General features: G+C 27.9%; 45 protein-coding genes and 1 other RNA gene (1 of these 46 running past the window's edge). 25 read left to right on the top strand and 21 right to left on the bottom strand.

The genetic code is table 4. From position 1 onward, the window contains the following. Positions 1-319, top strand: the end of a protein-coding gene (locus tag FJO69_RS06655; protein WP_140781127.1) for an ABC-F family ATP-binding cassette domain-containing protein. The gene continues 1,295 nt to the left of window position 1, outside the view; 319 of the gene's 1,614 nt are visible here — the last part of the coding sequence; the start codon falls outside the window, past its left edge; the stop codon is at positions 317-319. Positions 320-357: 38 nt separating this feature from the next. On the opposite strand, the gene FJO69_RS06650 is transcribed toward FJO69_RS06655, so the two are convergent. The 8 genes from FJO69_RS06650 to rnpB all read right to left on the bottom strand — a co-directional run bounded on the left by FJO69_RS06650 (position 358) and on the right by rnpB (position 6,717). Further along, positions 358-1,062 carry a ribonuclease HIII gene (locus FJO69_RS06650; RefSeq protein WP_140781126.1) on the bottom strand — a complete coding sequence of 235 codons (705 nt, stop codon included), beginning with the start codon at positions 1,060-1,062 and terminating at the stop codon, positions 358-360. Position 1,063: 1 nt separating this feature from the next. Next, the gene (locus FJO69_RS06645; RefSeq protein WP_140781125.1) at positions 1,064-2,026 is read right to left on the bottom strand and encodes a Cof-type HAD-IIB family hydrolase; all 963 of its coding nucleotides are present in this window, start codon (positions 2,024-2,026) and stop codon (positions 1,064-1,066) included. 174 nt (positions 2,027-2,200) lie between these two features. Next, positions 2,201-2,830: a uracil phosphoribosyltransferase gene (upp, locus tag FJO69_RS00890; protein WP_140781124.1), complete on the bottom strand. Its 630-nt coding sequence runs from the start codon at positions 2,828-2,830 to the stop codon at positions 2,201-2,203. Between the two features lie 2 nt (positions 2,831-2,832). After that, complete coding sequence (gene deoC / locus FJO69_RS00885; RefSeq protein ID WP_140781123.1) at positions 2,833-3,495, bottom strand: deoxyribose-phosphate aldolase; 663 nt, start codon at positions 3,493-3,495, stop codon at positions 2,833-2,835. A gap of 10 nt (positions 3,496-3,505) precedes the next feature. Further along, complete coding sequence (locus FJO69_RS06640) at positions 3,506-4,801, bottom strand: thymidine phosphorylase (protein WP_140781122.1); 1,296 nt, start codon at positions 4,799-4,801, stop codon at positions 3,506-3,508. Next, positions 4,801-5,517 (bottom strand): purine-nucleoside phosphorylase, encoded by a 717-nt coding sequence (gene deoD, locus FJO69_RS00875; protein ID WP_140781121.1) that lies wholly within the window; start codon positions 5,515-5,517, stop codon positions 4,801-4,803. Before deoD ends, FJO69_RS06640 begins: the two co-directional genes overlap by 1 nt. Before the next feature lie 66 nt (positions 5,518-5,583). After that, positions 5,584-6,330, bottom strand: a complete 747-nt coding sequence (locus tag FJO69_RS06635; RefSeq protein ID WP_140781120.1) for a DNA-processing protein DprA — start codon at positions 6,328-6,330, stop codon at positions 5,584-5,586. A gap of 94 nt (positions 6,331-6,424) precedes the next feature. Next, positions 6,425-6,717, bottom strand: an RNA gene (rnpB, locus tag FJO69_RS00865) — RNase P RNA component class B. An 81-nt stretch (positions 6,718-6,798) separates the two neighbouring features. On the opposite strand from rnpB, the gene FJO69_RS00860 reads away from it, so the two are divergent. The 4 genes from FJO69_RS00860 (at position 6,799) to FJO69_RS06620 (ending at position 14,086) form a co-directional block, all read left to right on the top strand. Next, positions 6,799-7,317: an adenine phosphoribosyltransferase gene (locus FJO69_RS00860; protein WP_140781119.1), complete on the top strand. Its 519-nt coding sequence runs from the start codon at positions 6,799-6,801 to the stop codon at positions 7,315-7,317. Next, a complete protein-coding gene (pepF, locus tag FJO69_RS06630) occupies positions 7,317-9,146 on the top strand; it encodes an oligoendopeptidase F (protein ID WP_140781118.1) in 1,830 nt (609 codons plus the stop codon). Before FJO69_RS00860 ends, pepF begins: the two co-directional genes overlap by 1 nt. Positions 9,147-9,345: 199 nt before the next feature. Beyond that, positions 9,346-11,088, top strand: a complete 1,743-nt coding sequence (locus tag FJO69_RS06625) for an APC family permease (protein WP_140781117.1) — start codon at positions 9,346-9,348, stop codon at positions 11,086-11,088. A gap of 112 nt (positions 11,089-11,200) precedes the next feature. Next, a complete protein-coding gene (locus FJO69_RS06620) occupies positions 11,201-14,086 on the top strand; it encodes a cation-translocating P-type ATPase (protein ID WP_140781116.1) in 2,886 nt (961 codons plus the stop codon). Between the two features lie 37 nt (positions 14,087-14,123). On the opposite strand, the gene FJO69_RS06615 is transcribed toward FJO69_RS06620, so the two are convergent. Next, complete coding sequence (locus tag FJO69_RS06615; RefSeq protein ID WP_140781115.1) at positions 14,124-15,758, bottom strand: MATE family efflux transporter; 1,635 nt, start codon at positions 15,756-15,758, stop codon at positions 14,124-14,126. A gap of 71 nt (positions 15,759-15,829) precedes the next feature. On the opposite strand from FJO69_RS06615, the gene ftsY reads away from it, so the two are divergent. The 14 genes from ftsY (at position 15,830) to rnc (ending at position 35,451) form a co-directional block, all read left to right on the top strand. Next, a complete protein-coding gene (gene ftsY / locus FJO69_RS00835; RefSeq protein WP_140781114.1) occupies positions 15,830-16,885 on the top strand; it encodes a signal recognition particle-docking protein FtsY in 1,056 nt (351 codons plus the stop codon). Beyond that, positions 16,885-17,109 (top strand): sigma factor-like helix-turn-helix DNA-binding protein, encoded by a 225-nt coding sequence (locus FJO69_RS00830; RefSeq protein ID WP_140781113.1) that lies wholly within the window; start codon positions 16,885-16,887, stop codon positions 17,107-17,109. Before ftsY ends, FJO69_RS00830 begins: the two co-directional genes overlap by 1 nt. A gap of 80 nt (positions 17,110-17,189) precedes the next feature. After that, positions 17,190-17,915, top strand: a complete 726-nt coding sequence (gene pyrH, locus FJO69_RS00825) for a UMP kinase (protein WP_211333775.1) — start codon at positions 17,190-17,192, stop codon at positions 17,913-17,915. A 9-nt stretch (positions 17,916-17,924) separates the two neighbouring features. Beyond that, entirely contained in the window at positions 17,925-18,476 is a 552-nt protein-coding gene (locus FJO69_RS00820) for a ribosome-recycling factor (RefSeq protein WP_140781111.1), read from the top strand. 112 nt (positions 18,477-18,588) lie between these two features. Further along, positions 18,589-19,557, top strand: a complete 969-nt coding sequence (locus FJO69_RS06610) for a phosphatidate cytidylyltransferase (RefSeq protein ID WP_140781110.1) — start codon at positions 18,589-18,591, stop codon at positions 19,555-19,557. Positions 19,558-19,567: 10 nt separating this feature from the next. After that, complete coding sequence (locus FJO69_RS06605) at positions 19,568-23,881, top strand: PolC-type DNA polymerase III (protein WP_140781109.1); 4,314 nt, start codon at positions 19,568-19,570, stop codon at positions 23,879-23,881. A 233-nt stretch (positions 23,882-24,114) separates the two neighbouring features. Further along, positions 24,115-25,143 (top strand): hypothetical protein, encoded by a 1,029-nt coding sequence (locus FJO69_RS00805; RefSeq protein ID WP_140781108.1) that lies wholly within the window; start codon positions 24,115-24,117, stop codon positions 25,141-25,143. 57 nt (positions 25,144-25,200) lie between these two features. Beyond that, positions 25,201-29,832 carry a lipoprotein 17-related variable surface protein gene (locus FJO69_RS06600; RefSeq protein WP_140781107.1) on the top strand — a complete coding sequence of 1,544 codons (4,632 nt, stop codon included), beginning with the start codon at positions 25,201-25,203 and terminating at the stop codon, positions 29,830-29,832. A 174-nt stretch (positions 29,833-30,006) separates the two neighbouring features. Then, on the top strand, positions 30,007-30,531 hold the full coding sequence (locus tag FJO69_RS06595; protein WP_211333774.1) for a hypothetical protein: 525 nt from the start codon (positions 30,007-30,009) through the stop codon (positions 30,529-30,531). A gap of 9 nt (positions 30,532-30,540) precedes the next feature. After that, positions 30,541-31,797 carry a serine hydroxymethyltransferase gene (glyA, locus tag FJO69_RS00790; RefSeq protein ID WP_140781105.1) on the top strand — a complete coding sequence of 419 codons (1,257 nt, stop codon included), beginning with the start codon at positions 30,541-30,543 and terminating at the stop codon, positions 31,795-31,797. A gap of 14 nt (positions 31,798-31,811) precedes the next feature. Beyond that, a complete protein-coding gene (locus FJO69_RS06590; RefSeq protein WP_140781104.1) occupies positions 31,812-32,108 on the top strand; it encodes a hypothetical protein in 297 nt (98 codons plus the stop codon). Position 32,109: 1 nt separating this feature from the next. Beyond that, entirely contained in the window at positions 32,110-33,750 is a 1,641-nt protein-coding gene (locus FJO69_RS00780; protein WP_140781103.1) for a DAK2 domain-containing protein, read from the top strand. Positions 33,751-33,758: 8 nt separating this feature from the next. Next, the gene (gene plsX / locus FJO69_RS00775; protein WP_140781102.1) at positions 33,759-34,763 is read left to right on the top strand and encodes a phosphate acyltransferase PlsX; all 1,005 of its coding nucleotides are present in this window, start codon (positions 33,759-33,761) and stop codon (positions 34,761-34,763) included. Next, positions 34,756-35,451 (top strand): ribonuclease III, encoded by a 696-nt coding sequence (rnc, locus tag FJO69_RS00770; protein ID WP_140781101.1) that lies wholly within the window; start codon positions 34,756-34,758, stop codon positions 35,449-35,451. Before plsX ends, rnc begins: the two co-directional genes overlap by 8 nt. Positions 35,452-35,471: 20 nt before the next feature. Here the strand turns inward: rnc and FJO69_RS06585 are convergent, their stop codons facing one another. The 11 genes from FJO69_RS06585 to serS form a co-directional block, all read right to left on the bottom strand. Continuing rightward, entirely contained in the window at positions 35,472-35,786 is a 315-nt protein-coding gene (locus tag FJO69_RS06585; RefSeq protein WP_140781100.1) for a virulence protein, read from the bottom strand. A gap of 135 nt (positions 35,787-35,921) precedes the next feature. Then, entirely contained in the window at positions 35,922-37,433 is a 1,512-nt protein-coding gene (gene gpmI / locus FJO69_RS00760) for a 2,3-bisphosphoglycerate-independent phosphoglycerate mutase (protein ID WP_140781099.1), read from the bottom strand. Next, positions 37,420-38,304: a hypothetical protein gene (locus FJO69_RS06580; RefSeq protein ID WP_140781098.1), complete on the bottom strand. Its 885-nt coding sequence runs from the start codon at positions 38,302-38,304 to the stop codon at positions 37,420-37,422. Before FJO69_RS06580 ends, gpmI begins: the two co-directional genes overlap by 14 nt. Beyond that, positions 38,282-39,802: a hypothetical protein gene (locus FJO69_RS06575; protein ID WP_140781097.1), complete on the bottom strand. Its 1,521-nt coding sequence runs from the start codon at positions 39,800-39,802 to the stop codon at positions 38,282-38,284. The genes FJO69_RS06580 and FJO69_RS06575 overlap by 23 nt, the downstream gene beginning before the upstream one ends. Beyond that, a complete protein-coding gene (locus FJO69_RS06570) occupies positions 39,802-40,548 on the bottom strand; it encodes a phosphotransferase (RefSeq protein WP_140781096.1) in 747 nt (248 codons plus the stop codon). Before FJO69_RS06570 ends, FJO69_RS06575 begins: the two co-directional genes overlap by 1 nt. A 6-nt stretch (positions 40,549-40,554) precedes the next feature. Then, the gene (gyrB, locus tag FJO69_RS00740; RefSeq protein WP_140781095.1) at positions 40,555-42,498 is read right to left on the bottom strand and encodes a DNA topoisomerase (ATP-hydrolyzing) subunit B; all 1,944 of its coding nucleotides are present in this window, start codon (positions 42,496-42,498) and stop codon (positions 40,555-40,557) included. A gap of 113 nt (positions 42,499-42,611) precedes the next feature. Then, complete coding sequence (locus FJO69_RS06565; RefSeq protein ID WP_140781094.1) at positions 42,612-44,438, bottom strand: hypothetical protein; 1,827 nt, start codon at positions 44,436-44,438, stop codon at positions 42,612-42,614. A 77-nt stretch (positions 44,439-44,515) separates the two neighbouring features. Beyond that, on the bottom strand, positions 44,516-44,875 hold the full coding sequence (gene rplT / locus FJO69_RS00730) for a 50S ribosomal protein L20 (RefSeq protein WP_140781093.1): 360 nt from the start codon (positions 44,873-44,875) through the stop codon (positions 44,516-44,518). 24 nt (positions 44,876-44,899) lie between these two features. Further along, positions 44,900-45,088: a 50S ribosomal protein L35 gene (gene rpmI / locus FJO69_RS00725; protein WP_140781092.1), complete on the bottom strand. Its 189-nt coding sequence runs from the start codon at positions 45,086-45,088 to the stop codon at positions 44,900-44,902. Between the two features lies 1 nt (position 45,089). Continuing rightward, a complete protein-coding gene (gene infC, locus FJO69_RS00720) occupies positions 45,090-45,638 on the bottom strand; it encodes a translation initiation factor IF-3 (RefSeq protein WP_140781177.1) in 549 nt (182 codons plus the stop codon). Positions 45,639-45,941: 303 nt separating this feature from the next. Next, positions 45,942-47,204, bottom strand: a complete 1,263-nt coding sequence (serS, locus tag FJO69_RS06560; RefSeq protein WP_140781091.1) for a serine--tRNA ligase — start codon at positions 47,202-47,204, stop codon at positions 45,942-45,944. A 136-nt stretch (positions 47,205-47,340) separates the two neighbouring features. Here serS and FJO69_RS06555 point away from each other — a divergent pair, with 136 nt between their 5' ends. From FJO69_RS06555 to ftsH, 4 genes are read left to right on the top strand one after another with little or no spacing between them, the layout of a single operon-like run. Then, the gene (locus FJO69_RS06555) at positions 47,341-49,596 is read left to right on the top strand and encodes an ATP-dependent DNA helicase (RefSeq protein ID WP_140781090.1); all 2,256 of its coding nucleotides are present in this window, start codon (positions 47,341-47,343) and stop codon (positions 49,594-49,596) included. 1 nt (position 49,597) lies between these two features. Beyond that, the gene (gene pth / locus FJO69_RS00705; protein ID WP_140781089.1) at positions 49,598-50,149 is read left to right on the top strand and encodes an aminoacyl-tRNA hydrolase; all 552 of its coding nucleotides are present in this window, start codon (positions 49,598-49,600) and stop codon (positions 50,147-50,149) included. Next, the gene (gene tilS, locus FJO69_RS00700) at positions 50,142-51,068 is read left to right on the top strand and encodes a tRNA lysidine(34) synthetase TilS (protein ID WP_140781088.1); all 927 of its coding nucleotides are present in this window, start codon (positions 50,142-50,144) and stop codon (positions 51,066-51,068) included. Before pth ends, tilS begins: the two co-directional genes overlap by 8 nt. Before the next feature lie 50 nt (positions 51,069-51,118). Next, positions 51,119-53,293: an ATP-dependent zinc metalloprotease FtsH gene (gene ftsH, locus FJO69_RS00695; RefSeq protein WP_140781087.1), complete on the top strand. Its 2,175-nt coding sequence runs from the start codon at positions 51,119-51,121 to the stop codon at positions 53,291-53,293. 11 nt (positions 53,294-53,304) lie between these two features. Here ftsH and FJO69_RS00690 read toward each other — a convergent pair whose 3' ends face one another. Next, positions 53,305-53,919, bottom strand: coding sequence for a DUF402 domain-containing protein (locus tag FJO69_RS00690; RefSeq protein ID WP_140781086.1), 615 nt, complete (start codon positions 53,917-53,919; stop codon positions 53,305-53,307). Between the two features lie 127 nt (positions 53,920-54,046). Here FJO69_RS00690 and trmB point away from each other — a divergent pair, with 127 nt between their 5' ends. Both trmB and gyrA read left to right on the top strand, forming a co-directional pair. Continuing rightward, entirely contained in the window at positions 54,047-54,652 is a 606-nt protein-coding gene (gene trmB / locus FJO69_RS00685) for a tRNA (guanosine(46)-N7)-methyltransferase TrmB (RefSeq protein ID WP_140781085.1), read from the top strand. A 120-nt stretch (positions 54,653-54,772) separates the two neighbouring features. After that, positions 54,773-57,496: a DNA gyrase subunit A gene (gene gyrA, locus FJO69_RS06550; protein ID WP_140781084.1), complete on the top strand. Its 2,724-nt coding sequence runs from the start codon at positions 54,773-54,775 to the stop codon at positions 57,494-57,496. Positions 57,497-57,671: the final 175 nt, after the last annotated feature.

The following is a 57,671-nucleotide window of genomic DNA, read 5'->3' as shown; positions in this document are numbered from 1 at the left end:
AATGCTATTTTCAAATGATAGTGTATTTAAAAAAGTTGGCGTAACTAGTGGTGGAGAAAAAGTTAGATTAATGATGTCAAAATTAATGTTAGAAGAAAGTAACTTTTTAATTTTCGACCAGCCATTAGATCACTTAGACTCTGAATCAATCGATAGCTTAATTGAAGCAATTAAAAATTACAAAGGTTCTGCAATTTTTACAACTTACAACCGTGCAATGATAAAAGAATGTGCTTCTGTTATTTTAGAGATTAAACCAAAAGAAAGTTACTTATTTTACGGAAATCTTGACGAATACGAAGAAGCAATGGGATATTAAAATATACAAAAAGCTAGCGTTAATAATTTGCTAGCTTTTTAATTTTTCATTGATAATAATTTAGCTTTTTGAGTAGTTTTAAAACTTATTTTAGCTACATCCTTTAATTTTTCTAGACCGTATTTATTTATAAATTTTGCTGCTGCTTCGTCAACCTTAGTGCTTGCTCCTAATGGAAATTCAAAACTTCATTCATGGTTTTGTTTTCCTATTAAATCTAGTAATATTTTACGAGCAATAATCGACGCACAAGCAACTGCTATTGATTTATCTTCGGCTTTAGTTTCTAAATAAATATTAGATAAAGGTTTGGATCAGCCATGCTTTTCTGCAAATAGATTCGATAATTTAACAATATGTTTTTCTAATATACCTTCATTTTGAGTATATTGATCAATAATGATGTTTAAGCCTTTTAAGTTTTCTTTATCTTGTAAGCTATTAATTGTTTGAAAATGCAATAGGGTTTTTATTTCGTTATTGTTAATTTTAGATTCAATAAGTTTGTTGTAACCTTTTTGCGTTAATATAGATTTTTTATATTTAACTAAGTTTAATAATTCGGGGTATATTGCTTTTATTTTTATATCAGATAGTTTTTTACTATCTTTTACACCTAATTCTTTAACTTTTTCTATGTTTTCCTTAGGTACATAACAAGCAACAAATACTATTGGTGTAAAGTAATCACCTACACCAGTTTCGTCTGCCCCAATTAATAAATCATAGTCAATGTTTGTCATCTTATTTCTTTTCTTCTTTTTTATTATAAAAATTATCTGCTTTAACTGTTTTTAATTTTTTTGCTTCTTCTGCTTTTCTTTGACGTCCCATTTCGATATATTCTTCTGGATTATCTAAGAAAGCATTAATGAAATAACCAACAGCACCTTCTTTGTTTGTTTTATCCATAACAACGGTTGAAAGTTCTTTAATTAAAGGTTCTGCGTTAGCAGGAGCAACACCAACATTTCCTATTTTATACATACTTACGTCGTTATATGAATCTCCCATAACAACTGTGTCATCAATGTTGATGTTGTAATATCTCATCATTAATGAAATAACTTTTCCTTTGTCGACACCAATAGATGTAATGTCAAATACAGGGCTTAAACCTTCTCCTTTAGATCAAGAAGAAAACTCTCCTAGATCTCCGTATCTTCTTTTTAGATATGTTAAAAGTTCAACAACATTAGTGTCTTTTTTAGCATCAAAAACAATTCCAGTAGGTTTTAAAGGTAGTTTTTCTAAATTTATTTGTTCTCTAAATTTAGTTGCTTGGTTAAATCCAAAAACTTTTTCCAAGTTAGGATCTCGGTGCATTAATTGAACTCAGTCTGGTCCTTCGATTGCATAATTTGAAATTTCTTTTTTAACTTTTTCATCTCCTAAAATATATAAAACTTCATTTAAGTCTAAATATGAAATAGTTGGAATAAAGAAAGGATCTGCTGGGTTATGGATGTGCGCTCCGTTGTAATTTCCAACAATAGCGTTTAATCCTAATTTTTCATAAATTGGCATTGTAGATCTTCAAGGTCTACCAGTAATTATTGAAACGATGTGTCCTTCTTTGACAGCTCTTTTGATAGCTTTTTCAGTTTCTGGGTGAATTGTTCCAGCACCTGAGTCGGCTAATAAAGTACCGTCTAAGTCTAAAGCAAATAAAAATCTTCTTTGATTTGAATCTTTATTGTAAGCCATTTTCATTCCTTTCTAAAATGTTTACAAATTAATTTTACTTTATTTAATTTTATTTTTCTTTTTAAATTGTGTTGATTTTTAAGAAAAATAAGCGAATTTTATTGCTTTATTTTTTAAAAACTTTGCAAATAAAAACAGCAATAAAACATTTTTATCGCTGTTAAATTATTTTTATTATTTATCTTTTGTCCCAAAAATACGATCCCCAGCATCTCCTAAGCCAGGTAGAATATATTTTTGTTCGTTTAAGATTGCATCTTTAGCTGCTAAATATATATCAACATCTGGGTGTTCTTGTTGAATTTTATCAATCCCTTCTTGAACACCAACAAGACAAACTAATTTAATATTTGTAAATCCTAAATTTTCCATCTTAGTAATAGCATCTGAGGCGGAACGACCGGTTGCTAACATAGGATCAACAATAATTACATAACTATCCTTAGCTACGTCAGGTATTTTGAAAAAGTATTCTTCCACTTTACCTGTCTCTTCGTTCCTATACATACCTATATGTCCCACTCTAGCCTCTGGAACAAGGTTTAAAATACCGTTTACCATCCCTAAACCTGCTCTTAAGATAGGAATGATAACAATTTCTTTATTATAAGTTTGTCCAATATATTCCATCCCCATAGGAGTTGTAATACTTATAGGTTTGGTTTGATAGTCTCTAAGCATTTCGTAAACCATCAAAGACGAAATTTCTTCTAAGTTTCTTCTAAAATCTTGATGTTTAGTATTAACTGATCTCATTGCTGTTAGTTTAGAGTCAATTAATGGATGTTGATATATTTTAAGCATAACTAATAACCACCTTTAGCTTCTGTTCCTTCCATTATTGCAACAGATTTTGATGTACCAAGACGATCTGCTCCCAATTCAACCATTTTTAAAGCATCTTCTTGGTTTTTAATTCCACCCGAAGCTTTAATTAATAATTTCTCATTTCTTTTTTCGTTCATTATTTTAACATCATCAAATGATGCTCCACGATATGAAAAACCGGTTGAAGTTTTAATAAAGTCTGCTCCTGATTGGTTTACTATTTCTGTAATCTTAGCTATTTCGTCATTAGTTAGTAAAGCAGTTTCAACAATAACTTTTAAAATTTTGTTTCCGCAAGCTTCTTTAATTGCTTTAATTTCATTTAAAACGTATTCGTATTGTTTTTCTTTAAAACGTCCAACGTTAATAACCATATCAATTTCATCAGCACCGTGTTCGATAGCTATTTTGGTTTCGAATACTTTAACGCTGGTTGCATTATATCCTAGTGGAAAACCAATTACAGTGCAAACTAAAACGTCTGTGTTTTTTAGTTGTTCTTTTGCGTATTTCACATATGAAGGTGCAACACAAACAGATTTAAAATCATATTTTTTTGCCTCATCAATTAACTTGTTGATGTCTTTGTGAGTAGCTGATGGTGAAAGGTTTGTGTGATCAATATATTTATTTAAATTCATATCTTTCCTTTTAATAAAGTTTGGCAAAAACTTCTTTAATATCAAATTTATTTTCGCTAAATTCTATTGCATTAATTAATTCTTTTTCTAATTCTACATTTATAGGTTTTGAAGAATAAAGTGTAAATAATGTATCGCCTTTTTCAACATAATCATTTGAAGCTTTATTTAAATAAATTCCTGCTTCAAAATCAATGTTGTCTTCTTTTTTAGCTCTACCTGCTCCAAGTTTCATAGCTACTAAACCAAAATCAATTGCTGATTTTATTTTCAAATAGCCTTTTTCAGCAGCTTTAATTTCATGTTTATAAGCCGGATTAAATCATCCTTCTTTTTCTACAAGTTCTACTTTTCCGCCTTGGGCTTTAATTCATTCTTTAAATTTATTATAAGCTTCGCCAGAATCGATAACGTTTTTAATCATCATTCTAGCTTCTTCTTCGTTGTTTGCTTTATTAGCTAGCATCAATAAAGTGCTGCCTGATGAGTAAACTATTTCGGTAAAATCTTTTGGTCCATTACCTTTTAAAGTTTCTACTGCTTCTAAAACTTCTATTTTATTCCCAATAGTTCTTCCTAAAGGTTGTTCCATATTAGTTATTTCAACAGCAATTTTTCTACCTAAAGCTTTACCAATTTCAATCATTAATTTGCCTAATTGTTTGGCTTGATCAATGTCTTTCATAAAAGCGCCATTTCCGCATTTTACATCAAGTAAAATACAGTTTGAACCCGTAGCTAATTTTTTAGACATAATTGAAGAAGCAATTAAAGGTATTGATTGGACTGTTGCAGTAACATCTCTTAAAGCGTATATCTTTTTATCGGCTGGCACTAATTTTGTATTTTGGCCTACAATAGCAATGTTGTGTTTTTCAACAACATCTTTAAATTCTTGATCACTTAATAAAAAGTTATAGCCTTCGATAGATTCTAATTTATCTAAGGTTCCGCCGGTGTGTCCTAAACCTCTTCCCGACATTTTAGCTACCGTTAATCCTAACGCAGCTAAAATAGGGCATAAAGCAATACTTACCTTGTCTCCAACCCCTCCGGTTGAGTGTTTGTCAACAATAGTTTTGCCTAAAAAGCTTCAATCTAAAACTTCACCGGAATGCATCATACTATCAGTTAAATAAGCTGTTTCTTCATCACTTAATCCATTAAGTCTAATTGCCATTAACATAGCAGAAGCTTGATAATCAGGAATTTCATTATTTACATAACCGTTTATAAAAAAACTTATTTCTTCTTTTGATAACTTTTGGTTATCTACTTTTTTATTAATAATATCGATAATACGCATTATTGAAAATCTTTCGCTAATGATAAAGCTAATTTCATCATTTCTTTAAAAGCGGTTTGTCTTTGTTCACTGGTTGTAAATTCTTTTGTAACTAAGTTATCTGAAATGGTTAATAAAGTAGCGGCTTTTTTACCTAATTTTTCAGCTACGGTAAATAAAGCATAAGCTTCCATTTCAACACATACAGCACCACCTGACATTTTTACTCTTTCTTCCATTGGAATAGCTGAGTAAAAGGCGTCCTCGGTTAAAATTCTTTCTTCATGAACTTTCATATTAAGTTCTTTAGCGTTATTTTTAATTAATTCGTTTAAATTTTTATCTGGATGAGCAACTGGATTATTATCTCCTAAAATTAAGTTAGCTCTAAATGGAGTATTTTGTGAGTAAGCAGATTCTGCTAAAACCATTTCAAAGTTTTTAATATCTTCTCTAAATGATCCGGCTGTTCCAATTCTAACAATTGCTTCTACTCCATATTCTGAAAATAATTCATAAGAGTAAATTCCAATGGAAGGTACTCCCATTCCAGAAGCACATATTGATACTTTGTTTCCTTGGTAATATCCTGTATACATAAATACATTTCTTACATTAGAAACTAGTTCAACATTTTCTAAAAAATTATCAGCAATAAATTTTGCACGTAAAGGATCTCCGGGCATTAATACTAATTTAGCAAATGCCCCATCTTTTGCATTAATATGTGGTGTCATTAAATTCTCCTTTAATATTAAAATCTACATACAACTATAATTTTAATATAAAGAAAAATTTAGTTATTAATTAATAACTTCATTTAAATTAGTAATCATTGTAGCTCCATAATTTATTAAATCTTTGTTTGTATTATTAATTTCGTTTATCGACGGTTGAAAACAATAAATATCCTTGCCATAAGCTAAAAATTCGTCAACAATTCTAAATAAGGTTTTTTCTTTTGACGAAATAATAATCATTTTATTAGCCAAAGCAGTTAACAAACGATTACGAGCATAAAAAGCCAATTTAGTCGGATGATAATCGTCTCAATATTCACTTAATAATAAAACATTTTCATTAAAAATAAATTCAGGAAATAAATCTTTAGCAGCTTTAATACCACAAGGCAAAACTAAAATTAATTTACGATTATTTTTAATTAATTTTTCACATATTTCTAGTTCTTCTCCTTTTCAAGCAAAAGAAACGAAAACGCAATCATGTTTAACTTTTAAAATATCAATTTTTTCTAAAGTGTTTTTATAAATATCATTTTTAAAATTACTTGTTAAATAAATTTTATTTTTAGCATTTAAAAGTTCAATATTGCCTTTATAAAATAAAACAAAAGGTGGTTTATCTAGATTGCTAAAACAAATAGGATAATTATCATCAATAATTGAAATGTAGTTTTTGGTATGTTCAAATAGATTTATAGCTTCTTGGTATTCTTCCTCGTTTAATTTTTCCTTATTACTAATTGCCTTATAAATATCAACTCAATTACCTTTATATTTTTTAGTAAAAAATAATAACAGTTCTTTCATATTAACCTCAATTTAATTAAATTATTAAGCTTAAATAAAATTGCTAAATTACGAAAAAATAAGGAAAATAAAAAGGAGCAAAACAGCTCCTTAACACTATAAACCGCTTTCTGTACTGTTAAAAACAGCGCTAACTATTTATCTATGCCTTTTTAGACATCCCCAGCTTAGTTTGATTCCCTTACTGAGGTTCCCCTACCAAAATTTGGGTTTCTATCTCATAGAGTTTACATCGTTGCATCTTAACTTAATAAGCTCGTCTCTGTTGCACTAGTCGTCACCTTTTGGTGCCTAAACTTCTTAGGTTTAGTATGAACACTACTTGCATCGCAGCAAGTGATAGAGCGGATTTTCCTCTGCAATAAATTGCAGCAGTTAGCCGTGCTTAAAAGATTATACACGATTTTATTATTTTAAGATTAAGCTATATTTGCTTTTAAATATTTAAAGTAATATAAAATTTAAATTATGAATTTAAAACAATTAATACGTACAGTAGAAAACTTTCCTAAAGAAGGTATTAAATTTAAAGATATATCAATGTTGTTAGCTAATGGAGAAGCTTTACATTATACAATTGAAAAAATGGCAGAAATGGCAAAAGATGCTGATATTATTGTTGGACCAGATGCTAGAGGTTTCTTATTTGGAACCCCTGTAGCAGCTAAACTTTATAAGCCTTTCATCATGGTTAGAAAAGCGGGTAAATTACCTGGTGAAACTATTCAATGTGCTTATGGGTTAGAATATGGTAGAAATGTTTTAGAAATCCAAAAAAACATTGTTAAAAAAGGACAAAAAGCAGTTATTATCGATGACGTTTTAGCTACAGGAGGAACTCTTGAAGCGATTACTAAACTTTTAGAAGATCAAGGTGTAATTGTTGAAAAAATTATCGTTTTAATGGAGCTAGGAGGTTTTCCTGAAGCTAGAAAACGTTTACCTTATCAAATTGAAAATCTAATTTATGTAGAAGAAGGAGAATAATGGCTATTAAGAAATATAACTCTTATAAAGAAGTTGAATCTAAATACAAATGAGATTTAGAAGACATTTTAAAAGGTAAAACTTATGAAAAATTAGAGCAAGAGTATTTTGCTTTATTTGACAAGATTATTGCTGTCAAAGATTCTAAATATAATTCATTAAAAGATTATGCTGCGTCAATTAAGTTAGACGAAGAAATGTTAGTTTTAGGTAATCGAATTAGTAATTATTTAACTAATTGATTATGCATTAATGTTGTTGATGAAAAATATAATGTTTTATTAACTACTTTTGAAAATAAAAATGCTGAATATGCAAAACGTTTAGGTTCTGAAACTAATAGAATTGCTAAAAATAGAGAAAAAATTGAAAAATGATTAAATGAACCAGAACTTAAAGATGTTAAAAAAGATTTAGAAGCAATTTTAGATAATTTAAATCATAAATTATCAGACGATGTTGAAACTTATTTAAACGATACAGCAATTGGAAACCCTTCGCCAGAAGAGATTTTTGGTGTTATTACTGACAGTGAAATTGATTTTGGTTATGCAACTTCATCAAAAGGTATGAAATATAAAATTACTAACGGAACTCGTAGACAATTAGCTAAACATAAAGACGAAAAAGTTAGAAAAGAAACATATTTAAATTATTTTGGTGGATATTACAAACATCGTCAATCATTATCTAAAACTTTATATCAACATATTAAAGAATTATCAGTTAATGCTTTATATCGTAAATATCCTTCAACGCTAGATTCAATACTATCGGCAGATCATGTTGATAAAAAATTATTACAAGTTATTTATAGTTCAGTTCAAAAGAATATAAACATTTTTAGAAAATTCTATAAGGCTCATAAAGCATTTTTTGAAAAGAAATTTAACAAAAAAATGCAAAAATGAGATGCTGCTATGAATCTTGTAAACATTAAAGATCATTTTGAAGTTGAAGAAGGCCAAAAGATTTTAGAAGAAATAACTAAAATTATGTCTTACGATTATCACCAAGTAGTACAAAAAGCTATTAAAGAAAATTGAGTAGATTATCATAACGTACCAGGCAAAAGATCGGGAGCCTATTCAATCGGTGGAGCATATGGTTTAGATAAAATTTATATTTTAATGAATTGAGATTATACTTTAGAATCTGTTAATACTTTGTGCCATGAAATGGGTCATTCAATGCATAGTTATTATTCAAGCAAAAATCAAAACCCATTAAGAAGTCAATATCCAATTTTCTTGGCTGAAATAGCTTCTATTTTTAACGAACTTTTATTAAGCGATTATTTATTTAAAAATGCTAAAACAGATAAAGAAAAATTCTTTATTTTAGAAAAAAGTATTGATGATTTTATTGGAACAGTTTTAAGACAAACTCAATGATCTAATTACGAATATGAACTATATGAAGCTATTGATAAAAACGAACCATATAATAACTACGAAGCTCTTGAAAGATTGTATGTAGACGTAACTAAAAAATATGCTTTTGATCCAGCTAAGGTTAAAGTGGGAGATCTTTCAAACGTAGCAGCTATTTATGTACCTCATTATTATTATCATTTCTATGTTTACAAATACGCTTTAGGTTATATAGTAGCTAATGCATTTTTTCAAAAATATAAAGAACAAGGCGACCAAGCTTTAAAAGATTACGTTGATAAATTTTTAAGTGCTGGTGATATAGATTGACCTGCCAAGATATTATTAAACGCAGGGATTGATATTTATTCAGAGTCAATTTATGATCAAGCATTTAAACTTTTAGAAGAAAAAGTGAACAAATACACTGAATTAGGAAAGAAGATTTTTAAATAATATTTAAACAAAAATTAAGGGTTTATATCCTTGATTTTTTGTTATTTTGGCTTATTTTATATTGAATTCTCAGTAATTAATATTATTAAACAGCTTAAATTCTATATAATTAGCATGGATACATCTTTATGAGACAGTTTTTGTTGGTGTATCTATAAAATGTTCGAATTTATATTTTTTAGAAAGGAATCTATTAGAGATGGCAGATGAACAATTAGTTGTTACTTCAAGCCCTAAGAAAAAGATTGGTTTCTTTTCAGCTATTTTAATAGTTATGGGTTCTGCAATCGGTGTGGGTATCTTCTTAAGATCTAAACAAGTTCTTCAAGCATCAGCCTACAACGTTGTTTGAGCACTTATTGTTTGATTAATCGCTGGTTTTGCCGTTGTTACAATGGCACTAGCTCTTATCGAAGTTTCATCAGGACGTAATGATAACTTAGGTATGATCGGTTGAACCAAAGCATTTAATACCTTATACATCTACAAAGGTACTAAGTTCTTTATGACTTATCTATACCTACCATTTACTTACTTCTTTATGCCTTACTATGTAATCGTTCAATTCCAAGATGGTATTAACGGTTTCACAGGGGCAGACCCTAACTTCGGTGGCACAACAAGTGCACCATGAATTTACTTCGCTATCGGTTTAGCAATCACAGTTTGAATGGTTTTCTCAGCTGGATTAAGCTCACGTGCAGGTAACATTCAAAACTGAATTATTACTTCAGTAAAATTTGTTCCATTAGTAGCAGTTACAATCATTGGATTTGTATTCTTAGCATTCAAAGTTAATGGAACACACGGATTTAACGAAACAAATAACGTTATTTGACACTCAGTTCAAACATCAGATTTATTTAACGCTAAATCACAATCATTCTTAGGTTTAACACCATTCTTAACAGTGTTCTCAGCACTAGGTGGAATCTTCTTTGCATTTGATGGTTTCTACGTAACCGCTGGTATGCAATCAGAAATGAAAGATCCTAAGAAAACCCCAGCTGCACTAGTTATTGGTCTATTATCAATGACAGCTATTTACATTTTAATAGCAGCATCAATGACATTAGGTGGAGCTTCAAAAGAAGGATTACCACAAGGTGACTTCTATGGTTTTGGTGATTTACTAGCAGCAAATAAAGCTGGATGAGTATTTGGAATCATCAACATCATGATTTCAATCGGTATCTTAGGTATCGTTAACGGATTTACAATCTGAGCAACTCGTTGAGTTGAAGACTTAGTAAAAGAAGGAGAAATGTTCATTCCTGTAAGAGCTTACAGATACATGAAACATAGCCAAACTCCTATCGTTGGAGCAATCTTCGTATTAGCACTATCACTACCATTTATGTTAATCTTTACATTAATTGGATCATACGGCTACTTTGCTGGATGAGGTGTTGGAGACTACTACGGATACAAGATCGACAACCTATTAACATTCTCAGACTTGATGGCTAACTGAATGGCTGTTTTCGCATTCGCATTCATTTGTTGTGCTATTCTTGGAGCAATCAAGAATAGAAAACAACACTTTATCGCTGTTGTTGAAAACAAACACACAATCTGAGCTGGATACACATCAGTTATTATGATCTTAACTGTTGTTTCATTCATGGTTCTAGATCCATTTATTTCAATTGGAATTGTAGTTCCACAATACATTAATGGCGAAGAAGGAGCAAAAGATGCCCTAGTAGGTCACGTTGTTACTTCATTACTATTCGTTCTATACTTAATTATTATGTTTGCTGCAACCCCAATCGAAAGAATGATTGCAAAACATAACAAAGTTAAATATGACAGAATTCTAAACGGACAATACTGCCCATGTGAAGCACCAGAATGATGCCCATGCAGATTAGAATTAATTAGAGAAAAAGCAGAACTTAACGACTTAGTTCTAAAAGGTTACGCTGAAGCTCGTATATAATTAAAAACTGTTATAAATAAAGATGCAGGCACTCGCTAAGAGTGCTTGTTTTCTTATTAATTTAAAAACAGTGTAAAATTAAATATTGTAAATTTAGTAAGAGGTAACCTTAATGAAAAAAAAGATAAATAAAGAAGAAGAAAATATTGTTATAGATGAAAGTTTATTAAAAACTAATTTAAAATCAGGACTTTCTGATCAAGAAGTTGCTTTACGACAACAAAAATATGGAGTTAATGAAATAAGTCAAGCTAAAAAAGTTAACCCTTTTATAACCTATTTAAAACAATTTAAAGACCTGTTAGTAATTATTCTTTTAGCAGCTTCTTTAATTTCTTATGTTTTAGCTATTGTTAGTGGGGTTCAAAGTAATTGAGACTTTAAGAAAGATAATTATCGCTTATTAATTGAGTTTATTGAACCTTCAATTATTTTATTTGTAGTTTTAACTAACTCGGCAATTGGTGCTGTGCAAGAAATTAAAAGTGAAAAAGCTATTGATGCTCTTAAAAAATTACAACCGTTGCAATCCAAAGTTGTTCGTAATGGTAATTTAATAACTATTAACGCTAGTGATATAACAATTGGAGATATTGTAATGGTTGAAGCGGGAGATGTTATTCCTGCCGACGGTTACTTAAAATTTAGCTCTAATTTATCGGTTATTGAAAGTTCTTTAACTGGTGAATCAGAACCATCAGAAAAAGATTACAACGCCAAAGTAGATTTAAATTTACCTATGGCAGACCGTAAATTTATGGTTTATTCATCTTCTGTTGTAGCTAGTGGAACTGCTTATTTTGTAGTTTCAAATATTGGTTCTCAAACTGAATTAGGTAAAATTTCTAAACTGGTTAATAAGCAAGAAGAGGCAATGAGCCCTCTACAAATAAAAATAAATAAATTAGGCAAAATTTTCGGTTATGCTGGTCTTGCTTTATTTATTTTAAGTGTTTTAGTTCAAATAATTTTCCAAGCTGCATTTAGACAATCATTTACTAATTTAGCTTTTTGATCTTCAACATTAGTAAATGGTATTTCATTAGCAGTTGCTGCTATACCAGAAGGTTTAATAGCCTTTTCAACTATTATTCTTTCAATTGGTGTGCAAAGAATGGCTAAAAAACATGCCATTGTTAAAGATTTGATGGCTGTTGAAGCTTTAGGGAGTTGTGCTGTAATTTGTAGTGATAAAACCGGTACTTTAACACAAAATAAAATGACTATTGTCGATGCTTATGACGGGTTAACTACACAATCAAGTCATAGTTGAAATAATAATTTTGATAAATTAATCGAGTATGGATCTCTTTGTTCTGAAGCAAACCTAGTTAAAACAAATGATGAAATAAAAGTAACAGGTGACCCGACTGAAATCGCGTTTTTATACAAATTAGAAGAGCAAAATAAATATAAACAAGAACTAGAAAATACATATTCTCGTTTAAAAGTGATACCTTTTGATTCAAACCGTAAATTAATGACTTCTGTTAATAAAATTAATGGAAAAAATGTTGTTATCGTTAAAGGAGCACCAGAAGCTATATTAAGTAAAAGCATTAATTTAAATAACAATCAATTAAAAGATATTTATGAAGTAAATAATAATTGAGCTCAAAGTTGTTATAGAGTTATAGCTATAGCTTCAAAGACTTTAAACAATCAAGATTTACTAAAATTAGATAATTTAGATAATAAAGAAATAGAAAAATTGTTAGAAAGTAATTTAGAGTTTCAAGGTATGGTCGCAATGATCGACCCTCCTAGAGAAACTGCAAAAGAAGCTATCGAGATTTGTAAAGATGCTGGTATTAAACCTATTATGATAACTGGAGATAATATTAATACAGCAACCGCAATAGCTAAACAACTAGGTATTTATCGAGAAGGTGATTTAACTATTAATGGTGTTGAATTAGATCAAATATCTGATGAAAAATTAGCAAACAATATTGAAAAATATTCTGTTTACGCTAGGGTAAGACCAGAAGATAAATTAAGAATCATTAAAGCTTGACAAAGCAGAAAACAAGTAGTTGCTATGACTGGAGACGGTGTTAATGATGCTCCAGCTTTAAAAGCTAGTGATATTGGATGTGCGATGGGTATAACAGGAACCGAAGCTTCTAAACAAGCTTCTAACATGATTTTAGCTGATGATAATTTTGCTACAATTGTTTCAGCTGTTAAAAGCGGTCGTTCAATTTATCAAAAAATTAAAAATGTAATTCAAAGTTTATTAATTACTTCAGTGGCTGAAATTATTTTCGTTTTTATTGGTTTATTTATTTTCCAAGCTATTTTTTCAGGTGCTGGATGACAAGCTAAATTAAATGGAGAACAAATTTATATTCTTTCAGCGACTCAGCTTTTATGAATTAATTTATTTACTCATGGTTTTCCGGCTATTGCTCTTGGTTTACAAGAATCAAAAGAAAACTATATGAATAAAAGACCGATATCAAAATATGAATCAATATTTGCTAACGGTATGGGTTGAAATACTATTTGACAAGGTTTATTAGTAGGAATCTTATCAATTGTTGCTTATTATTTAGGAGCTTTATACGCTTTTAAAAATAATTTAGATATTTTAAAATCTGCTTCAACAATGGGATTTTTAGTATTAGGTATTACTGCAACTTTTAACTCAATTAATTTAATGTCTAAAAAACCTATTATTATGTCAAATCCGATATTTTATTGAAAAGTTTATTTATCAGTATTATTTTCTTTAAGCTTTTTATTATTAGTTGCTTTTGTTTCTAAAATTGCTTTAGTATTTAATTGCATCGAAAATTTGGCTCAACATCCACAACTCGTGGCTTATGGTTTAGGATTACCTTTTGTTTTAGTTCCATTTTTCTTTATTCATAAAATTATTTTATTAATTAAAAATAAAAACGAAGATCATGGACCTAAAGCTTTTAGATTGATACTTCCACCCAAGGAATATAAACAATTTAAAAAACAAAACAAACTAAATAAAAATATTTAATTAATATGTAAAAAAGTGAACCAATCAAGTTCACTTTTTATAATTTTTTAGCATACTTCATCCAAGCTCTATTTTTTCATCTTAAATTAAATAAAATGGTTCTAAATATAGGATCTAATAAAGTAACAGCAACAATTAAAATTAAATAACTTTCTTGAGCTAATTTTTCTGCCATTGGTTTTGTATGTTGAATCATTCCAATTAAATAAACAAAAGATAGTTGTACACCAATCATAGTAATTAAGGCAACTAAATTTGGCATTCAAACGTCGTTTACACCTCATAAGGCTCTTAAAGTAGTTAAATTGCCAATGTCGAATAAAGCCTTTAGCATCATTAAACCCATAATCGTATAACCGAGTTTATTAATGGTTTCGGTTTGAATTGAATAAATCCTTAAAGCTGGTCAAGTGCAAATAACTCCTAAAATAGAAAAAGCTAATTGCCCTCAAAAACCAATTTTTAAGGCGTCGACTCCTAAATCATGAGCTTTATCAAAATCCTGTTTACCAATTTCGGTTGCTACAACAACGCTAGTTACAAAACTTAAAGCCATTACAAAGGAATTGAAAATGTCATAAGTATTATTCACAGCTCTTCATAATCCAATATATTGATCTTCTCCGCCGCCAAAAGGTATAGCTGCTGCAATAAAATATTGTGCTATATATCAAATTCCGGTTTCTAAGGCAATAGGGAAACCTAATTTTAATGTTTCTCTAACATATTTATTATTCCAAGATTGCTTAAATTTAATACTGTGGTTTTTAAGAATAAATTTTCTAACAAAAATATAAGAGATAGCCGCTGTAGTGATTGAACCAATTATTGTTTCTAAACTAACCAAAATAACAAAAGAATTATTTTTCGGTGCAAACATAATTGTATAAGTTCAAGTAGTTCTAACAACAATACTTACAATAACACCAATAATGGCATATTTATTTTTTTCAATAGCTTGTAAAGAAGAAGTTAAAATTGTAGCTATTGAAAAAGTAAAAATATCAATTGAAGTAATTCTTAAAAATTGAATAGCAAATTTAGCTTCCGAATTTTCTATTACATAATAATTGTTTGCTTGATTAATACCAGAAAATAAATTAGTATCAAAAGAATTTAAATCCCTTAAATTAAATAAATAGCTATTTGCTTCTGTTTCTGAAATCCCTTTTGAAACCGCTAATCTAAAATTTTCAAGATAAAGTCGGTAATCATCTTTGTTTTTAAAACCAATAATAGGCTTATCTGCAACACCCGCAGCTTTTAAAGCAATAGGAGCAATGCCAAATAATATAAAGTAACAAATCGTATTAATAATTAAAGATATATAAAATGCAGACCAAAGAATTTTAGGTATATCATCTTTTTTATCTTGACCCCATACATTAGATACTAAAACCAAAACTCCTAGTTGATAAATTAAAGGAATAAAAGTAATTACTTTATATACTGAAATTATTTTAGAAAAAGTGTAAAAATAAGCACCGTTATATGATCCATCTAAATGATAAATTTTGTTATATATTGTTGAAGCTAAAGAACCAATTAAAGCAACACAAGCAAAGAAAAACGTTTGAATAAATAGTGGCAAAGTTAATTTAAAAATATATTTAAAATCATTAATTTTAAACAAATTTTTTATTCAATTTTGCTTATTTTTCGTTGTTTGCATAGTTTTTTAATTTTATATTAAAAATAATTTAAATTATAATTTAATAAATATTATTTAAGAAAGGTGGTCTTATGGGTTTTTGATCAAATCTTAAAGACAAATTATTTGGTACTAAAGAAGAAAGATTAGCTAAAAAACAAGCTAAATTGGATGCTAAGGAACAAAAGAAATTAGAAAAAGAATTAAAAAAGAAAAATAAACTTAACAACTACATTGCTGGTTTATCTAAATCTAATTCATCTTTTACCGAATCTATTAAACAATTGCAAAATAAACATAATAAGATTGATGAAGAATTTTTTGAAGATTTAGAAGAAATTCTGATTATGAGCGATATTTCAATTAAGTTAGTTCAAATCATTATTAATGAATGTAAAAAAGAAGTTAAAAATGAAAACATTGAAGACCCTAAATTAATTTCAGAAATTATTGCTGATAAACTATTTACTATTTATACTTCTAACTCAATCGTAGATACAACTTTAAACATTCAAAAAGATCGATTAAATGTTATGCTGGTTGTCGGCGTTAATGGTTCTGGTAAAACAACTTCAATTTCCAAAATAGCTAAAAAATTAATAGATGAAGGGCATAAAGTTTTAATTGTTGCAGGCGATACTTTTAGAGCTGCCGCAGTAGAACAATTAGAAATTTGAGCTAACAGAGTAGGTGCTGATATTGTTAAACCTAACGCTAACGAAACAGACCCTGCCGCTGTTGTATATAGAGGTATTGATAAAGCTCAAAACGAAAATTATGATGTTTTAATTATCGATACTGCCGGTAGATTACAAAATAAAGTTAACTTAATGAATGAATTAGCTAAAATCAATAAAGTTTTAGAAAGTAAAATACCTGGTGCGCCTCATGAAAGTCTTTTAGTTTTAGATGCAACAACAGGACAAAATGGTATTATGCAAGCCAAGGTTTTTGGTGAAGCTACACCACTTAGTGGAATTGTTTTAACTAAAATGGATGGTACTTCAAAAGGTGGTATTGTTCTTACTATCAAAGATGAAATCGGGCTTTCAGTTAAATATATCGGATTAGGTGAAAAAATAGAAGACTTAGCTGAATTTGATTTAGATTCTTATATTTATGGACTAATGAAAGGCTTAAACGAATAATGGAAACCCTAGAAGAAAGAAATGAAATAATTGCTTTATATGAAAAATATGGAGATCTATTAGCTCAATCTCAAAAACAAGCATTGCATCTTCATTTAATTGAAGATTTATCATATTCAGAAATTGGTGAAGAGCTTGCTATGACAAGATCAGGAGCTTATGACGCCGTTAAAAAAGCAAAGCTGAAATTAAAAGATATTAGTAAAAAAATTAATAATAATTAATTGACCTTTCTTATAAAATGCTGATGATTTTTAATCTTTAATATAAAATATATAGGACTAAAAAATAAAGAGGTAGTTTAATGTCGTACAAAAGAGTTTTAATAAAACTTTCTGGTGAAGGTTTAGCTAATAAAGAAAAACGTTTAGCTATTGACTATGAACTAGTTGAAAAATTTGCTATTCAATTAAAAGAAATAATTAGTAAAGGTACAGAGGTAGCAATCGTTGTTGGTGGTGGTAATTTCTGAAGAGGAACATCTGCTGCTAAAAATGGAATTCACAGAGTTAGAGCTGATTATATTGGAATGTTAGCAACAACAATGAATGCCCTAGCCTTACAATCTGGTTTTGAAAAAAATGGATTAAATTCTCGGGTATTATCTTCATTAACAATGGACCCAAAAGTTTGTGAAGTCTATATTAATGAAAAAGCCAAAAAATACTTAAAAGATGGCGAAGTTGTTATTTTTGCTGGCGGGACTGGAAGACCATTTTTTACCACTGATACAGCTTCAACTTTATTTGGATCAGAAATTAATGCGGAAGCTATTTTAATGGGTAAAAATAATGTAGATGGTGTATATGATAGTGATCCGAAAGTAAACCCAAATGCTAAAAAGTTTGAAACTATTACTTATGATGAACTTTTAGAAAAAGATTTAAAAGTAATGGATCAAACTGCTGCATCTATGGCCAAAGAAAATAATATTGATATTATTATTTTTGATATTAATGAAAAAGACGCCTTAATTAGAGCTATTGAAAACAAAATACCTAACACAACCATTTCAAGAAATAAAAAATAAGGAGATTATATGGAATTAAGTTATTATCAATTGGAATTAGAAGAAGAATTAAGTAAAGTTATTAACAACTTTGAAAACCAAATGACAAAATTAGCAGCCGGTAAAGCTAACCCCGCTCTAATTAATAAAATTAAAATTAATTATTACGATTCATTAATTAGTGTTGAAGAAATTGCTTCAATTAGTATTGCTAGTCCATTACAATTGATTGTTAAACCATATGACATGGCTGTGCTAAAAACTATTGAAAAAGCTATTATGGATAACAAATTAAACGTTAGTGTAGCAAACGAAGGTCATCAATTAAGATTAACTTACCCACAAATGACAACTGAAAAAAGGGTTGAAATGACTAAGTTATTAGGTCAAATTACCGAACAAGCTAGAGTAGGTGTAAGACAAGCTCGTCAAGACATTAATAAAAAAATTAAAGCAGACAGCGAACTATCAGAAGATTTACAAAAAAACTACTTAGATAATATTCAAAAAGAAATTGATAAAAGCATTGAAAAAATCAACGAAATGCAAAAAGAAAAAGAAAAAGATTTGATGACAATTTAATATTAATATGCGTAAAAACGCATATTTTTATTTTTTATTTTTTAAATAATTAAGTAAATAATAAACGCTTTGTTTTAAATATTTTATTATTAAATAATATAATAATAAAACTATGAAAAATGTTTCTCTTCGAGCCAAATCTGCTGCTATTTTATTTGCAATAATTATTCCGTTTTTCTTTTTAACCTACTTTGGCGGATTGACCGGAAAAGTTGTGGGTGTAGGCTTTTATTTATTATTTGGAGCATGGGCAACATACGAAGTTATTAAGTGAAATAAACTAAATAATTTTTGAAACATTTTAATTGTTATTATTGGGGCTTTGCTTTGGGTATTTCCGATGCAATGATATTCAATAGATAATTTAGCTTTAAATAATACGCCTTTTTGAATAACCGAAAATAGAGGGTTAAGTATTGAACAAACTATTGCAATTATTAAATTGATTTTAATTAAACCAGATTTTTATACTAATCAATTTGCTTTATCTTTATCAATAATTTTTATTTCAATAAGTTTAATTTTTTTAATTAATGCTAAAAAATTTGATAGAGACCCTGTTTTATTTTTAAAAAGTTATTTTATTACTATAACCTCAGTTTTATTAATTTATTTAATGAGTAAATTACTATTTATTTATAACGTAGCTAGTTTATATTACTTATTCTGTATTTTAATAATTCCAATTGTTTGTGATACTGCCGCTTATTTTGGTGGTAGATTATTAGGTCAAAAAATTATTAAAAGAAAATTTTCTCCTAGAATAAGTCCTAATAAGACCTGAGAAGGAGCTATAACTGGTTATCTAGCGGGAGCTTTGTTTGTTTTTATTGCTTTATATTTAGGGAAACTAACAGCCAACCCAACTTTTACTTTTTTAAATAATTGAAAACAATTTACAGTTGCTGTTATTTTATTACCAGCTATTTCAATAACTGGTGATTTATGATTTTCATTTATTAAGAGAATTATTCATATTAAAGATTTTTCAAAACTAATACCAGGACACGGTGGTTTAATGGACCGTTTTGATGCTGTTTGTTTTGTTTCAATCGCAACATCACTAATATTAATGATTTAAGGAGATTAAAATGAAAAGTATTCAACATTTTCAAAAACTTTGTAAGGAAATTAATTTTGAAATTACTGAAGAGCTAAAAAATGCTGGCTTAAGGGAAGTTGAATACGATGAGAAAACTTTAAAATTCGTTTTTAACATTTCACTAGAACAACATATTAAAATAGCAACTTATAAAAAGTTATATGATGCTATTCAAAAAAGATTTCCTCATGCCGAGGTTTATTTATACGTTGAAAATATTATTTTAAACAAAGACATAATTTGTGATTATGTCCGCTATTTTATTAAAACCAAGTATAAAAATTTACGTAATTTTGCAGTATTATGACAACCTACCAATATTAAAGAACAAGACGGTTTTTTACATATAACTTGCCCTGATTTAGATTTATTAAAAGACGCCGAAAAACATACTGAGGATTTTTTAGAAATCTTATCTAATTCCGGTTTTGCTTTTGAAAATATATTATTTTCAGTTAAAGAAATTCAAAAATCTAATTATAAAAGTGAAACTTTAAATAATCTAAGCAATAAGTTTGAAGAATTAAGAACTTTTGAAAAGAAGATGGCTAAAAATTCAGGTGATAAAAAGCAAGTATTTTTTGGTAAAAGCAGACAACCTAAAAAGTATGTAGAAATGAGTTTAGTAGATGCTAACCGCGTTTTTGAAGACATGGATATAACAACCAAAGGTGAAATTTTTGCCATCGATACAAGACCTTTATCCAATGACAAAGTTTTATATACAATTTCAATTTCAGATTATAAAGAAGCAATAAATGTTAAGAAATTTTACGCCAAAGATGATCCATTACCTGATTTAAAAATTGGTGATACAGTTATCGTTAATGGACTTTTAACTAATGATAGTTTTACTAAAGTAAGAGTTATTATGGGGGCAAGTAAAGGTTGATATACTGAAACTGATGGTTATCATAAACTTCCAGAAGACAACGACATTGAAAAAAGAGTCGAACTAGCAGTTAGATCTAATATGAGTACACAAGATGGTATCGGAAAACCAGAAGAATATATATCTGCAGCCGAACACTATGGTCATGAAGCTATTGCCTTAACAGATTTAGATAGTATTCAAAACTTCCCCGGTTTTGTTAAAGCTGCTAAAAAATCAAAAGTTAAACCGATATACGGAGCTACTTTTAGTGCTATTAATGCTAAAAATCAATATTTTTATGGCTTTAAATCATTTGATTTAGCTGACGCTGAATATGTTGTATTCGATATTGAAACAACAGGGTTAAGTCCTAGATTTGATGAGATTATTGAATTTGGAGCTACTGTTTACAAGAAAAATTCACCGGTCGAAAATATTCAATTTTTCTTAAAAGCTAGTCAACCTCTTTCTGCTTTTACAATTAATCTAACTAATATTACTGATAGCATGTTAGAACAAGGTTATGAACAAGAAGAAGGCATTAGAAAAATATATGAAATTTTAAAAGATAAAATAGCTGTTGCCCATAATGCTAATTTCGATATTAATTTCTGTAAAGAACAATTTGAAAAATTAGGTTTAGATAAATCTAGAATAGTTGGACTTGATACTTTGGCTGTTTCTCATTTTCTAAATCCTTATGAAAAGAAACATACTTTAGGGGCCGTTGCTAAAAGGTATGATGTTTCATATAATAGCGAAGTGGCTCACCGTGGGGATTACGATGCTGCGGTTTTAGGTAAAATTTGACAAGCCATGATTTTAAGATTGTCTAAAGAATTTAACATCAAAACTTCGGATGAATTAAATCAAGCTTTTAATCCTAAAATGTTAGGAAGACGTTTTAGTTACGAAATAAGAGTTTTAGCTAAAAATCCTAAGGGTATTAAAAAACTGTTTGAATTAATATCAATAGCAATGACTAAACAGTTTAATGAAGGACCAAAACTTTATTATGATTTATTAACAAAAGACCCTGACTACTTTATTGGTTCTGGTGCTCATCAATCTTATTTATGGGAACAAGTTTTTAACGGTACTAATGAAAATATTTTAAAAGCAATGCAACCTTATGATTATATAGAACTACCGCCAATTAGTTCTTTTGAATACATGATTAAAGAAGGTAGAATTACTTTAAATAATTTAAGATTTGCTTATAAAGATTTAATAGCTAAAGCCGATTCATTAGGAATACCTTGTGTAGCCGTTACAGATTGTCGTTATGTTTATGATTATCAAAAACTAATTCATGAAATTTATATTAATGCTCCAACATTAGGTGGTGGATTACACTGACTTAAAAGAAAAGCGGTTGTGCCTGATTTTAAATATCTAACAACAAGTGAAATGATCGCTGAATTTGCTTTCTTAGATGATATTAATTTAATTAAAAAAATTGTTGTAGAAAATACAAGAAAAATCGCAGCTCAGGTTGAAAACAATATTAATGTTTTTAGAGAAGATCTTTGTGTTCCGACTTACGATAATTCAGCTGAAAATTTAAGAAAAACAGTTTATGAAAGTATTAAAGAAAGATACGGTGATAATCCTGAACCTTCTATTTTAGAGAGAGTAGAACAAGAGCTAACTCCGATTATTAAATATGGTTATTCGGTTATTTATTGAATAGCTTATAAACTAGTTAAAAGAAGTAATAAAGACGGTTATATTGTTGGTAGTCGTGGTTCGGTAGGATCTTCTGTTGTTGCTAATTTAGTAGGTATATCTGAGGTTAATCCACTAGATCCTCACTATTTATGTCCTAATTGTAAATTCTTTGAATGAATAAAAGATCCTAATATTTATTCAAGTTGAGATTTACCGGATAGAGATTGTCCAAAATGTGGAACTCGCTTAATACAAGACGGACATTCAATACCATTTTCAACTTTTTTAGGTTTTAATGCCGATAAAGTTCCTGACATTGATCTTAACTTTGGAGGAGCTTATCAACCGACAATTCATAACTATGTTAAAGAATTGTTTGGTGAAAATCATACTTTTAGAGCGGGTACAGTTTCGACCGTTGCTTCAAAAACAGCTTACGGTTTTTGTAAAAAATACGAAGAAGAAAAGCGTAATAAAGAAGAACCCTGATCTAAAAACTTTTTGGAATTTTTGGCTTCAAAAACAGCCGGTGTTAAAAGAACTACATCTCAACACCCTGGTGGAATAATCGTTGTTCCAAGAGAAATGGATGCAGAAGATTTTTTCCCAGTTAATTTCCCTGCTAATGATGATACAAGTACATGGATGACAACTCACCTCGATTATCGTTCAATGCATGACAACGTTTTAAAATTAGATCTACTTGGTAAGGATGACCCTACTTTTATTAAAATGTTAGAAGATTTAACAGGCGTAAAAGTAGATCAAATTCCTAAGTTTGATCCCAATATTATTAAGTTGTTTTACACTACAGAATCATTGAAAATTAAACCAGAAGATATAGGTGGTGAAACAACCGGTGCTTATGCTTTACCAGAGTTTGGAACTACTTTTGTTAGAAAGATGTTAACAACGGCTAAACCACATTCATTTAATGATTTAATTTTAATTTCAGGATTAAGTCACGGTACAAACGTTTGAGCCGGTAATGCCGAAGAACTAGTTAAACAAGGTAAAAAATTAAACGACTGTGTTTGCTGTCGTGAAGACATCCTAAACGAACTTGTAAGACATAATGTAGACAAATTGGTAGCCTTTAAAATTATGGAAAAAGTTCGTAAAGGTAAAGGTATTACCGAAGACGAAGAAAAAATGCTATATGAAAAAGGTGTTCCGGAATACTATATTGAATCATTAAAAATAATCGAATATTTATTCCCTAGAGCTCACGCTACAGCTTACGTTATTATGGCTTATCGTTTTGGTTTCTATAAAGTTTATTATCCATTACCTTTTTACGCAACATTCTATACCATTAAACCAGATTCACTGGATATTCAAACAATGAGTAAAGGTTTAGATGCAGTTAAGCAAAAACTAACAAATTTAAGACATCGTTCTAATTCAAAAGTTGAAAAACTAACCACCAAAGAAGAAGCCTTAATTCCTATTTTAGAAATTACCCAAGAGTTATATGCTAGAGGTTTTAAAATTCGTAATGTTGATTTAAATAAATCAAAAGCAACTGAGTGAATAATTGACGAAGCAGATAAGGCTTTAATTCCACCTTTTAACGTTGTTGAAGGTTTGGGCGATGTCGTAGCCGAATCAATCGTTGAAGCAAGAGAACAAGGCGAATTTCTATCAATTGAAGACCTTGGAGATAGAACTAAATTAAATTCAAGAATAATAACTGAATTAACTAATTTAGGTGTTTTAGACGGTTTGGAAGAATCGAACCAAAGCACTTTATTTTAATTAAAATATTGCAACAAATCTAGTTCAGTTGCAATATTTTTTTTATTTAATAGCAACCTTTTAAATAGTTATATTTATCTATAAACTTTTGAATTTTTCAAACATAAAATAAAAAATGCAAAAAAAATTACAAAATTGGCTAATTTTAAGACATTTTTAGAAATAAGTATTTTTTTTTTTTTTTTTTGAAAGGACTATAATTTTAAGTAATCTAAATGATTAAGGAGAAAAAAATGTCAAAAATTAACAAAAAACCAGCAATTATTTTAGGTGGAATTGGGGCATTTGCCGGTGCAGTTGCTTTGGGTTTCGGAATTGGTTTTGGTTTACACACTACACCAGCTCAAAAACAAAAAGAAATTGTTAATAACACCAGTGAATTATTCCAAAATTTAAATTTATCAAATGTTTCAAGCGAAGAAAAGAAAACTCAATTTGCTAATGGTGTACAAGCTTGATTGAAGAAAACTGTTACAAAAACCGAAGAAGGTAAAGAACCCGTAGAAGAAGAAGTTGGAAAATTAAAAAATGTTGAAAACATTCTAAATTCTTTAAAAGAAACTTTTGAAAGCAAAATTACTAATAATGAATTAATGGAAGTTATGCAAGCTTATGAAGGTCTACAATCTCCATTAGACAACATTCAATTAGAAATTTTAAAAACAGTTTTAGAAAAGAATGACGTTAAATCAGGTAAAGGATTAGAAGAAGTTAAAGCTATTTTAACTCCTGCTTACATTACTAAATTTGTTAAAGGTGAAACATTACCTGCTTCTCAAGAAGGCCAAGAACCAGAAGTTGTTCTAGGTTTTGCTGACAAATTAAAAGATTTAAAAGATAACGAAGGTGTTAAAGCAGCTATTAATGCAGCTTTAGAAGATTTAGATACTAACGAAGCTACAAAAGGTATTGCTTCATTAGAAGTGGTTAAAAAAGCTATTAATGAATACATCTATGGAACAGAAGAAAAACCATCAGCATTTGATAAATTATCAGAATCATTAAAATCTCTAGATTTTGAAGAATTATTGAAAAAAGGATACCATTCAATTTATTCAGAAATTCAAAAACCATTTGGTGAATTAATTGATGGATTAAAAGCAGTTGTTTCTAAATCAAACGACATTATTGAAGAAGAAAAAGAAGCTATTAAAAATGTTGCGGGTAAATATTTAACAGCTCTACAAGATATGCTAATAAAATCATTCAGTAATTTTGAAAGTGAATTAGTTGATTTAGCAGCAGTATTAGACGTGTTGTAATATTACAATATAAATAAGACAGCACAATGTGCTGTTTTTGTTAATTTAAGGTTATATATGAAGAAAAATAAAGTTATTATTTCGATGGGTTCTTTATTAGGAATCGGATTAAGTGTTGGTGGAGTAGTTTCTTGTGAAAATAGTTATGAAAATAAAACTAAAATCGAATTAAATAATTATTTAAATCAAGCAAACATTTCTAACTTAAAAGATGCAAATTTTAAATCTAATAATTTAGCTAGTCAATTTACTATTAAAGATTTAGATATTCCTAAATTACCAAAAGGGAATATAAGAATTAAGAGTTATACTGCTAACGACATTAAAGGAGAAGTAGTTTTAGAAGTATTTGCTACTTATAAAGAAGCTAACAAGTCTTCTGTTAAAACTGAAATTAAAAGAATTATTATTGCTGGTTTTAAAACAATTAAAAATAAATTAGATGAAGAAGTTAATCAAATAAAAGTATCTTTATTAAGTGAAGAAAATAAAGATGAAATTTTACCTTCTGATTACACTAAAAAAATAGATAATATCAATTATCAAAATTTAAATAATAATTCAAATTTTGAGTTAATCAAAAATGTTAAAGCCGATGACATTAAAGGACAAATTAAAATTTATTATCATTTAAAAGATAAAATTAATAATCTGCAATCTGTTAACAAACAAATTGTTTTTGATGGATTTTTAACCAAAGAAAAACAAGAAAGACTAAAAGAACAAGACTTTATTAATGAAAAAATTGTTTTATTAGAACCTATTTTAAAAAATAATCTAAACTGAAATCATTTTTTACCTTCTGAAATCAATAATGATAAATTTGAAACAAATTTTGAAGATTTTAAATTAATAATTGAAAATATTAAAAATATAGATGATGAAAAAGGATCATTATCTATAATTTTTCATATTCAATCTTTAAAAATAAAAGACATTATTTCTGAAAATAAAACATTTAGTATTACAAATTTAAAGACAAAAGAACAATGAAGAAATGAACAAAAATCATTAATTGAAAATAAATTGAATAATAAATTAAAAAACAATTTTGAGGATTACTTTTCAATTAAATTTTTAGAAAATAAATCATCAGTTTTACCTTCCGAATTACAAAAAGAAATTAATTACAAAATAATAAATTTAAAGCCTTTATTAGAAAATTTAAATTCAAATTTACTAATCAATGAAACTTATGATAATGATGATGAATTAGGCGTTTCAAAAATAACTTTACACATTCAATATTATGATGAAAAAATTGATAGAAATATTGTTTTAAACCCTATTTCTTTTAATATAAATAATCTTCAAACAAAACAACAAAGAGAATATTTAAATGAAGAAAACTTTTTAAACAATGAACTAAATAATTTAAATATAACTTTAAAGCAAGGCAAATGATCTAATTATCTACCTTCACAAATAAATGTCGATAATATACAAAATTACTATTTAAATTATGATTTAGAAGTTATTAATATTTCTAACATAAACGATAGTGAAGGCAGTTTTACCTTAACGGTTCAATTGGCATCTAAAAAAATAAACGGGTTAAAATCTAAATCTAAAAACATTATTATTAATGATTTTAAAAGCACTAAAAAAGAATCACAAAAAATTTTAGAATTAAATAATTTAATTAATAAAAATAATTTCTATAACTTAACTTTTGATTCAACTAAATTAGACAAATTACCTTCTGAAATTAATAAAAATGAAGATTTAATAATTACTTTAACAGATAGCAAATATCGTATAACAGATTTACAAACAATTTCTAATGATCAAGAAGGTAAATTACTTGTTAAGTTTAAGGTATTTTATTTTGATGAAGAGTTTAATGAAAATATTACTTCAAATTTCGTCGAAAAAGAACTTACAGGATTTGAAAATCTAGAAAAAAGAAATCAAAAAATAACCAAAGCTTATTTAAATAACGAAATACAAAATTTTAATTTTGTTTTAAAAGATAATTTAAGGTCAAATGAATATTTACCTTCGGATATTAAAAACAATCAAATTAAGACTGATTATGACAAATATAACGTTGTTTTAATTAATGTAAATAATAATGATGTTTTAGGAAATAAGACTATTGAATTCAAATTACAATCTAAAGATTATTTAGATATTTTTAGTGAAACCAAAATAATTCAATTTTCAAATTTCAACACTAAATCTAATTATTTAGAAAGCCTTAAAACGATTTTAAATCAACAGATAATAAAATATAATTTTTATAACTATCAAATAGTTGATAAAAACGATACTTTGCCATCTAATTTAGAACTTAATAAAAACCTTTATATAGGAATAAGCAATTTAGATTATCAAGTTTTTGATGTTATTATCACACCTAACGATAATAGCGGTGAAGCTAACGTTAAATTTAAAATTAAATATACAGAACCTAAATTTAATGAAACAATCGTTTCTAACGGAATTTCTTTTATAGTAGATAATTTGCTTACTTCACAACAATTAAAAATTAGAGAAGATTTACAGCGGTTAACTTTAAACAACGATTTAATAATTTATAACGATACAAACGATACTTCTTCAATATATGCAGATGAAATTAGCAAAGAAGCCTTTAATTTAAATTATTCAAAATATAACAACGATTTAATTGACATTATTTTAGAAAGTAAATTAGTTGATATAAATGAAAATAGTGGCAAAGTTTTAGTTACTTATGTTTTATATAATAGTAATTATTCAAACTATAAAATTAGTAGAGTTGTTGAATTTCAATTTAAATCGATTGATTGAAAAGAAATTGAAAAATATAAACAATGATCAAACTTGTTTGAAGAAAATTTAGATAATATACCGTTTGATAAATATAACGAAAATTTAATTCAAACTTATATTCAAAATGATAAAAATCTATTTAATATATTTACTCAAAAAGTAAATTTAAAAAATACTGATATTGTTTTGTCAAATAAAATTGTTAAAAAAGAATTAGGTTTCTTTTCTAATGGTTATTACATAATTTTTGAATATCAATTAATTAATAAAAATAATAAAGAAATAAAAAGTTCGTTGATTCAGGTTAAATCAAAAGATATAAGCAAGATTATAAAAAGAAACGAATTTGTTTATGATGTAGAAAATTTATACTTATATCCGCAAACAAACGAAGATAAATTAAAAAAATATTTGCCTAGTCAAATAAATGATTCAAATATTAAAGAAATATTTTTATCAAAGATTCATACAAATATTTTTAATAGTCCTTATTCAGTTAAATATAAACCTTTAGAAATAATACCTAATGATGAAAAGGGTGAATTAACTGTTAAATTTAGTTTAAGTTATGATGGAACAAATAGAGAAATAACCAAAACTTATTCAAACTTTTTAACTCGTGAAGAATTTAATGATTTGGAAAATAAAAAAGATAAAGAACTAAAAAGATTAAACGAAACATTAAATAAAATAAATTATTTATTTTTAGATGAACCTAAAACAGTTTTTGAAGATTTTGAATTAAGAAAAGGTATATTTAATTCACCATTAGAAATTGGTGATTTTCAATTAAAAAATCATAATTTGGAAACAGAAAATATTGAAATAATTGCAATTGAAAAAGATATTGATTCTCATTTAGTAAATATTAAATTTAGATTGGTTTCTAAATGAAATAGTGATATTAAAAGCGAAGAAAGAATTATTACATTAAACAACTTTTTAAAAGAAAAAGACATTAATGAATACAAAGAAGAAATAAATAAAATTTATTTAGAGTTGCGACCTAAATTTAAAATAGAAATGCAAAAAATTAATCAGCAAATGCTTAATAAAATAAGACCAAATGATAAGTCTGATAAAGCTAATAAAATTAGAAATGAAACTCAAAAACAATTTTTAAAATTTGCAGATACATTTAACAAAGAATATAAAGATTTAATCGTTAAATATATGCTTGAAATTTATTTAAACGATGTTGAAGATAATAAAAAAATAAGTAAAGATATTTATACAACCATTCAATCTTCTTATGTTGATGTCATGGCTAAAATATCTGCTATGTTTATAACGACAGCCAATGATTCATCTACATATTACAGCATAACTTCTTGAGGAAAATTAGTATTAAATGCTAAACATTTACAACCATTTTCAGATGCTATTTATAAAAAGAATGCTTTAAGTAAAAAACAACAATTTACTAATTTAGCACTTTTATTATGAGAACAACAATTAAAAAATAATAAAGAATTAAATCAAATAGTAGTTAACAAAAACTTATCTGTTAAAGTTGAAAACATTATTAAAGATGTTGTTGATTATTATTTAAATTATTACGCTAATTTAAAATGAAGAAATATTGTTGATAGAACATTACCTGAAACAGACGTTAATTATCAACACGAGTATAGCTCAAAAAGAGGTCGAACCGGTTTATTATCAAGCGGATGAGAAGAATTATTTTCTTATAAAAATAGATTTATAAATAACAATTATTCAGACAGCCAACATCGCAATACAGTTTATCAAATAGAACAATTACAATTAAGTAATAATTTATCTAAAGAAGAAGCAGATTTGATTTTAGGGTATATAAATTATTCATTAAAACCAATGATGTCTACGATTGAAAATATTTCACTAAAAATTAAATTTAAATTAACTTCACTATTAGATTCTGCGAAAGCAATAGCTCAAGCTAAAAAATAATTTTATGATCAAAGAAAAACAAATTTCTTTGATTTTTTTATTGTATTTATTAGTAAAAATAAGATAAAAATCATTATTTGAAAATTCTGTTTAATATGTCTATTATTTAATTTATATTATAAATTAAGCTGTATTTGTTAAAATTTAATTATTTGAAAACAGATTGGAGTTTTTATGTCGAATAATGATAAGTGAAAAAATAAAAAAATAAATGTCAAAAATTACGAAGTACAAGCTAAAAAACCACGTAAAGAATTAAGCAAATCATGAAAAATTGCCTTAACTGCTTTATTTCTTTTTGCTATTCCTTCGTTTTTAATGATGTTATTTGTGGGTAAAGACGGGTGAGTATTTGCTGCTACTAAAGATTTCTCTCGTTGAGGTTTAGTTTTCCCAATTGCTTTAATAGTTTTAACAGTTCAATTAACTATTTTATTTTTACTAATTTTTAAATTTAAAAAATTACCAGTAGAAAGTTTAAACTTTTTATTCCCAATCGCTTTTGCGATGGCTTCATTTATTGTAAGTAGTGGGGTCGATTCAAAAGATTGATTTATTAGAGTTTTACCAGCTGTTGGTATGGCTTTATTAGCAGTTCCTGTAATTTTAATTAACAAAGCTGTAATTAAATCAAAAGAAAAAAAACAACGAGCACAAATTTTAGCTGAAGAAAGAAAAAACAAAACCTTACTTGATTAAGAGGTGAATATGTATAAAAAAATTAATTTGGAAGATAAAGAAATTGCCGAATACATTAACGGGGAATCTGAAAGACAAGATGACCACATTGAACTTATAGCTTCTGAAAATTATGTTTCAGAACAAGTTATGAAAGCCGCCGGTTCTTGTTTAACTAATAAATACGGTGAAGGCTATCCCGGTAAAAGATATTACGGTGGATGTGAATGAGTAGATAAAATTGAAATTTTAGCCCAAGAAAGAGCTAAAAAACTTTTTAATGTTAATTATGTAAACGTACAACCTTATTCAGGCTCAGTAGCTAATGCCGCTGTTTATATGTCTTTATTAAACCCCGGAGATAAAGTTTTAGGTTTATCTCTTGATTCGGGAGGACATTTAACTCACGGGTATCGTATTTCTTTTAGTGGTATTTTTTACGAAGCTCATTCATACACCGTTAATGATGAAGGTATTTTAGATTACGATAAAATTTTAGAAATAGCTAAACAAGTAAGACCTAAAATGATTATTTGTGGTTATTCGGCTTATTCTCAAATTGTTGAGTTTGATAAATTTAGAAAAATTTGTGATGAAGTAGGAGCTTACTTATTCGCCGATATTTCTCATATTTCAGGACCTATTATTGCCGGATTACATCCGTCTCCATCTAGTTATGCTGACGTTATTATGACAACCACTCATAAAACCTTAAGAGGTACTCGTGGGGCTATTATCATGACTAACGACGAAGAAATTTATAAAAAAATTAATCGTTCTGTTTTTCCTGGTTATCAAGGAGGACCTTTATTCCACCAAATCGCTGCTAAGGCTGTTTCATTTTGAGAAGCTTTACAGCCTGAATTTATTGAATACCAAAAACAATTGATTTTAAATTCAAAAGTATTTTGTGAAACTTTTATTAAAAAAGGGGCAAAAGTTATTTCAGGTTTAACTAAAAACCATTTATTCATGATTGATGTTAAATCAAGTTATGGTTTAACCGGAAAACAAGCAGTAGAAATTCTTGCAGAAATCAATGTAACTGTAAATAAAAATACTATTCCAAATGATACTGAATCTCCAATGGTTTCATCAGGTATTAGATTAGGTACCGCTGCTATGACTTCAAGAGGTTTTAAAGAAGACGAATTTATTATTATTGCTAATTTAATTGATAGAGTTTTAAGGGAACCGGAAAACGAATCATTAAAATTTGTTGTTAAAAAAGAAATTGCTAAATTAACTAGTTCATTCCTAATTAAAAAATCTTATATAACTAAATAATTAAAAGGAGGTATATGCATTTTGAAAATTTGAAAGAATGAATTTATTCTTCCTTAACATCTGTTGCAGGGATTAAAGGGTTCGCTCCCTTAACTCCTGAAAACGGTTATAACAAAGAAAATGATGGGTTTGTAGTTGAAGTAGATCAAGAAGATGAAAATAAAATAAATGTTTATTTAGGACTAATTTTAATTAAAAACATTAATGCTAAGAATATTGTTGAAGAAATATATGAAGTTGTTAAATACCAATTAAATAAAGAAGGGATGCACTTAAGTAAAATCTTAATTTACATTAAAGGAACTGAATAATATGAAAGAACTTACTGGAAAAATGTGATGCGAAGCACTCCTGTCTGCTTCAAATAATTTAACTAATAAGAAAAACATTATTAATGCTCTTAACGTGTTTCCTGTTCCTGATGGAGACACCGGAAGTAATATGGCTTCAACGATTGCTTCTGCGGTATCAGCTACTAAATATAACGATGAAATTACTCTTGAAGAAGCATCAAGAGCGATTGCTAAAAATATGTTATTATCAGCCAGAGGTAATTCAGGGGTTATTTTAAGTCAAATTTTTAAAGGTTTTGAAAACGCTTTTAAAGGCAAGAAAGTAGCCAGCCCATTTGATGTAGTACAAAGTTTTGAAGAAGCTTGTAAGTCGGCTTATAAATCAGTTTTAAAACCAATTGAAGGTACTATTTTAACTGTTATTCGTGAAACCAAAGAAGAACTAAAAGCCCAAGCCTTAATGGATTCTAGTTTAGAACAAATTTATGATATGGCTTATAGTGCTGCTAGAAAAAGTTGTGACAATACTCCTAAATTATTAAAAGTTTTAGCAGAGGTTGGTGTAACTGATTCTGGTGGTGAAGGTTTATACGTTATCTTAGAAGGAATAAGAGCATATTTTTTAGGGAAACCCGTTGAATTAAGTCAAGAAGAAAAAGAAATCACTAACATGATTTCTGACGGTGAAGTTTTTGAAGGTGAATTTGGTTACTGTACAGAGTTTATTTTGGACCTATATAGAAAAGATAAATTTAACAAAGATTACTTAGTTAAAAAACTTGAAAAAATCGGTAATTCAATGGTGGTTGTTAATGACGAAAACTTACTAAAAGTTCATATTCATACTGTTAAACCAGGTAATGTTTTAAATGCTGTAAATAGCTTAGGCCAATTTATTAAAGTTAAGATTGAAAATATGACCCTTCAAGCCAATGAAGGTAAAGAAAATTACAACAAAAAACACAACATTGAACAACAAAAAGAAATTACTAATGTTGAATTAAAAGAATGTGGCATCGTTTCATGTAATAGTGGACAAGGAATTATTTATACGGTTAAAGATTATGGTGTTGACTATGTTGTTGAAGGTGGTCAAACTAATAATCCTTCAATTCAAGATATTGTTAACGCAATTAAAGCAGTTCCTGCTAAAACTGTATTTATTTTACCTAACAACTCAAACATTATTTTATCCGCTCAACAAGCTTCAACTATAGCTACTGATAAAAATATTATTATTATTCCAACTAAGAGTCAAGCTCAAACAGTAGCTATTCTAACTAACTATAGTTCAGAAAATAGTGTTAAAGACAATCAAAAATTAATGAAGGAAGCATTAAAACACGTTTCTTATGGCGAAATAGCCCCTTCTGTTAAAACAACTAAACTAAATGGTGTAAGAGTTAAAGAAGGCGAATTTATGTCAATTAAACAAGGTAAATTAATTGACGTTGCTACAACCTATAATGAAGCAGCTATTAAATTAGTTGATAATTTAATTAATAAAGATACTCAACTTTTAACCATTTATTACGGACGTGATGTATCTGAAAGCGATGCTGACGAACTTAAAACTTATTTAGAAGTAAATTACGACGTTACTGTTGATATTATTCAAGGTGACCAATCTGTTTATCCTTACTTAATTTCAGCCGAATAAGAGGATGTATGAAAAAAAGAATTGTATTTGATGTTTTAAATAATGACAACGGACAAATAAAAGCTATTCAAGCTGCTAAAAAATTTATTAGTGAAAATCCGGATTATCAACTTATTTTAGTTGGTGATGCTAACGTAATAAACAAGGAATTAGGCGAATTTAAAAACAACATAGAAGTTGTTGATAATAACTTTATTGTAAGTATTAAAGAATCACCCAGAGATGTTTTAAGACAAAAAAGCTCAATGAGTGAAGCTTTTGAAATTTTAGCCGAAGATAAAGCTGATGCTATTTTAAGTTCAGGAGATAGTGGAGCGTATATTACTTTATCTTCTTTAAAAGTTAAACGTTTAAATGGTATTTCTAGACCGGCTTTTATGCCAATAGTACCATCTTTAAGTCTTAAAAACTTTTTACTTTTAGATTGTGGAGCAAACATTAATATTAAAGAAGAATTTTTCTTAGAATGAGCCAAGGTTGCTTCTGTCTATTACAAATTAATTAATAATAGTGATGAAACACCTAAAATTGGTCTATTAAATTTAGGAACAGAAGATTATAAAGGTGATGAGGTCCATAAAGCTGCTAATAATTTATTAAAAAATTACGAAACCGATCAATTTAATTATTATGGTTTTATCGAACCAGGTCAAGCTATAAGCGGAGATTTTCAAATTGTTTTAGCAGATGGGTATGGTGGCAATATTTTCCTTAAAACTATGGAAAACACTTTTTCTGGTTTTGGTAAATTATTAAAAAACATAATTTATAAAAATTTATTTACCAAAATTTCTGGGTTATGATTAAAGCCAGGATTAAGAAAAATGAAGAACCGTTATGATTATCGTAATACTGGCGGGGCTTACATTGTCGGCTTAAACAAGGTAGTTGTTAAAGCTCATGGTGGTTCTGACGAGATTGCTTTTTATAACGCTTTAAATCAGGTTAAAAAAGCTTTAGAAAATGATGTTATTAATAAATTGCAACAAAATTTAGGACAAGATAATGAATAATTGACAAGAAGATTTATTAATTTATCTTAAAGAAAATTTTGATATTAATAATTTAAACGAAGATCAAAAAGCAATCTTTTTTGAAGCCTTTACTCATAAGTCTTATACTAACGAACACCGTAGTCAAAAAAGTTATCAATACTTAGAATTTTTAGGCGATGCTGTTTTGCAATTTATGGTTGGGGAAGAAATTTATAAACAACAACAAGATTTTGACGAAGGTCAAGCAACTTTACTTAGATCTAAGATAGTTGATAGAGAAAATTTAGGAAGAGTGTCAAATGAACTTAATTTAGTTGATAAGATAAGATGTGGTAAAAATGCTTTTTTAAACGGTAGAAATATTAAAGCTCAATCAGATATTTTTGAGTCATTTATTGGAGCAGTATATATTTCTTTTGGACTATCCAGAGTAAGAGAAATCGTTGATAAATATTTAACTAATGATATGAAAGCGATTTTAAATGATTTTGTCAAAGATCCCAAATCTCGTTTTCAAGAATTAATCCAATCTACATCAGTTTCAAATATTGTATATAAAGATGAAGCAATAGCTAATGGAATGTTTGAAAGTGCTGTTTATGTTGATGATATGAAATTTGGTGAAGGGCAAGGTTTAACTAAAAAAGAAGCACAAAAAAATGCAGCTTTAGCCGCATTAGAAAAAATGAATCTAAAAGGTGAATAGAAATTTCACCTTTTTATTTTTTAATCTTCATCTTCACCTTTGAAGAAATCAGTTAGATCCGATTTATCTTCCATAACAAAGACGTTAAAACTTTCTACTGATTTTTGGAATCATTCAATCGCTTTTAAATCTTCAATAGCTCGATATAGTTTTTGAAACATATTAAAAGAGGTAGGTAATGAATAGTAAAAGCTGTTTGATAATCAGTGAAATCCTCTTAAACGTAAAATATCTCTTATATCTTCATAAGCTTGTTTATAGTTTTCAGGTTTAGGGTAACTTTTTTTAAGTTCCTCTTTGTTTAAATAAAAAACAATTCCGTAACTGTTACGCATATTAAACCCTCCTAAATTATTATTTTGTGAAATTAAAAATGAATATCTTTTTTATTATACCACAAAATATTGATTAAAAAGACGGGCGTAGGTTAAGAGGTTAAGGTAAAATAAAAACCAGATTAACTGGTTTAATTATTCTATTAATAGGGATTCTCCGGTCATTTCAACTGGCTTTTCAATGCCTAAATAATCTAAAATTGTAGGTGCAACGTCAGCTAATTTTCCGTCTTTTAATTGAATGGTTTTATCTGTTGTTATAAACATAACAGGACTTGTAGTGTGTTTTGTTGCTGGTTTATTGTTTTCGTCTTCGGTTATTTCGGCATTACCATGATCAGCTGTAATAAATCATGTAACTTCGTCTTTATTATCTGAAACGTATTTTAAAATTCTTTCAAATTGTTCATCTAGAAATTCTATAGCTTTAATAGTTGCTTGTAAATTGCCGGTATGACCCACCATGTCTGGGTTTGCAAAGTTCATGATAACAAAGTCAACACCTTTTATTTTTTCTAATAATTTATCAGTGATACCTTCGGCTGACATATGTGGATAATCGGCAAAAGATTCAGCTTTAATACTTTCTACTAAAACACGTTCTTCGTTTTGGTATAGAATATCAACTCCACCATCCATAAAAAAAGTTACGTGGGCGTATTTTTGAGTTTCTGCCAATCTTAGCTGAGTTAATCCGTTTTTAGCAAGTACTTCACCTAAAGGATTAATAACTTTCATTTCTTCAAAAGCGACCTCGCTATCAATCCCTTCATATTTCATTAAAGATACAAAATGATCAATATGTTTTCTTATGGTTGGTTGATATTCATATAAATTAGAACCATATAGCATATGGCTTAGTTGTCTTGCTCGATCAGGTCTAAAGTTAAAGAAAATAACTGAATCGTCGTCTTTTAAAAATAAACCATCTTTAGCTTGTGCTGGTATAAAAAATTCATCATAAATACCTTGATTATATTGATCGTCAATGTATTTTTCTATATCGTTTACAACATTTTTTGATGTACCTAAAATAGTTTCATAACTCTTTTCATTTCTTTCAAAAATAGAGTCACGGTCCATGCTATAAAATCTACCAGCTATGGTTGAAATTTTATAACCAAATTTATCAGTTAAAGTTTTTAAATTATTAAATGAACTTTTAATTGATTGAGGTTTTACATCCCGACCATCACCAAAAATATGAACCGAAACTTTTCTTAAACCTTTTTGATTTGCTAATTTTAAAATTTCAAATAAATGATTATCTAAAGCGTGAACCCCGCCTTCACTTAATAATCCCATTAAATGTAAAGTTGTATCTTTTTTTAAGACATCGTCCATTACTTTATTTAAAACTTCGTTTTTAGCAAAAGAACCATCTTTAATTGCCTTATTAATCAAAGAAAGTCCGGTATAAACAATTCTTCCTGCCCCAATATTTAAATGACCTACTTCGCTATTTCCAATTTGTCCGGCAGGTAAACCGACGTATTCTCCAGAAGCTTGTAAAACAGAGTTAGGACACATGACAAATAAATAATCAAAGATAGGGTGAAAACTTTGTTGATAAGCATTACCTTGTTTTTCTTCTCTTAACCCTAAGCCATCAATAACGGTTAAAATAATTTTTTTATTTCTCTTCATTATTAACCTCATTTAAAACATTAATTTTCATTTCACTAATAAAGTTCATATCTTTAATTGTTTTTATATCTTCATTTAAAGTTAAATTAGCTTTAATAATAACGTTATTTTTGGTAGATCTTGTATTCTCTGGTAGTTGTTTGTTTTTTGTTAAATCCTTAGTTGCATTTTGGAAAAAGTTAGTGATAGCAAAACCGATATATCGTGGTTTATTGTCGTAAAAATAATATTTATTTTTATTTTCTTCGTCTTGATAAAAATAAGTAGTAGAAATAACTATTTGGGTAATTGAATTAATAAACATCGAAGCTAAAATTTCTTTTTGATATTTTTCTTGATACTTCTTTAAAAGATCTTCAATGTTTAATTCTAAATATGTAATTTGTTGATCTGAGTTAATTTCGACTACTTTTTCACTTTCATTATTTAAAAAATTAGCTAATTCTTTTCAATCTACTTTGTCATTATTGCCTTGAAGTTTAAACTCATAACTATATAACAAACCACTTTTATAATTAGTCAATTTATCTGTTGATTTTAAATTAACAACAGTTTTATGCGGATTCATAACTTCTTCAACAACATTTTTAGTTGTTTGAGTAAATAAATAAGTTTTTTGATTGTCGTTTGTTTGTTCATCGATTGTGGAAGAAGCGATTAAATTTTTAGTATCACTAATTAATAAAGTTTTTTTGTAATTATAAGGGTTATTTAAAACGCTAGGAATAATAATTAAACCCAGTAATGGTACAGCAAGACCAGCTATCATGAAACCTGTTTTAATTCTTTTTTTCTTGATAGCTTTTTTATCTTGACTTGGTTTTATATTTTCTTCTTTTGGAAGATCACTATTTTGTTTTTCTTCTGTCATAATGTTCCTTATTTTTATTAGTGATAAATTTTCTTCATAACTCTTTTATGCGACTAACGTTAACTCCGGCTCCGCTGTAATCACCGTTTAAAACTCTATTATATAAATAACCTACAAAGTGAATAATAATTCGATATTTATAAAAATCTGCTGGTTGTTCATAACCGTATGATTTTCAAAATACTTTTTCCATTGCCTTAGTAAAACCTGAATTTTCAAACAATAAAGCAATATCAATAAAACGATTAGAACGATAAGCCGAAGCTCAATCGATAATATATAAATTCAAGTTTTCTGTAAAAAAGATATTGTCTAATGATAGGTGGTTATGATTATTGGCGTCTGGTTTAATGTTTTTAACTCAGTTTTGAATTTCTTTTAAAATTCGAACATCGCCAAAATCTTCTTCAATTTGTTTAGGCTGAATAAAATCTAAATAGTATTTTATTTTTTGATCCAAAATGTATTCTGGAAAATCGTAATCACTATCATGTAAAGTTCTTATTGCTTTAGCTAAAACACGTGTTTGTCTTAAATTTAAATCTATTGTTCTAGGACAGTTTAATCATCTTCAAATAATTCGATCTTCATCTTCGTAAACGCAAACGGGAACAAAATATAAATTTTCAATTGTTTCAATTTTTAAACGATCATTAAATTTATTATGTTGTTTTTGAACGATAAATCTATTTTGAATTAAAAAGTCGCGACTATTATATTCATTTAAGGATTCAGAAATAATTGAATTAGGAGCTTTTAAATTAGCATATACGTTTTTAAACATTGCTTCATTATAAGTTCTAATTAAATAACAATAATCATCAAACTTTTCACGTTTTAGATTAAAGAATTTAATAATTTTTTCTTTATCAATCCCTAAAAACAAATATAAACTAACGGGATCAAAATATCTTGAGTTATAACTTGAAAATTCGAAATCGATTAATTTAACAAAGTTATATTTATTAGCTAAAATGTTTTGGCTTTTTAGATTATTATGACTTAATACATATTCTTCATCTTTATATTTATTAACTAGTTCTAAATAACGTTTGTCATAAATTTTATATTTATATCAATCAAAACGTTCTAAGTCAATTTTTATATTTTGAAAGTTTTTAACACAGTTTAAAATTGCTAAGGCAACACTATCTTCTACTTTAATTTTAAAAAGATCAACGCCTGGAAATCATTTTTTAATAATGACACCGTCTTTAAAATATAAGTAATCTTTAAAGTGAGAAATGACTTTTTCTTCGTTTTTATGATTTACTTCAACAATATCTTTTGGTATTCTAATTTGAGCTCAAATATTATCAATTTTACAAATATAACTCTTATTGTGAAAATCTTCGTAGTAGAAACGAACGTTAGTTAATTTAGCTGCAACATCAGGTCCGATAGTGTCACTAATTTTTTCAATTACTCATCTTAAATCTTGTTCTTTTTTCTTATTTTTATGACTAACAGCAAAAGCTCTTTGGTTAGTTCTTGCCATTAGTTATATTCCTTTAAAAATTTTTGCATATGTTTTTCAACTCTTTCGCAATATAAACTATCATCAAAAGGTTTAACTTCATGCTTGTTAATTCATAAAACAACTAAAGCATTAACAATAATTTTGTGAACTTGTAAGTATTTGGGTTCAAAATCATCACCATAAGCGTCTAAAAAGATTTTTTCTTGTCTTTCATTTAAATTTGAAGATTCAATAAAGTAAGCTAAATCAAAATGGACATCTCCCATTGTAGCGTATTCTCAATCGGTGATATAAATACGATCAGAAGCATCGATAAAATTAAATAATCATAGATCGTTATGGACCGGAGCAGAATTATCGATATTTTTTAAAAATAAATTAATCTTCTTGTAATACTTATCTAACACAGGTATTTTTCTACCTAGTTTAGCTATCATTTCACGATAAACTTTAAATCTTCTAGCAATTTGATTTTCTTTATGAAAAGGTAATTTTGAATTATGTAATTCAATTAAATTTCGCCCTATTTCTTGTAGTTGTTTATCAGTAACTGTTTGTCAATTTAAAATGGGTCCATCAATTCATTCGGTTACTAATTCTTTTTCATTATCTTTAATTACGGTTGGAGAAAAAGGTAATTCATTAATAATAAAATTATCGGTTTTGTGATTAAAACCGTCATAATTTTTTATTTTTATAAAAGTGTTATTATGTTCGTCTTGATATGTTTTATTAGTAAAACCTTGATTTTTTATTAACTTCATATTGACCTAAAAATCGATGTTGTTAGCAAATTTAGCGTTTTCTTGAATAAAGTCATGACGAGGTTCAATTTCTTCTCCCATTAAGGTTGAAAAAATAGTGTCGCAAACGGCAATGTCATCAATTTGAACTTGTAACATTTTTCTTTTAGCTGGATCCATAGTTGTTTCTCAAAGTTGTTCTGGGTCCATTTCTCCAAGTCCTTTATAACGCTGAATATTAATGTTTTTCTTATCTTCAAGTGTGCTTAAAATTTCTTCTTTTTGAGCATCATTATAAGCGTAAGCTACAGTTTTACCTGATGAAATTTTATATAAAGGAGGTTGAGCAATGTATACAAAACCATATTCAATTAAAGGTCTCATATGACGATAGAAAAATGTTAGTAATAAAGTTGTAATGTGGGCTCCGTCGACGTCGGCATCAGTCATAATAACAATTTTGTGATATTTAAGTTTATTAATATTAAATTCTTGATTTATGCCTGTTCCTAAGGCGTGAACCATAGTAGCAATTTCTTTATTGCTTATAACTGTTTGGAAAGAATTTTTTTCAGCGTTAATAACTTTACCACGTAGCGGTAAAATAGCTTGAATAGAACGATCACGTCCCATTTTAGCTGAACCACCAGCTGAGTTACCTTCGACAATAAATAGTTCTCTAACTTCAGCATTTTTAGATGAACAATCAGCTAGTTTACCTGGTAAATTTCCAATATCGTTTCCATCTTTTTTTCTAGTTAAATCTCTAGCAGCATTTGCAGCTAATCTTGATCTTTGTGATAATAAACATTTTTCAACAATTAATTTAGCAATGTTAGGATTTTCTAACATGTATTTTTCTAGAGTTTCAGAAATAACTTTATTAGATGCCATTCTAGCATCTCTGTTTTCTAGTTTACCTTTGGTTTGACCTTCAAAAATAGGATCAGTATGTTTAATAGAAATAATAGCTGTTAAACCATCTTTAACATCTTCACGAGAAATTTTTTCATTTCCATTTTTATATAATTTGTTTTCTTCTGCGTAGTGGTTAAAAATTCTTACTAAGGCATCATAAAAACCTTGTTCGTGAGTACCACCATCAACAGTTTGGATATTGTTAGCATATGAAACTACATTGGTTGTATAAGCTTCGTTATATTGCATAGCAATTTCAACCATAACTTCTTCTGCACCTTGAACTTTATCTCTAAAACTTCCTTCAGCATAGATAACCTCAGGAGTAATAACTTTTTTACCTTTATTTAATTCGTGAACATAGTCAACTAAACCACCTTCAAAGTGGAAAGTTTTTTTAATATTTTTTTCTACGTTTTCAACATTAATTTTTAAGCCTTTATTTAAATAAGCTATTTGTTTAGAGTGATCTAAAATAGTTCCAAAGTCAAAATCAACTTTTTCCATAACTGTGTAATCAGGATGGAATTTAATAGTAGTTCCAGTAACTCCTTCTTCAACTTGTCCTACAACTTCAAGACCTTTAACTGGATTTCCTCCGTTAATAAATTCTTGATAATGTAATTTACCTTCTCTTTTAACTCAAACTTCTAAGTGGTCACTTAAAGCATTAACTACTGAAGCTCCTACCCCGTGTAATCCCCCAGAAACTTTATAAGTTGAAGAGTCAAATTTACCTCCGGCATGAAGGACAGTTAAAATTGTTTCAACGGTTGATTTTTGAGTTTTAGGGTGAATACCAACTGGCATACCACGACCGTCGTCAATAATTTCAATTGTATTATTTGGATAAAGTCTAATTGTAATTTCGCTAGCAAAACCTGCCATAGCTTCGTCGACAGAGTTATCAACAATTTCTCAAATTAAGTGGTGTAAACCTCTAAACCCGATAGAACCTATATACATACCAGGTCTTTTTCTAACAGCTTCTAAGCCTTCTAGAACCTGAATATTATCAGCGGAATATTTTTTTGTTTCTTCTGTATCAGTCATTTCTTACCTCATCTTAAATATATTTATTTTATAAATATATTACTAATTATACCAAAATCAAAACTAAAAGCTAGGCGGCAAAATTACTAAATTAAGATAAAAAAACACGCCTTTTAATCAGACATGTTTCTTCATTTTTCAATTAATTCTTGGCTTGTATTATTAATGTTGTATTTTTTAAAATCTTCAGGTAATTCATGCGGTTTATTAATAAATAAACCTAAACCATTTTCATCTATTTTAATATTCGCAAAAGTGTTTAAATATGGGTAATTATTAAATAAATAATCAATAAAATCGATAGCTTTTTTAAGTTGTTTTAAATTTAATTTTTCATCAATTTTTAATTCGTTAATTGCAATGTTTCATTTATTAATTAAACGATTGCAATGTTTGTTTAATTGTTTAACATTTTGATATTCATTATTCTTGTTTGTTAAGATTTGTAGATTGTTTATTTTAATGTCTTTTATTAAATAAATAAGTTTCTTTTCAAATGAAAGATTAAATTCTTGATAAGGAATATCAATAATCGTTCCTTCTTGATTTACATAATCAATTTTGTTAGTTTTATTAAAACCATAAATATTAAAATCAAATATTTTTAATTTATTTTCTTTAATAACCTTTATATCTTTTAAATAAATTTTTGTATCGTTTTTTTGTTCGACAAAATCTAACATTTTATGTAAATAAATAGAATTAAATACGTAATTATTTTTTAATGTTTTAAAGTCTTTTGAATCTAAGTTTTCAGCTTGATTTAAAGCTTTTTTATTAAGCATAATAATTGTTAAACTACGTAAAATATATTCAATATTATTAATGATATTTTGACGCAGTTTTTTAACTACTTCTTCAAAAGAAACCATTCAGTTTTTACTAATAATATTTTGTACTCATCAATTAGTGTCGTTGATAAAAGTGTCGTCATCTATTTTTCTTTTGGTATATAAAATATTTTGATATTTAATCAATCTGACATCATTATTTAATTGTTTTTTTTCAAATTTTCTAAATTCTAAAAAGTTTTTTTGTACTTCTTTATTAAAGAATTGTTTAACTAAATTTTTATCATTAAATTCAAGCTTAAAGTTATTATTAAAACTTTTTAATTCATAAATAGATTTTGTAATAGAAGAAGTTTCGTAAATACCTCTTTCTCATACATTAACATATTTATTAACTTTAAAATTAAGATCAGTTAAATAAGAAGTCGGATAAATTATTGATTGAATAATATTAACAAAAGGAGAAGCTTGTTTTCTAACACCACCAACAGTAGTGGCTACACTAACCCCACCAAATTTTTTAACAACAGATTTAGAGTTTTTATAAAAAATAAAATCTCAATTTATTGTGGTGTAATAAGCGTTATAAAAATAAAAGTTATCATAAGTATATTTTTTAATATCAATATAGTTTTCAAAATGGTTTCTAGTTGAAACTACTTTAAGTAAGTTATTGTCAACTTTATTATCTACTTTAAAACCTAATTTTTTAAGAATATTAGTTTGAAGATCATAAGGCGAAACTAATGAAAATATTTTAAGAAGCTTTATTTTTTCTTTAGCTATTAATTCGTCTAATTTAGCTTCCATATTTTTGATTTCTTCATCATAAGCATCGGTCGTTTTATTGTTTCAACGATATATTGGAGCGAAAATAAAACCAATAATAAAGATTGATAAAAAAACAAGAATAATGTTTAAAAGTTTTCTTAAAGCTATGTGATTTTTTCAAGCTAGTTTTTGTTTAGCTTTTTTGTTTTGGTTTTTTAAATCTTGTATTTTTTCTTCAATCTTTTTTAAATGATGATTGTTCTTTTCAAAAAACTTTGTTTGCAAAATTTCGTATTCAGTTTTGGCTTGTTCTAATTTAGGCAAATAAAAAGTTTTAATTGGGTTATTATCTGAAATATAGCTTATTTTTTTATGCATATTATTAATTGTATAAGGTTTATTTAATCTAAGACAAAATAAAACCAGTTAGCTTTTTAGCTTAACTGGTTAAATTATTATTTACTTGATAAAGCAGCTTTTGCTTTTTCAACGATTTGAGCAAAAGTAGTTGGGTAGTTAATTGCTAATTCAGATAACATTTTTCTGTTTACTTGTACGTTAGCAGCTTTTAAACCTTCGATTAATCTTGAATAAGTAATTCCCATTGGTCTAGCAGCAGCATTAATACGAGCGATTCATAGTTTTCTAAATTCACGTTTTACTTGTTTTCTGTCTCTGAATGCATATGTTCATGATTTAACAACAGCTTGTTTAGCTACTTTATAACCGATTGATTTGTGTCCTCAGTATCCTTTAGCTAATTTTAGTCATTTTGAACGTCTTCTTCTTGTAACGATTCCGCCTCTTGTACGCATATCTTATTCCTTTCTAAATATAAATTAAATTAATTCTTTGTATCTCTTGAAGTCTGAACTTGATAATGTTGAAGCTTTACGAGATTGACGTTTTTGTTTTGTGGTTTTGTTTTGTGCTAAGTGTGATCTATATGCATTTCCACGTTTAACTTTACCCGTTGCGGTTACTTTAATTCTTTTCTTTAAACCGCTTTTGGTTTTCATTTTTGGCATGTTATTCTCCTTTTGTTTCTGAAGGTACGGTATTTTTTGCTAATGATTCAACCTTACGTTTATCTTTTTCAATATACATGTCTAAGAAACGTTCATTAACTAAAGTTGCTTCTTTTGAGATTTTAGCAATGTCTTCAACCAAAGCAAAAAAGTTTTTCAGAATGTCTTCACCAAGTTCTATTCTTGCTCTTTCACGTCCTCTAAATTTAACTGAAACTTTAACTCTATTGCCATCTAAAATAAATTCTCTGGCTTTTCTAGCTTTTGTTTCAAGGTCGTGTTGTCCTATTAAAGGTGTTAATCTAATTTCACGGTTAATAGTTACTGCTTGTTTTTCCTTAACTGCTTTTTCTTTTTTCTTTTTGTCGTATTTGAATTTACCATAATCCAAGATTTTGGTAATTGGTTTGTTTTGTTCGATCGCAATTAAAACTAAATCCATATTAAATTCTTTAGCTTTTTCAATTGCTTGATCTTTGGTTAAAACACCAATTTTTTCGTTTTCTGGTCCGATTACAAATACTTTTTTGTAAGGAATTTGTGAGTTGATGTAATGTTCTGATTTTGGTTTACGGCTATTGCTAAAAGTACCGTTTTGATCGTTATTGTTATTAATAACTTCCTCCTTAAATAAAATAAAAAGTGGACAATCCACTTCCCAAAAACTACAAAATAATCTTTATTGTAGCAACCCAGCAAAAAATCACTTAGGTGAGAAATGAATCTTCTTTTTGCTAATAAAAGCATTAACATTATAACATAAAAGTTTTTTATAAATAAAAAAGCTAAAAAATGACTTAAATTAAGTTAATTTAAATTTTTAATAAAGAAAAAATCCCGATTTAGGATTTTATTATTTAATAATTTCTTTTTGCATATATGGAATTAATACTTTTGGCACAGAAATTGTGCCGTCTTCATTTTGATAATTTTCTAAGATAGAAGCAACTACTCTATCGATGGCTAAACCTGAACCATTAATGGTGTAAGCATATTTAGTTTTGCCGTTTTCTTTATATCTAATTTTTGCTCTTCTAGCTTGGAAATCTTTAAAGATTGAAATAGAAGAAGTTTCACGATATTTTTGTTCTGATGGCATTCAAAGTTCAAGATCAACAGTTTTAGCTGATGAAAAACCTAAATCGCCGGTTGAAAGTAATACTTCACGATATGGTAATTCTAATTTATCTAAAATTGATTTAGCGTCATTAACGGTTTTTTCTCATTCTGTCATACCGTCTTTTTCAGATACAATTTTTACTAATTCAACTTTATGAAATTCGTGTTGTCTAATTAAACCTCTTGTATCTTTACCGCTTGATCCAGCTTCTGATCTAAAACATTTAGTATAAGCAACATATTTAATTGGGTTATCTAAGTTTAGTATTTCGTCGTAATGATAATTAGTTACTGGAACTTCGGCAGTAGGTATTAATCAAAGATCATTATCTTGGATTTTAAATAGATCTTCTGAAAATTTAGGAAGCTGTCCGGTGCCATATAACATGTTTGAATTAACAAGGTGGGCTGGCATTATTTCTTTATAACCATTAGCAATATGAGTGTCTAGCATAAATGCTGCTAAAGCTCTAACTAATTTTGCCCCGTCATTTTTATATAAAGTAAATCTAGTTCTGGCTAATTTAACAGCTCTTACAAAATCGACGATGTCAAGTTTAACCGCTACTTCATAGTGAGGTAAAACACCTTTAACTAAACCACGACCTAAATTAGGATGTTCGGCTATAACTTTATTATCAAGATCATCAAAACCTAGTGGAACTTCGTCATAAGGTAAATTAGGAACTTGAATCATTAAGTCGTTAACTTTTTTAACAATTGCGTCTGCTTCGGCGTCAGCAACTTCAATTTGTTGCTTGATTTCGTTAACTTGGTTCATTTCTTCATCGGCATTTTGTTTATTTCTTAATTTAATACCAATTTCTTCGCTTAGTTTATTTCTTTGGGCTTGTAGTTGTTCTAGTTTGTGAATTAATTTATTTCTCGTTTCACCTAGTTCAATAATTTCGTTAATAATTGATAAATCAAAATTACGGCTTGATAGTTTTTTAACTACTTCGTTTTTATTATTAATAATGTATTTTAAATCTAACATGTTTAACCTCTTTTTTAAATTTAGTACCGGTAATATTTTAATATTTTTTATTTATTTTAATTAAATAAAAGCAACGATCTTTAATTGCCTTAACGCTCTAATTCTAAAAATCACTTTGTGGTAAAATTTTAATATTATGGCAGAAACAACTTATCGACTAAGAGGAAATTTTTCAACCACTTTGTGAGCTTCACCCAATAATATGGAAACGGTAATTTTATCTTTTAAAGTTATTGATAACGATATTAATAATCCAATTGTTTTAAATAAATTTTCTAACATTTCAATAATCCTAAAAAACAACTTATTTTTAGATAAAAAAATTGAATTTAATAATAAAAAATACGAAGTAGAAGTTAAATGAAATCGTAACAGTAAACATAAAAACAGCTATACATGTATAGATGTTTTTCCTCTAGGAGAAGATGATAGTTATAAACTAAACTACATTGTTAAGTTTTTAAAAAGTGCTAATTTTCCTGGTATTGGTGAAGCTAAAGCTAAAAGATTAGTTTCTGATTTAGGTGTCGATGTTTTAGCTAAGATGTTATCAGAAGATATTAATCCTGAAAAATATGGCATTAGTGAAGATAACTGAGAAATCTCCATTGATTATCTTAAATCTAATCCAAGTATTGTTAAAGATCAAATTTATTTTTTAAAACTTAATTTATCAACTAGTTTGTATAAAAACATAGTTAAAAATTTTGATAATTACGATAACTTTTTAAAAGAATATCACGAAGACTTTTATCGTTTTTATTTTGAAAACATCAAAGAAGTTAGATTAAACGATATTGACAAAATTCACGACGATAATTTTAAAAACGAAAATCAAGAAGCTAAATGAGGAGCTCATATTTATTCTGCTTTAATTAAATATTGTTTTGATAGCGGTAATACTCGCATAGCATCTAAGAAAGTTTTTGATAGTTTAATGGAAATATCAACGACAGATCTTTTAATACCAAGAAATACTGAAGATTTTTATCAAGGTTGTTACTATTTAATAAAAAACAAATTATTGATTTTAAACTTTTACGAAGATGTTGAATATTTAACTCCCAAACATGTTTTTGAAATTGAAAAAAGTATTGTTGATCGCATTAGATTAATTAAAGAAAGTAAACCTATTTATAAGTTTGATTATCAAAAGAAATCTTTCTTCGATGATAAACAAGAAGAAGCAATTTATTCAGCTTTAAATGATAATTTGGTTTTGATTACCGGCTCACCTGGAACTGGTAAAACCTTAATCACTAATGAAATAATAAGACAGTTACAAAAGAAATATAACAGTGATGATATTGTTGTTGTTACGCCAACTGGTAGAGCAACTATTAATATTAATAATAAAAACATTAAAGATATTCAAGCTGTAACTATTCACAGTTTTCTACAATGAGATCCTGATAATAATCGTTTTAATATAAATGAAAGGCATCCAATTAGTTGTGAATGTTTGATAATCGACGAGTTTTCGATGGTAAGTATTGATATTTTTGATGCTTTATTAAAAGGAATTAACAAAAGATATTTAAAGAAAATTATTTTAGTGGGAGATAAAGATCAACTCCCAGCCATCGGACCAGGTTATTTAATTAGAGATTTTATTGAAAATAATATTTTTAAAACAATTGAGCTAGATAAGATATATCGCCAAGCCGATAACTTCGATATTGTTGTTGATGCTATTTCTATTAACAAAGGATTAATGCCTAATTTTGAAGGTCAACAATCACAATTTAAACCAACATTTAGAGATGATTTAAAAGAAGTTTTAATTAACAAAATAGAAGAACTTTTAAATAAAGGTTATACCAAAAAAGATATTGCTGTTTTAAGTCCAATTTATAACTATGAAACTGGAATTGATGAAATTAACCTTGCTTTAAGTAATTATTATCGCCAAAAAGAACAAGCAGAAGTAGTTAAACACCGTGAAAGAACTTTTGCGATTGGTGATAAAGTAATTAATTTAGTTAATGATCCTAAAACTAAAACCTTTAATGGTGAAATTGGATATATCTCTCGTTTTACTTTTATTGATAAAAGAAATACAGGCGAACAAGAGCTTTCACATATTACTGTTCAATATGAAATCTATGATAAATTAGTTACTTATACACGTAAAGATTTTGTGGAAAACACTAATATGGCATATTGTACTAGTGTGCATAAATATCAAGGTAGTGAATGTCCGATTGTATTAACCGTTTTATTTTCAGAAGCAAAAAGACTGCTTTCTAAAAAATTAATTTATACAGCCGTAACCAGAGCAAAACATTTAAGCGTTATTTTTGGAGAAAAAAACGCTTTAATTGATGGCATTCAAAACGATGATGATTCAAAAAGAATAACAAATATTAAACTATTATGACAAGGAGAATAAAATGAAACTAATTGTTGGATTAGGCAACCCCGGTGTTGAATATGCTAAAACTAGACATAACGTTGGTTTTATGGTAATTGATAAAATGGCAGAAAAATTACAAACACCTTTAACCGAAAAGAAATTTAATGGAGTTTTTTATAAGGATAAAGAAGTAATTTTAGCTAAACCATTAACTTATATGAATAAAAGTGGAGATTTTGTTGCAGCGATTACTAATTATTACGATGTAGCTTTAGAAGATGTTATTATCGTTTATGACGATTTAGATGTAGTTCTTGGTAAAGCTGTTATTAGACAAAAAGGTTCTGCCGGCGGTCATAATGGAATGAAAGATATAATTGCTAAATTACATAGCGAAGACATTAAACGTTTAAAAATTGGGATTGGTCGTGATGGTAATGTTATTGATTATGTTTTAGGTAAATTCAGTTATGCTGATTCGATAGTTATTGACAGAATTATTGAAGTAGCATCGGAAGCCTTAATTTCATTTATTTCTAACGATATTAGATTTGTTATGAATAAATATAGCGGAAAACTTTATGAATAATAATTATCAAGACTTAAAAAATAAGGTTTTAAATAAAGATTATTTTTTAAATAAAAACGAAGGTTTTATTTTAGCGGTTAGCGGTGGTCCTGATTCAGTTTTCCTTTTAGATCTTTTAAAAGATTTTAATATTGTTGTGTGTCATGTTAATTATCATTTTCGCTATGATAGTCAATACGACCAAAATTTAGTTGAGTCTTATTGCTTAGAAAATAATATTAGACTAGAAATTTTAGATTTAAAAGATCAAAAACCACAAGGTAATATAGAAAACTGAGCCAGAGAAAAACGTTATGATTTCTTTAAACAAGTAGCTAAAAAATACAATTTTAAGAATATTGTTTTAGCTCATCATAAAGACGATTTTTTAGAAACGGCTTTAATGCAAAAAGAAGCGAAAAGAAACCCTTTATTTTTTGGCATTAAAGAAGTAAGGAAAGAAGAAAATTTTATTTTTTTAAGACCTTTTATTGACTTAATTTATAAAAACCAAATTATTGATTTATGCAATGAAAAATCGTTGTTATTTGCCACTGATTATACTAATTTGCAAACCAATAAATATACACGTAATAAAATTCGTTTTGAGATTAGCAAATTAGAAGAAAAAGATAAAAATGATTTGTATGAAGAATTTCTTCAAATAAATAAAAATAATGATTTTAAAAATACAACAATAAAAGAAATATATTATCAATGAAAACAAAATGAATTTGATTGCGATTTTATTAAAAATCAAGGTGAATTTATTAATAATTTAATTTTCAAATTAATACATGATAATTTCAAAAATGTTAAATTAAGCAGCTACAAAATAGAAAATATTAAACAGTTTTTGTTTTCTAATAATAGAACTGCAAAATATAAATTAAATAATCAATGTTTTTTAAACAAAGTTAAAAACAAACTTATTTTTTAATAAATATTATAATTTATTAATACTTATACAACTTTTAGAAAGGAGCAATTATGGAAAACAAACAACCACAACCCAAACAACGTAAACGTTTAGGTTTTGGTGGGGCAGTTGGAATTTTATTTGGTGTTATTGCCTTAATAACTTTAATTTTAATAATGATCCAATTAATTCAAAATGCTACTACCAATTATAAGAGTGTTAACTTTTTATTAAGTAATGCTAAAGGTTTATACGAACACCAAGACGGTCTTTACGTAGCTAGATGAGTTGATGATCCATATAGCAATGTTATTACTATAACTGTAAGTGGTAGCCAAAGTGCAATTCAGTCATTTGTCGGTTATCAATATGTTGGCAATAGTTATACTTTTATGATTAAAGTCAGCGGATTACAATACAGAGAATTACCAGATGCTATTGTTAATGCTGCTGTTGGAGCTGCTAATGCTGCTCAAACATCTTATTTAGAAGTCTTAAATACAATGACTAATGGTAAAGGGGTAATTGATTCACAAGCAGTACCTCAACCTGGTATATGATCTACATATATTCAACCTGCTATTTCTGCATTATTATTTGGTACTTTAATTTTAGGTGCTATTTACATGTTTAGAATGTACGCAAACAGAGAAGGACAAATTCCTGGTACATTTAATTCTAAATCTGTTGCCCAAAGAATTTACACCGATAAAAAATTCTCAGATATCGCTGGAAACGAAGAAGTTAAAGAAGAAGTTGCTGAATTAGTTGATTATCTAAAAAATCCTAAAAAATACTCAGCTGCTGGAGCTAGAATTCCTAAGGGTATTTTACTTGGAGGTCCTCCTGGTACTGGTAAAACTTTAATGGCAAAAGCGACCGCCGGAGAAGCTAATGTACCATTCTTCTTTATTTCTGCTTCTAACTTTGTTGAAATGTTCGTCGGTTTAGGGGCTAAAAGAGTTAGAGATATGTTTGCTGAAGCTAGAAAAAATGCTCCTGCTATTATCTTTATTGATGAATTAGATGCTGTTGGTCGTTCACGTGGAGCCGGAATTGGTGGCGGTAATGACGAAAGAGAACAAACTTTAAACCAACTATTAGTTGAAATGGATGGTATTAAAGAAAACTCAGGAATTATTATTATGGCAGCAACTAACCGTACTGACGTTTTAGACCCTGCCTTAATGCGTCCTGGACGTTTTGATAGAACTATTACCGTTGGTTTACCTGATGTTAAAGAAAGAGAAGCAATTTTAAAACTTCATGCTAAAGGTAAAAGAATTGATCCTAACATTAACTTTATGCAAGTAGCAAGAAGAACTCCTGGTTTTTCAGGAGCTCAACTTGAAAATGTAATTAACGAAGCTTCATTATTAAGTGTTAGAGAAAGAACTAATGTAATTACCTTAGATCAAATTGATGAAGCCATCGATAGAGTTATGGCCGGACCAGCCAAAAAATCACGTACTATTTCAGAAAAAGAAAATGTTGCCGTAGCTTATCATGAAGCTGGACACGCTGTTGTTGGTATTAAATTGCCTGGCGGAAATAAAGTTCAAAAAATTACGATTATTCCAAGAGGTCAAGCTGGTGGGTATAACCTAATGATGCCAGAAGAAGAAAAATACAACCGTTCAAAATCAGAACTAATTGCGATGATAACTTCATTCATGGGCGGTCGGGTAGCAGAAGCAATTATTTACGGTAAAGATAATGTTTCAACCGGAGCTTCTGATGATATCGCCAAGGCAACTAATATTGCTAGAAAAATGGTTACTGAATGAGGTTTATCTGATTTAGGTCCTATTAAATATGAAGAAGATAGTGGCAATCCTTTCTTGGGTAGAGATTACATGAAAAATGCTTCATTTTCAAGTAAAGTAGGTCAAGAAATTGATGAACAAATTAGAAAGATTATTTTAACAGCTGAAAAAAATGCTTATGGCATTATTTCTAAAAACCGTCAATTACTTGAACTTATTAAAGATGCTTTAATTATTAATGAAACTATCGTTGCTGAAGAAATTGATTATATTGCTGAACATATGGAACTTCCTCCTGCAATTACTAAAACTAAAAAAACATTGCAAAAAGAATATTCAGAAGAAGATTTTAATGAATTATTTAATGAAGTTGCTGGCGAAAAGAAAATTTCAGACGATAAATATAAAGATGATCTAGATAAAGAACTTGAAAAACATAATATTGATAATGATGATGATAAAAAAGACGAGGCTAATTAAGCTTCGTCTTTTTATATATCACCGCTTTCTTTAAGCATTCTTTCTAAACCATCAATTAATCGAGAAGAAAAAATGCCGTTTTTGGTATCGTGTTGTTCGTATAAGAAATCTAATTCATCATATAAACGATAAATTAGTTTTAAAGAATATTTATATTTAACAATTGAGTTTTTAAAATCTTGTCAATCGATGACGTTAAAATCACGGTCAACATAACTTTTAATATCTAAATCAAAATCAATGTATTTTATAATTCCGTTATCGATAAAGAAAGGGCTGGCTAAATTTATATATATGTAATTATTTTTCGATTTATTTAAGGTTATAGAAGCATTATAAAACTTATTTTTAGCAAAGAAAAATAAGATAGGGTCAGAAACTACCCAACTAATTTTTTCTTCCATTACTTTGGTTTTAACTAATAAAACCACGACAAAGTCTTCGAGGTTAGCAACAATTTTAGCACCTTCATATTGACGGTATAGGGTTCCGTCATATTTAAAGGCTTGTATCGAAGTTATTTCACCAATTTCAAATAGTTTACGACGGGTATTTTTACCATCGATTTTAGCATTTTTTTTATTAAATAAATCTTGAAAATTACCTTTCTGCTTTAAGTCAGACATATAATTCTCCAGACATGTTTATCATTTTTATTTTTAATTTATCTTGGTTAAAGCCAAGGTTAGCTTTAAACATAATAATGTTATCAAATTTTGCTATAAAAAGGCACAATAATATATCATTATTACCATGAGATTGAGACACAATAAAGACGCCTTAGGAATTATTAATGAATCAAAATATGCTATTTTAAATTTTCCTTATAAAACAAAGAAAAATACTGTTTTAGAAATCGGTATGGGTAAAGGAAGAATGATTACTACTTTAGCTAGTTTACATCCTCAAATTAATTATATTGGTTTAGAAAAATATTCAACCCCAGCTTTAGGTGCAATTAAAAAAGCTGATGAATTAAATTTAGATAACTTTAAAGTAATTATTGGAGACGCTATTAAATTAGAAGAATACTTGGCTAATAAAGTTGATACTATTTGATTGACTTTTAGTGATCCTTGACCTAAAAAACGTCATTTTAAAAGAAGATTAGTTTATCGTGATTTTTTATCTATTTATAAAAAGATTTTAGCTGATGACGGAATTATTTATTTTAAAAGTGATAACGATGGCTTATACGAATATGCTTTAGAAGAACTAAAAGAATTTAAAGCTAAAATAATTTATCATACTAACGATTTACACAATTGTGATTTTCCAATTGAAAATGTGTTTACTGATTACGAAGAAAAATTTAATAAAATGGGTAAAAACATTAATTTTATTGCCTTTAAATTTTAAAAATATTGCCTTTTTGTTAAGGTGATATTTTTAATTTTTGCTCTTAAATTAAGCCAGAAAAAAATAAATGTTTTTTGCTATAATTAGTATATCTTATATACTAATTTTTACGGAGTAATTATGCAATTTGAAGACGAAAAAGATAAAAAAGAATTAGAAGAGCAAACAAACCAAGATGATATTTATTACGAATTTGATGACACCATTAAAAAAGTTTTTTTAGATGAAGAAGAAACAAAAGTAATCGAAGATGATGAAGAGGAAGAAGTTCCACAAGAAAAAGATGGTTATATCGTTCAAAGTCAAATTTTAGAATCAGAAAAAGATGGATTAAAACCTGCTAATTTAGCTTCTGTTATGAAAACCTCATTTATCGAATATGCAATGAGTGTTATTGTATCAAGAGCCTTACCTGATGCAAGAGACGGATTAAAACCAGTTCATAGAAGAATTTTATATGGTATGAGCGAACTTGGTATGTTCCATACGGCTCCCCATAAAAAATCAGCCCGTATTGTCGGTGATGTTTTAGGTAAGTATCACCCTCATGGTGACTCTTCTGTTTACGAAGCTATGGTGCGGATGGCTCAAGATTTTTCACTTCGTTATCCTTTAATTGATGGACACGGTAACTTTGGTTCTATCGATGGTGATGAAGCCGCCGCTATGCGTTATACCGAAGCTAGAATGTCAAAAGTAGCTGGTGCTATGGTTGATGGTATTAAAAAGAATACCGTTGATTTTATTGATAACTATGATGGAACCGAAAAAGAACCAATCGTTTTACCTGCTAAGTTTCCTAACTTATTAGTTTCAGGAACAAGTGGTATAGCTGTTGGTATGGCAACTAATATTCCACCACATAATTTAGGTGAAGTAATTGACGCGGTTTGTGAATTAGCTAAAAACCCAGAAATTAGTATAGATGAACTTATGAACTATGTTTTAGCTCCAGACTTTCCAACCGGAGCAATCGTATTTAACAAAGCTGGTTTAATTGAAGCTTATAAAACCGGACGTGGTTCAATTACTATGAGAGCTAAATCTCATATTCAAGAATTAAAAAGTGGTAAAAACAGAATTGTGATAACTGAAATTCCATATGAAGTTAAGAAAACTGAAATAATGGAAAAAATCGCTGAATTAATTAAAGATAAAAAAATTGAAGGTATTCATGATTTTAGAGATGAATCTAACCGTGATGGTATCAGAATGGTTATCGACATCAAAAAAACTTACGTACCCGAAGTTGTTTTAAACAAATTATTTAAATTAACTAGATTACAAACTAATTTCTCATTTAACATGATCGCCCTTGTTAAAGGTGAACCAAGACTTTTAAATTTAAAACAAGCTTTAGAAGTTTATTTAGAACATCAAATTGATGTAACTACTAGAAGATTACAATTTGATTTAGAAAAAGATCTAGCTAGAGCACACATTTTAGAAGGATTAAAAATCTGTGTTGAAAATATCGACCGTGTAGTAGAAATTATTAAAACCTCTAAAACTGATGTCGAAGCTCAAAGCCGTTTATCAGCTGAATTTAATTTATCAGAAATTCAGGCTAAAGCGATTGTTGATATGAGATTAGGTAGATTAACCGGTCTAGCAATCGAAAAAATGAACGAAGAACTTAAACAAGTTCACGCAAGAATTGATGAATATAAAGCAATTCTTGCTAGTCATGAATTATTAGTTGAATTAATCATTAAAGAATTACAAGAAATCAAACAAGCATACGGCGATAAACGTCGTAGCGAAATTAATTGAGACGAAATGTCAGATATTAATAATGAAGATTTAATTCCGCAAAAAGATATTGTTGTTACTTTTACAACTAATAACTATATTAAACGTTTAGACTTAGAAGAATATCGTGAACAAAAAAGAGGAGGTGTTGGAGTTACAACTGCTAAAACTTATCAAGATGACGATATTCAAGACATTATCGTAACCAATACCCATACCGATTTATTAATTTTTACTAATTCTGCTAGGGTATATCGTTTAAGAGGACACGAAGTTCCCGTTGGAACTAAAATTTCTAAAGGAACACCAATTATTAACGTTATTCCTGCTATCGAAAAAGATGAGAAAATTGTCAAAATCATTTCTGTTGATAATTATGAAGGCGAACAATTCCTTGTTACAGTTTCAAAACAAGGAATTATCAAAAAAACTTATCTTTCAGAATATGAAAGAATTAATCGAAATGGTAAAGTAGCTCTTTCTTTAAATGAAGGAGATCAATTAATTGATGCTCAGGTAGCAAACGATAATGACGAAATATTTATTGCTGCTTCAAATAATTATGTCAATAGATTTGATATTAGTGAAGTAAGACCAATTAGCCGTATAGCCAGAGGAGTTAATGGAATTAAACTTTCAGATGGGGCTTATGTTGTTTCAGTTTCTTCTTCAAAAGATGGTAAATATGTCTTTAGTTTAGGCTCAGAAGGATTCGGTAAAATTACTCTTGCTGAAACTTTTAGAAAAACTAGACGTAATTCTAAAGGGGTTATTGCTTTAAACGGTGATAAAGCTGGCGAGCTTATTTATGCCGCTACTGTTCATGGTAATGAAGATATGATTATTATGACTTCTGATGGAGTTTCAATTAGATTTTCTCTAAACGATGTTTCTGTGGTGGCAAGAAATTCTAAAGGTGTTAAACTTGTTAATTTAAAAAACAGAAAATCACATATTGTCGCCGTAGCTAAAATTGTTGATCAAAGTGAAGAAAATTTAGATCGAACTTTAACTGAAAATGAACAATTAGAAGTTACCCAAGAATTAGACAATATTCATGTTGATGACGAAGTAATTGAAGACGAAGAATAATTTAAAAACATCAAAACTGCAGTTTTGGTGTTTTTAAAACAAGACAAATAAACTAGGACAAAATTAGTGGACACATATATGTGTTCACTTTTTATATATTAAGGAGTAATTATGAAGCAATTAAAACAAGAAGAATGATTAGAGATTTTGATTCTTTATGAAGATTTCATAAATT

It is taken from the genome of [Mycoplasma] falconis (assembly GCF_006385795.1).
GTDB classification, from domain to species: Bacteria; Bacillota_I; Bacilli_A; order Mycoplasmatales; family Metamycoplasmataceae; genus Metamycoplasma; species Metamycoplasma falconis.
This window is presented reverse-complemented; position numbering and strand designations above follow the sequence as displayed.